This is a genomic window from Pseudoalteromonas sp. 78C3, from assembly GCF_002836695.1.
Taxonomy (GTDB): domain Bacteria; phylum Pseudomonadota; class Gammaproteobacteria; order Enterobacterales; family Alteromonadaceae; genus Pseudoalteromonas; species Pseudoalteromonas arctica.
On the sequence record NZ_PJAV01000170.1, the window covers coordinates 57672 to 115197 of the forward strand.

Sequence of the window (57526 nt, forward strand, 5' to 3'; positions counted from 1 at the left end):
GAGCGTTGATTACTTTTTAAATACATTAAATATAGATGAGGAAATACCATGAGCACTTCATTAATCAATACTAAATTACAACCATTCAATGCAACCGCTTACCACAACGGTGACTTTGTAGAATTGTCTGAAAAAGATGTTCTAGGTAAATGGTCAATCTTCTTCTTTTACCCAGCAGACTTTACATTTGTATGTCCTACTGAACTTGGTGATGTTGCAGATTATTACGCACAACTTCAAGAAATGGGCGTAGAAGTTTACTCAGTATCTACTGACACTCACTTCACTCACAAAGCATGGCACGATACGTCAGACACAATTGGTAAAATTACTTACCCAATGATTGGCGACCCAACAGGACGTATTACTCGTAGCTTTGGCGTAATGATTGAAGAAGAAGGCTTAGCACTTCGCGGTACATTTGTAATGAACCCAGAAGGTGAAATTAAAATTATTGAAACTCACGATTTAGGTATTGGCCGTAGCGCTAAAGAACTTGTTCGTAAAGTACAAGCTGCACAATACATTGCAACTCACGACGGTGAAGTTTGTCCTGCATCTTGGCAGCCAGGTGAAGACACACTTGCACCTTCACTAGATTTAGTTGGTAAAATCTAAGTATAGATTTATTCCTACTATAAGGGCAGGTAACTGCCCTTAAATCAACGAACATCCGTTTGTTGGTGCCTCCTATATCAATATACTTGTTTAAGCACATGCATTATTTGGCATGGGAGGCTTGCTGTTTAAATTTTCCTAAAAGGGTTAAGCCATGTTAGATAACAACATAAAAAATCAATTAAAAAGCCATTTTGAATCGCTGACTCAACCTGTTGAGCTGCTTATTGCCTTGGATGACAGCAAAAAATCAGCAGAAGTAGAAAGCTTAGCGAACGATTTAGCTTCACTGAGCGATAAATTTACGGTAATAAACAACCCAGATACAAGCGCGCGTCGCCCGTCAATGGTTGTACATTCACCTATTAAAAATACCCATATTACGTTTGCAGGCGTACCTATGGGCCACGAATTCACAAGTTTAGTGCTAGCACTTTTACATACTGGCGGACACGCAAGTAAAGCTAAAAGCGAAGACATTGAACAAATACAATCGCTTACTCAAGAACTTAACTTTGAAGTATATATAAGTTTAAGTTGCCAAACGTGTCCGCAAGTAGTGCAAGCACTTAACACTATGGCAGCGACAAACAGTAATATTAAAGCCACCATGATTGACGGTGCATTATTTCAAGATGAAGTAGAAGAGCGAAATATTTTAGCTGTACCGGCTGTGTATTTAAATGGCGAACCATTTAGCCAAGGTGCACTAAGCCTTACCGATATACTCAATAAAGTAGATAGCAAAGGGGCACAGCGCCAAGCTGAATCGCTAAGTAAAAAAGATAAATTTGATGTACTTGTAATTGGTGGCGGGCCTGCGGGCGCATCGGCTGCGATTTACTCAGCACGAAAAGGTTTAAATACAGGTATTGTTGCCGACAGATTTGGTGGACAAGTTGCAGATACATTAGCAATAGAAAACTTTATTTCGATTAAGGCGACTGAAGGGCCAAAATTGGTTGCCCAGCTTGAAGAGCACGTTAAAGAATACGATGTAGATGTAATGCATAATCAGCGTGCAGCGGCACTTGGTTATAACAATGGCTACGAAATTACACTAGAAAATGGCGCAGTGCTTAAAGCTAAGTCGCTCGTACTTGCCACTGGTGCACGCTGGCGCGAAATGAACGTACCAGGGGAGCAAGAATATCGCGGCCATGGTGTGGCATATTGCCCACATTGTGATGGCCCTTTATTTAAAGGTAAACCTGTTGCCGTAATTGGCGGTGGTAATTCAGGTATAGAAGCAGCAATCGATTTAGCTAATATTGTGCAAAGTGTTACGGTACTTGAATTTGCAGACACACTACGTGCTGATGAAGTGCTTATTCGTAAAGCTAAAAGCATGGCTAATATTACCATTATCAAAAGTGCACAAACTACCGAAGTACTTGGTAATGGTAAAAAAGTAACTGGCTTAATGTACACAGATAGAGTGTCGGGAGAGAGCAAAGAGCTTGAACTTGCGGGTATATTTGTACAAATAGGCTTAATACCAAATACCGAATGGTTAAAAGACAGCGACCTTGAATTAAGCAAATTTGGTGAAATACTGATTGATGCTAAAGGCGCAACTTCATTACCAGGCATTTATGGCGCGGGGGATGCAACCAATACTCCGTTTAAACAAATTATTATTGCAATGGGCAGCGGTGCAACAGCAAGTTTAGGTGCATTTGATTATTTAATTCGTCACTCTGAAGAAGCTGATCAAAGCGCTGCTTAATGTAATTAGTAAAAACTCTCTTGATATAACAGCAAGGCTACACCCATAGCTGTTTGTTAACCCAAGCCGCCCTTCTCCAAAGGCGGCTTTTTTAATGCTTAAGAATTAGCACACGATTTAATCGCACCCACCGCCAGAATCACCGCTGCTACAATTTGTGTGAGAGTGCAATGAGTTACTGCTAGAGGAAACTGATGAGTCACTGCCAGTATAAGCGGATGATCCACGTGATGACTTAGCACTGATAAATGTAACTAACAGCAATACGCCAGATACGATAACTATTGTTATTGATGAGCTCCATTGCCCAGTGGAAACGGCTTTAAATACCGCAACAATAAGCACTGTTAGCAATATAGTTCTAATTATGTTTTTAATTTTATATCCTTATTTAACCAATTAGTTAGCTATAAAGGTTAGCTAATTTTAGCTGTATGCTCAAGCGCGTTAATAACTGCTTTTTCAAGTATGGGTAGTTTAAAAGGTTTTGATATAAACATATCCATACCGGCTTGTTTGCAGGCAAGTTTATCTTGTGATGAAGTATTAGCAGTTATAGCCACTATGTAGGTTCCTTCACGCGAGCAGATTTTTTCTGATCTAAGCTGCTTTGTTGCCTCAAATCCATCGAGTATGGGCATTATGCAGTCCATAAAAATAAGGTCATAATGCTTTTGGCGACATTTTAATACAGCATCTTGGCCATCAACTGCAGAGTCGGCTTTAATATTAAGTTTGCCTAAAGAAGCGTGAAGCACCAACCTATTAATATCGTTATCATCTACTACAAGCACTGATAGTTCACTGCCATTGATATCTAACGTTGATTTAAGGCTTTCTTGTTTTTGTTCTGTCCCTTTCTCAATAGGAATATTTACTAAAAACGTAGTGCCTTTATTAGGTGTACTTTTTACCTTTATTTTTCCGCCCATATATTCAACAAGCTCTTTTACTATTGCAAGGCCAAGGCCTGTTCCACCTTTTGAATTCTTAGCATCTACTTCTTGAGAAAAAGGAGAAAACAGTGATTCTAAAAAGCCTTTACTCATTCCTCGGCCTGTATCAGACACTTCAATATTTAAATTTAGCTTAGCTTTTACTTTAGAAAGGCTTGTGTTTAGTGTAACTGAACCATTTTCAGTAAATTTAAGTGCATTACTCAGTAAGTTAGAAGCAATCTGGCTAAGGCGTGTGTTGTCGCTAAACGCCCAGCAGTTGTCATCAATTGTATTATTTACTTGTAGCGTTACATGCGTGTTTTTAAATAGAGGTGTATATAAAGAAGTTAAATCGGTAAAAATTGTTTTTAGTAAAAAGTCAGTAGGTTCAAGCTTTAGCTCACCATGATTAATTTTAGAAAAATCGAGCACTTCGTTAATAATACTAAGTAAAATATCGGCGCTTCTAAGTCCTATTTTAATTTTTTCAGCGCGAACTTCTTCACTGTGTTCATCAACTAATGTGGTTAGCATACCTGTAATGCCATTCAGTGGGGTTCTTAATTCGTGGCTGATTTTAGCAAATAGCATGCTTCTGTCTTCAAGTAGGCGCTCTGCTTGAGCTTGCTTTTGTTTAAGCTCTTCTCGTAGCATTACTGATTCGGTTACATCTTGGCAGGTGCCAAATAATCGGACACATCGGCCTTCATCAAATTCGGCCTCACCAAAGGTAGCCACCCATAAGTGTTTATTTTTAGCGGTTATAATTTCAAGCTCTAGATTCCATTTTTTGCCTTTTTCTATGGCTAATTCTACCGCGCGAGTAATGCCTTCACGACTTGGACCTTCTTTATAAAACTCGATTGCAGAATTCATTTGCGGTTGAAATTGTTCATCCACTTCATGTATGAGGTATGTTTGCTCGCTCCAGGTAATTTTATCGGAGACTAGATCAACCTCCCACGTACCTATATTTGCAACGTGCTCTAACTTTAATAAAGTATTACTATTTTTTATTAGTTGTTCTTTAGCTTGGGTGCGAGCAAATTCCGATCCAAGCCATTGTGCAAATAATTCGATGTAGTCGTAAGCATCATCGTTAAAAGCGAGGGAGTCTTTTGCGGATGAAAAGTTAACGGTGCCAAATATTTTATCACCAATTTTTATTGGCGCGCCAATATAAGACTCTAACTGAAAGTTTATATAACATGGGTGGTTTGCAATTGCACTTTGAGATGCTTTATGAAAGGCAAGTGCAGAGCCTGCAGCGAGCGTATGTACGCAATAGGTGCCTTGTAATTCAAACACGGTACCGGGTAAAAGTGAGTTGTCAGGGGTTTTGGCATATAAAACGGTGTAGCTGTTTTTATCTACTTTACTAATAATACCTAGCTCAAGGTCAAATACTTCTAACCCAAACACTAAGAGCTTATTAATTTTATTTTCAAAATCAAGAGATTGATTAGAAACTATATCGTGAAAACATCGTAAAAAATTCAAAAGAAAACACCCCGTAAGCTTTTGTTCAATTTATATAATACATAGGCCAATTAGGGCATTGGTATTAGTTTAAAATCCAGTTTAGCAGTTTTAATTACTAATAACTAAAATTGATACGTATTAAATTTTATAACCTTATGTTTTTATGAACTAAGTTAGTGGTTTATTAATAGTAGTAGGGCCTGTTGACCTTTCAGGATTAAAAATTGTCCCTAGGCAGAACCCAAAGGGCAGCGCATGTTTGGCATTTATGCTGCGTTATCGCCTATTTATGGGGAATAACCACACTACATAGGCTCTGCCTTGCCTAAATACCAAGCAGTCTGCTGCAAATTTAACCTCGAAAGATAAACAGGCCCTTGTATATAGCGCAGCATGCCGCCGAGCATATAATACTCAGCGGTATACTTTTAATACGTTGAATTTGGGGTATATTGCGGGTTGATATCGCCGCCTACTTCCTCTGGGTCAACATCGTTAATAAGCAGTGTTTCACGTACAGCTTCAATGTGATCAAGTACGCTTTGGTAGCGCTCGCCATATTCATACTTTGTCACTTCAATCGCTTTAGGCATGTAAGTAAAAGCTATTTTTAGGGCGTGGAGTGCTTCTTCGTTTATTTTTTCGCTCATAATATTCTCTTATGTGTAGGCTATAGCTAACCTGAGTTCTGGATAATAAATCTATCTCAAGCAGCTATTTTTAGCGCTAACTGCGTTGAATTTCCTTGCAATAGACCAGCTATTGACGCGTAAATTCGCCTTGTTTTCACCAAAAATTTCTAGCTAGAGAGAAACAGACTTAAATATCGTTATTATTTATAGTGTTTTTAAATCTCTTAACCAGAATTCAGGTTAGTTAATAAAATAACACCAAATACGATTCGGTAAAGACCAAAACTAACAAAAGTGAAATTTTCTAGAAAGCGTATGAATAGTTTAATAGTAAAGTAAGCGACTATAAAAGACGTTAAAAAACCCACAGTAAGGGCAGTTAGGTCATCTAAGCTAAACAGTTGGTAATGTTTAAGTAAGTCGTACCCTGAGGCTGCTGCAAGTACAGGTAAACCAAGTAAAAATGAGAATTCAGCGCTGGCTTTTCGGTTTAAACCACACAACATGGCACCAACAATAGAACTTCCAGCACGACTAGTCCCTGGAACTAACGCAAATACTTGTGCTACGCCAATCCAAAGAGCTTGTTTATAAGTAACTTGGGTTACATCGGTAGTTGTGCAGTGAGTCTCTTTATAACTGCGCTCTAATAGTAAAAAAATCACACCGCCTACAATAAACATAACACCTACTACCTGTACGCTAAACAGTGTTTTTATTACATCACTAAATATAAAACCAATAATACCCAAAGGAATAAATGCAATGGCAACTTTCACCCATAAATTGAAATGTTTAGGGCTAAACTTGTCTTTATAGTTGGCTAGTACCGCTAAAATGGCGGCAAGCTGGATAATTACTTCGAAGGCGAGGTTAGCATCTGTTGGTTCAATGCCTAACCACTTTGACGCTACAATTAAGTGCCCAGTTGATGATATGGGTAAAAATTCTGTTATACCTTCAATAATACCTAAAATAATCGCGTTAATTATATCCACGGTTTACTGCTTCCTGAAAAATTAAAAAGCCCGAACTCGGCTTAACTGAAATGACGCATTACTGCGTACCTAAATTACGAGGCGTAGCATAAAAGCTCTTAAGGTAAACCAACAGTGTTTTTAAACTTAATTTGTTTAATAAATTGCATTAAGCATTAAATGCACAATATAATGACAATTGTTATCATTTGCATGTGCTGTTTTGTATATGTTTGGGCAAATTTATTGAGCGAATAATGAATAATAAAAAAACGTTTACAGCTACACGGCGAAGGCACTTAATTGCGTGTGTATTAGCGCTAGTTACAGCGGTAATAATGATTCCGGGTATGACAATCTATTTACCGTTTCAAATGAATGAACAAATATTACTGCCTATTTTACTCTTTCCTGTTATTTGGACTGCGTTGTTTATTTATGCGTATTTGGCGCAAAAAGTATGGCAACCTTTTGTAGTAATGATTGCATTGTGTGTATTACATGGTTTATTGAGTTTTTGGGCGTTAACGCAGGGGCAGGGATGAAGTCGATTACTTTAAAAAAGCTATTTTTATTACATAGCTGGGTAGGAATTATTACTGCGGTACTGCTATTTATTGTTGCATTTAGTGGGGCGTTAGCAGTTCTGTCGCGACCTGAGTTAAAAATATGGGCTAATCCAGAGCTGCAATCTAGCCAATACGTTGCCAGCGCGCAAATTAACCGACTAGTAAACGAATACCATAAAAAAGTACCTAGTGAATTTGGCGAAAACATTCATGTGTTTTTACCAAGTGGGCATAACTTTCATTTGTTAACGTTGGTATTTGAATCTCACCATGGCGATGAAAATTACGACCAAGAGGTGGCCAGAGTATTTCAATTTCATCCCGATACGTTGACGCTGGAAAATACTTACTATGGGCCTAGTAAAGAGTTTTACGCCAATAAAAAAACGGATGCGCCAACTTATATAGGTGAATTTCATGCAGATTTGCATTTAGGGCGACCAATTGGGTTAATACTCACTGGGTTTTTAGGTTTAACGCTTTTAGTAAGTGCAGTGACAGGCTTGTTTATTCATCGCAAATTGATAAAAGAGCTCTTTACGTTTAGGCGAGATAAAGGGTTAGATATTGCAGTAAGCGATGCTCATAAGGTTATAGGTATTTGGGGCAGCGTATTTAATATTGTGATTGGTTTTACAGGATCATTTTTAGGGCTCGCGACCATTATTTTACTACCAGCAGCTGCGTTTGTGAGCTTTGGTGGCGATCAAGATAAGTTAATAGAAACGTTTACCGCTATTCCTGAGCCTGTAGTTAGCCACATTAAGCAACCTACAAAAATAGACACTATTTTAGAGCATGCTCATAGTCGTTACCCTGAAGCAATAATTAGGGATGTCACAATAATGGCGCATAACGATGCGAATGCGCAGGTATATTTGCGTTTGTTAGGTGGCGAGGCTGTTGCTTCTCAGTTACTGCATTATCAGGGCAATGGTGAGTTTGTGCAGTCGATGAGTAGTTTTGGTGATATTTCAGGTGTTTCGATAAAAGTAATTGAGTTGATGTTTCCGCTGCACTTTGGGAACTTTGCAGGAGTGTTTGTAAAATTACTTTGGGTATTGCTTGGCTTAAGTACTGCGCTTTTACCTATTTCGGGCATGATGATGTGGCTAACAAAGCGCACACGTGGTAGTAGCCCTTCACTGAGTATGCAGGCATATGCACGCTGGAATCGTTTTATTATTGGCAGTTGTGGCGGTTTGGTATTAGCAAGCTTTGTGCTATTTCCTATGCAAGTTTTACTTAATTATAGCGTTGTTGGTGTGGCGCAAAATAGCTTTTTTGGACCCGTGTTCTTTTATACGTGGTTGGCATGGTTACTATTAAGTGTATTACCCATAGGTTATAAAAACTACTTTAAGCTGACTCTTTTACTATGCGGCGCTTCGCTTGCTTTGGTGCTGCCACTTAATATTTTACTTGGCGTTAGCAATGTTATTAACCTTAATAGCTCGCTTGTCGCGGTAGTAGATATAAGCTTTATGGTGGTGGGTATCGTGTGTATGTTTGTTGCCTTAAAAATAAAAAACACACAAAAATTACAAGTTGAGGTACAACCCGCATGAACGAGCTACTAATTACAATTGCGATGGTGAGTTTACTACTCATGATGCTCAACCTACGAAAAAACACACTTACATTAGCGGCTAAAACATTTTTAAGTGCACTGCTATTTGGTTTAGCGCTGATATGTTTTATGAGTGTTTACGGTATTTTAGGCGGTGCAATATGCACCGTTGTGGGAGCTATGTTAGCTGGTTTACTAACCGCAGTTATTGCGGGTAAAGCACCGCAATTATTAGGTTAAATAATGCAGTTATTTAGCTAAAAAGGCCTTAGCAGTATCAACTCCCATGTTGTAACCACTATTAAGTATTTCAAACTTTTTAGTGGTACGCCCAACTTTAAAATTAGCCGGTGGTGCAATGATATTGATTTTGCAGTCATTTGGTGGATCTATAATAAAATCGATAGACTTATTATAAAAATCAGCCCTGTTTAAGGTCGTTTGAATTAATGCTGGATAGTTTTTATACATTTTTTTAGTAAGCCAAGGTGCCTTACTTGATTTTTTACGATAGCCTAAACATTGAGACAAAATAACGGTGATTTCGCGTGCGCCCATTTCGTAAGCTTTTATTACCGGAATTGAATCAGCAACACCGCCATCGGTCATCGCTATGTCATTAATAATAGGGTAGTCACGATATGCAATGGGTATAGCGCATGATGCTTTTAATTGATGCACCATATCGGCGCTGGTGGCTTTTAAATAATGTGCTTTGCCTGATTCGATTGCCGTAGATACAATATAAAACTCGTGTGGAGTTTGCTCAAAGACCTCCGTATGTAGGCGTATTTCGCGAATTGTTTCTTGCCATAACCAATCTAAATCAAATAAATGACCACCTTTAATAAAGCGCGCTAAATTAATAAATTCAGGACGGCATGAGTAGTCAGTAATCACTTTATAATTTCGCATTGGTTGTTTGCATAAAAATGCGGCTATATTAGTTGCCCCGGCTGAAACACCAAAATAGCGTTCAAACGGCTGATATTGCTGTTTTAAAAACTCATCAAGCACACCTGCGGCAAATATACCGCGCATTGCACCGCCTTCAACGACGAGTGTGTTTTTATTATTGTTGTTCATGGTCAATCCTTTTTATTAAATTTGATGTTATCAACTCAGTCTAAAAAATGCGATAGAGATTACTAAATGTGTTGATAAATTAAAGCCAGGTACACATCGCGAAATCAACTGTTTTCTGGTAAGGTTTGGGTTACAAGGCTTTGTTAATAATAAAGAATAAGTATTTATGTTTGACCCTAGCGTAACCATTTTTGAAAGCACACAGAATCGGCTTGCAGAAAGTCCTCTTTGGCACCCTATGCTGAATACTTTTTATTGGGTCGACATAAATAAAAAATTACTTTTAAGCAAAAAAATACACAGCGAAAGCCAACTAAAAACAGTTAATATGCCTGATACACTCAGTGCAATAGCGTGGATTGATGAGCAGCACTTGTTGCTAGGTACAAGTACTGGCTTATACAAATACCATATTAATTCGAGCACTCGCCACCTTATTCTTAATATTGAAAATACACAACTAAATAGGCGTTCAAACGACGGCCGCGCTGATCCATGGGGTGGTTTTTGGTTAAGTACAATGGATGTAAATGCTAAAGAAAGTGATGGTAAAATATACCGTTATTATAAACACCAGCTTAAAGTCGTTGTAAGTAACTTGAGTATCCCAAATGGATTGTGCTTTGATAAGCCACGTTTACGCGGTTATTACTGCGACTCTTTAACGAGTTGTATTTATGTATTAGATTTGGATGAGCAAACTGGCGAACCTTGCTCTGAGCCACGTGTTTTTTATCAATTTAATAATACTGATGTTGACCCCGATGGCTGCGTAACCGACCAATTAGGTAATTTGTGGCTAGCTGTGTGGGGAATGGGGTGTGTTATATGTTTATCCCCAGACGGTGAGCTAATTAAAACAATAAAGCTTTGTGCAATAAAACCGACATGCACTGCATTTGGTGGTGAAAATGCTGAATTGTTACTTGTGACATCGGCATTTGATGAATCGATTAATAATACTGTTACTGAACAAGGCGCTGTATTTAAAATCTCAGGCATAAAAAACGGGCAGTTTGAGCCGCCCGTTTTACTGTAATTTATTATACACAGTGCTTGTTTTAAAGTGATGGTTAGCTTTTAGGCTTAACCCACATAACACCCACTTCTTTTTTGGTTACTAAAACCTCAGTACCGGCGCTAATTGGTTGCTCACTTTTGAGTTTCCAGCTAATACCTGAATATTGATGTGTAGTTAAACCTTGTTCTGTTACATCGCTAGTAAGTACAAAAGTAAGTTCAGCAAAATCACTATTCACTTGCTTCTTATCTACGCGATTTTGCATTTGTTTTAATGGTTTCCAAAGTGCAACGGCTAAGCCAGCTGTTACAACTGCATTACTCCAAAGGGCTGTTGCTAATGAGTCAGGTAAAATACCAAAACTCATTAATAATCCTGTAAGGAATAACGATAATCCAAAAAACAACAAAATAAATGTAGAAAGGCCAAGTACTGCTACTTCTATTATTAAAGCAACAATACCAAGTACCATAAGTGTTTGCGGTAAATTTTGCGTAATAAAATCCATACAAACCTCTTTATTTAGTTATTAACCCAAATGCTTTTTATTTAAGCTATTAATGATTGCCATACCTTGGGCAACCATTGAGCTTGCATCTGTCGCGTTGTCTGGCAGTAATACAATTGATGATTCACGAGCAATCGCTTCTTTAGCCGCGATTGCTTTAGTTGCTAAATCTAACTGAATTGCTTTTTGACCTTGCTCTGTATCTGCAGCTTCGCCTATTTTAATAAGTGCATTTGCTTGTGCTTCTGCAACCGTAGTAATAGCTGTTGCTTCACCTTCAGCGCGTAAAATTTGCTCGGCTTTGTCGGCTTCAGCAGCAAGTACTTGTGCTTGTTTTTTACCTTCAGCAACGTTGATATTTGCTTGGCGATCACCTTCTGACTCTAAAATTTGAGCTCGTTTAACACGCTCAGCTTTCATTTGTGCTTCCATCGCTTCCATAATAGAGTTAGGCGGCACAATATCTTTAATTTCGTAGCGAAGTACTTGAATACCCCAAGGCTCAGATGCCTGGTTTATAGCTGCAACAATGTTGGTATTAAGTAAATCACGCTCTTCAAATGTTTTATCAAGCTCCATTTTACCTAATTCTGAACGCATTGTTGTTTGTGAAAGTTGTACAACTGCAAACGTATAGTCGTCAACGCCATACGTTGCTTTGTATGGGTCTAGTACTCTAAAGTACAGTACGCCATCAACTATAAGTGAGATGTTATCTTTAGTGATAGCTGACTGCGATGGTACATCTTGAGCTTGTTCTTTTAAGCTACGATCAGCCGAGATTCTATCAATAAATGGAATAATAAAGTTGAGGCCGGCTTCTTTAGTTGATTGGTATTTACCAAAACGTTCGATTAACCAGGCGCGGTTTTGTGGTACAAATTTAACGCTACTTTTTAAAAGCACGATAACAAAAACAAGTAAAAAAGCCTCAACAGTAAAAACCATATCGAGAATTTGTGTGACTGGATCCATTTAAACATTCCTTATAATAATTAAACGCTGAGTGGTTGTATTGTTTATAATTTCAGCGTGTATAGATTATCACTACAGCGAACTTTTAACCACTAAAACTCACTGTAGCGCGCCGACTTAGTCGGTTTTTTAAAAACTGGCTATTTTATTTCTGCCTGTTTCTTTTGCGTTATAAAGGGCTATGTCGGCGTTAGTTATAACTTCTTTAGGTGTTGTTTTTTGATTGGGTATAAGGCTATAAAATCCAATACTCAAAGTGAGGTATTTACTGGCACTTGAAAAGTTATGTTCAATTGCAAGTTCTGCGATTTTTTCCTGAATAAGAACAGCAAACCTTTGACAATGATCTGTGTCGACTGCAGGTAAAATTATCGCAAATTCTTCACCACCGAAACGAGCGGCTAAATCACCTTCACGTTTACAAAGATCATGCAGCGCTTTGGCAACTTGTTTTAACACTTCGTCACCTAGCTGATGCCCATAGTTATCGTTATAACGCTTAAAAAAATCAATATCACACATTATTAAACTAATGGGTTCTTTATTACGTGCGCCGCGCTTAATTTCGCATTTTAAAGTTTGATCAAAACAGCGTCGGTTAGCAATGTTTGTAAGGCCATCAGTATTAACTTGTTTGTTAAGTTTATGATTGGCATTAATGAGTTGCTGTTGAGCTTGTTGTAGCTCTTGCTTATAATTTAAATTTTTGAAAGCATTAGCAAGCATTTCACCTACTAACCTTAAGCGAATAAGGTCTAAATCAGTCCAGTTTCGCTTTTGAACAACGCAATCACAGCCTATAAAGCCAACGAGCTCTTTGTCATAACGTAGACCAATGCAAAGTACTGATTTTATTTTTTGTTGCTGGAAAATTGTTTTTTCGCTCGTTGCTTGAATTGGTAACGACGTTACATCGTTAACTCTAAATAAGTGAGTACGTGCCATCAAACTAAAAAAATATGGGAGATCGCTTTTCGGAAGGTTTTGTAAGTCCTCTTTAAATGCTTGTATATCATTATTGACCCATTCGTGGGTGTTATTTATGGTTTTACCATCCTCGGCAAACTTAAAAAGATAACTTCTATCTGCGTGGCAAACGGTACCAATAGCTTTTAATGCGTAGTTGATATGCTTATCAACGTCGTCGTTTTGAATATCAATTAAGTCAGTTGATATGTTCGAAATAATATTATCAAAATCATATTGTTCATCTACATTATTATTCAATATATCAATTATAATAATGGAGCTTGAGTTAGGTAATTTTGCAAATTTTACATTGAGTAGCAATTTAGATACCTGTTTTGATAAAACAAACTGGCATTGGTTATTTGCAGTGAAATAATCAAAGAATAGCTCCTCGACTAATAGTTCTTTTTTACTGTGATGATTGGTCAAAGTGATGTGTGAAAAATCAATTTTATTAAAATGTGATTTGTTTCTTAAGCCAAACAAGTCCTGTGCTTGGCTGTTAACTTTAAATATATTTTCATTGGCATCATAAAGTAATACACAAAACGGCAGTAACTCCAAGTTTCGCCATATTTCATCTGATAGGTTATTACTCACTCAACTCTCCATGTGTTTAAGCCACAATTAAATTGTTATCTATTGTATTTTTATTGTTTTTACTTGGGCATGTTAATCGTCCTTAGATCGAGCTCAAAGGGCAGCGCATGTTTGGTATTTATGCTGCGTTATTGCCTATTTATGGGGAATAGCCACACTACATAGACTCTGCCTTGCCTAAAAAACAAAAATACTACTGCAAATTCAACCACCGAAGTTCAACAAGCCCTACTAATTATTAGCACATTTTTTTTGATTTACTAAGTTTTTAGTGCGTTTGAAGGCAGTACGTATTATAATTGATACTGTATATCATTACCCTTTTCTACTCTAAGCCATCTTTGGTTTATTTGCACTTTAAGTATAGGTTATTCAAGCATTTCATGACAGAAATCACTACACACCAAGCTTCTCGTCGTCGGTTACTTATTGCGCTAGCAATTACGTGTTCGTTTATGGTAATTCAGGTTATAGGTGCTTATTATTCTAATTCGCTTGCTGTACTTGCCGATGCGGGGCATTTGTTTGTTCACAATAGCTCGTTATTCATCGCACTGATTGCATCAAGTCTCGCTATTCATTTTGCTAAAACCTATAACGATGGTCATCAAAGAGCCGAGCTTTTGGGTGGTCTGGTGAACGGATTTTTATACCTAGCAATCAGTTTAATTATTTTGTATGAAGGTGGTGAGCGCTATATACACCAGCATGAAGGAAATGAGCTGGCTATTAATAGTTATTTAATGTCGGTTATTGCTGCTATTGGTTTTTTATTTCATGGTGCTGCTGCATGGGTTTTATATAAAGGCCGCAAAGCGAGTATTAATGTTTACGCGGTATTTTTACATTCATTCTTTGATTTGATTTCTACCGTATCGACATTTGTGGCTGGTATTCTTATATATTTTACGGGCTGGGTTGTTATCGATATTTTATCGAGCATGTTAATCGCCTCTTTCGTGTTGTTTACCGGTATTAAGGTTATTATTAGTTGTATAAAAGGTTTACGCTTAAATAAGGCAAAACTCCCTAAAGTAGCAGATATTGAAAGTGAGATTACAGATATGGAGCATGTTCACAATGTCCATAACGTCACTGTAACGCGTAAATATAAGGGTGTAGTAGTCGGGGCGCACGTTGTACTTAAAGAGCATTGTACTATTGAAAAACACGATGAAGCATGTCGTATGAAGGTAGAACAACTGTTAGCTGAAAAATTTAATGTACGCAATAGTGTATTACAAATAGAAAGCCACGAATGCCATCACATCCATTAGTAGCATCTAATTAATATAAAAGCGTGTAATAATGATTAGCACGCTTTTAATGTTTCAAATCAAATCAAATCAAATCAAATCAAATCAAATCAAAGATATTGCTAAAACAATCGCTTTTACGTAAGTCTTTAGCATCCATTGGCCTTGCAAAGTAATAACCCTGCAGTACAGTACACCCAACCTCGGCTAAAAAGATCATCTGTTCGCGCGTTTCTACTCCTTCTGCAATACAGTAAAGATCTAGGTTTTCGGCCAACGAAAGAATGGTTTTAATAATCGACTCATCACCTTTATCTATACCAATACTGTTTACAAAGCTTTGATCTATTTTAATAACATTAATAGGAAATTGGCTCAAATAGGTGAGTGACGAGTAACCAGTACCAAAATCATCAAGTAGTAATTTAAACCCAGCAGCTTTTAAGTTTTGTAGCTGCTTGGCTGCTTTGAGTTTATCTTCTAGTAAAATACTCTCTGTTATTTCAAGTCTTAATTGTCTTGGATGAACTTGAGAGTCCGCTAATATGGACATTAGCCGCTGGGTTATGTTTGTTTTTAAAATGTGTTTAGGAGATAAGTTTAAAGATATATAAAACAATGGGTTTGCGCTTAGTATAGGTGCAATTTCAATAAGAGCTCGTTGCAATGCTTGCTCAGTAAGGAGCTCTATTAAACCGGTTTCTTCTGCTACCGGAATAAAAAGTGCTGGGGATACTAACTGGCCTTCATTTTTCCAGCGCATGAGTAACTCCACGCCATTTATTGTTTTTTCTTCTATGTCGATAATGGGTTGATAGTGATTAAAAAATCGGTTGTCTTTCACTGCATCTTTTAAATCATTTTCGAGCAGTAATTTTTGTTTTATCAGCTCATTCATTTCATCGCTAAAAAACTTAAAGTCGTTTCTCCCGCCTTGTTTAGCGTGCATCATCGCAACATCGGCATTACGGATAAGTATATCGGTGGTTACAGCATCGAATGGGTATAGAGCTACGCCAATACTGGCTGAAATATTAATAGAGAAGTCTTCAATAATTACTTTATTAGCTAACTCATTACTAATTTTTCTTACTGTATCGCGAAGAGACTGAAGCGATTTTATATTTTGAATCAGCACTAAAAATTCATCACCACTTTGGCGACCAAGTTTTGCGTTTGCGCCAAGCATACCGTTTACTCTTTGGGTAATATTACAAAGCAGCTTATCGCCAACTGCGTGGCCAAAAGAGTCATTAACAGGTTTGAACTTATCTAAATCAATAAATAATAATGCGCATTGTGTATTACTCTCATTGGCATGTTTAATCGCTTTTTCAATGTTTTGATACATTAAACTACGATTTGGGAGATGTGTTAGAGGGTCAAAATTAGCCAAATAGCGCAATTCGTTTTCAGCACGTTTTTGCTCAGTTAAATCTGTAATAACAACTACGTAGTAGCTTGCAGTATCTTTTGTTACGGCTGTGGCGCTTATATGTATTGGATGTTCGTTACTTTTTGCTGTTTTTATATAAGCATCACTTTGCCAGTTTTCTGTAGCTTTTAATTTTTTTAGAATATTTGCAAACTCTCTACATTTATCTTTACCAATGGCCCTAATAAATAATTTTGGACTAATTTTAGTGGCTGCTTGTTCATTTGAAAACGTTTCAATAAAACTGTTGTTCGCAGAAAATGGCATTAAATGTTTATCGAGTATAAGTAACCAGTCGTTTATTTGGCTAAACGCTTCACCTAAAATTTTTGCTTGTTGCTCATTAGCCCGTTGCTCAGTGATATTGGTATATATGCCAGAAACATATAGCGGCTCATTTGTTTGAGGATCGTATATAACTTGTCCTGTATCTTGATACCATAACCAATGCCCTTCTTTATGCTGTAAACGATAAGTTGCTTGCCAGTTTTGCTGTTTTTTGTACTTGAAGTAGTTTTCCCATTGGTTTTCAAAACGACGTCGATCATCTGGGTGTATTAGCGCTAAAAATTGTTCTATGTGTACGCGTACAGGTAAGCCTGTATAGCCTAATTCACTTCCTCTGAGCGTACTTACGGAAGCATCTTTAAAATTATAATCCCACACGCCGCTTTTGTTATTTTTAAGCGCGAGTTCTGTTTGCTTTTGCGAATGAATAGTGGCTCTATGCGCTTGTTCTATTGCAACTTGGCGGCTGCGGTATTGCCAAAAAATGAAAAACAACACGGCAATTATTAAAATTACATAGGCGGCAATAGCAAAGGGCGACTTCCATGGTGCGTAGGCTACATTTATTCGAATGCTTATCAGATCACTGGTTCTAAGCCCTTCTTTAGTATGTGCCGATATTGTTAGCGAGTAATTACCGGGTTGGAGTTTAGTGAAAAAGACATGATTAGATCTTAAGTCTTCGTAGGAAAGCGAAGTGGGTCCATCAAGAACTACTTTATAATACGTTTTTTCGACATTCGGGTATGCAAAGGTGGAAAAATTAACGGTTAAGCCCATATCCTCATAATCTAACTCAAGAGGCATGTTGAGATATTTATTAGGTATATAATTCAGCTCTCTCGTAAAAAGGTTAATATCTGTAATGGCTAATTTTTGATGGCTAAGCTGTTCTTGTTTTAAAAAGTCCGATGGGTCAAATACAATAGCGCCTGTGTTGTTAGTCCCAAACATAAGCCGACCATCATTTAGTGGTATTGCGGCAATAGCTGAAAATTGGTTCGTAACTAAGCCGTCTTTTGTTGAGTAACTTGCCAAACTAAGCGTATCGAGGTTTAGCTGATATAACCCATTTTTAGTGCTAATCCATAAAAAACCATATTCGTCAGGTAAGAGGGAATATATTTCGTCAGTATTAACAGCATTTTTTGAGCCAATGTGATGCTTAATTTCGTAGGTTATTGGGTCTACACCAAATAAACCTTCATAGGTACTGGCTAACCAGAGAATATTTCTTTTTGAATCTAAATAATAGTTTTCTATCGTTGTAAAAAGGCCATTCTTAGGGTTTAGAGTTTGAAAGATACGTGTTAATTTTTGTGTTTTCTCGTTGTACCTATATAGGTTTTTATTTGTACCAATAACAAATTCATTCGGGTGGCTTTCTAATGGGGTATGAAACGAGTAGGCATTAATGGGGTCTAACAGTTCTTTAAGACCTTTTATAACTCTAGATTTGCCCGTTTTTTCATCGAGTACATAATAGTTTTTATCAGTTAAAAATGCATATTCATTCGATTTTATTTGAGCGAAACCAAATATATCATATCGTATTAATAAACCTTCATTAGCACCTGTGTTTTCAATAATTTCGCCGCTTCTCTTGTCAAAAAATTGAAAACCATTAAAAGTTGATAACCATAGGTAATCGTCTCCTATTGATGATGGAAATATATCGTAAATAGCAGCATTACCAAATGCAGCTTTGGGATCGGTGGTATTGAGAAAAATATCGGTTTGTTTAGTGAGTGGATCATAACGGGCAATGCCATCATCGGTAGCAAGCCATATGATATTATCTTTGTCTTGATAAATTTTGTGGATGGTATTGTTACCAGGTAAAAGTATATGTTTAAATCGGCGTGATTTAATTGGCCAAGTAAATACGCCTTGGGTTCTTGAGGTAAGCCAAAGTGTACCAGACTTATCGATCATAATATCATTAATAGAGTTTTCACTTACATCAAACTTACTTTTATCAAAGCTTAATATGAATTCAAACTCTCCAGTTTCTCGATGGTAGCTATATAAACCTTTTTCTGTCGCAACAAATTCGCCGTAAATACTATTGATGTATTCCCATATATTATAGTCTGGGATTATGGTTGTTATATTTGAACTGTCTATTTCTTTATTATCATTAAAGGCAATTTGGTACATACCTTCAACAGTACCGACGAGTAAACCTAACTCGTCATCCACGTTTAAAAACTTTACATTTTTATTGTCTGCGGTTGTTTTCTCAGGGGAATGAAATGGCAATTCAACTAATTGGTTAGTCGCTAAGTTTGCAGTAAATAAACCACTATTAGCGCCCACATAGAGTGTATTTTTGTCGATTTTTAATGCTCGGATATAATCATCTTTGCTAGGTAGGCTTAATATTGATACAAAAAGCTTACTTGCTTTATCGTATCTGAATACTTGTTCATCTATGGCTAAATAATAAAGACCATGCTGTTCAGCTATTGCTGAAATAGGAGAGTAAAGCTGCTTTTCTTTATCTATTTGTCCAGAGTAAATTTTTTCTGTTTTTAGCGTTATTGGATCAATAATGTATGCACCTGCAATATCGGTGGAAACTATCAACTTACCATCATTTGTTTTTAATAATGCATATATGTAATGTTTATCTAAACCAAAACCGCCGTCAAACGTGGTAACTTGATACCCATCAAAACGGTTTAAACCTTGCTGAGTCGCTACCCATATAAAGCCGATATCATCCTCTTGAATGTTGACAACATAACCATGCGAGAGACCTTCGTCAGTAGAAATTCGTTGTAATTGTTGAGCATAGTTTTGTGATGCAAAAGTGCTTTGGATGCATAGTAAAAAAACAATGGTGATATGAAAAAAAAGTTTGCTCAAACGCACTTATAAACACTCTCAGTGGAAGATAGGATGATATTTAGCTAGATAGTAAATATAGCATAAGTTTTTATTTTTTAATTACAAATAATATACGTAAAGTTAAAAGCTCTATTTTCAAATAGTGAGCTAATCTATATAGATAACAGTTAATGTTCATAAGGAGAGTATAGTGGTTTTATCTAATATTGATGCAAAAAACAGCGTGTTATTAATAATAGACTTACAAGCGTTGCTTGCTCCTGCAATTAAAGACTTTCCGAATATTTTAAAAAGTACATTGCAGTTAGTGCAGGCCGGTATTATTCACGGCGTCCCGGCCTTAATAACCGAGCAATATGTCAAAGGGTTGGGCGAGACTAATCAGCAAATTAAAAATACGTTACCTAATGCTACGTATTTTCATAAAACGTACTTTAGTGCGTGTGCAGAGCCTGGCTTTGTTGATAAGTTAAAAAGCTATGGTAAAAAGCAAGTTGTTGTTGTTGGCACTGAAGCACATGTGTGTGTTTTACAAACATGCTTAGATTTAATAGAAAATGGTTTTGAAGTTATTATCGTACACGACGGAGTTGGCTCGAGAAATCCGCAACATAAAAATTTGGCGATTGAACAGCTACGCCAAGCTGGTTCGGTAATTTCATGCGCTGAAATAGTTATTTTTCAATGGACAAAAAAAGCAGCAACGCCTACGTTTAAAAAAATACTGCCTATAATTAAGTAGACCGCATGTATATAATGTAAATTAAATGTATTATTTTTTGATGTATCGGTAGTTTATTATTGTGTTCAGTAAACTGAAAGTCGTTTTGATACGTATATTGCAAACTGCTTTATAAAACAACAATGCAAACAACAATTTTAAGGTTCTTATGTCTAGTATTGGCCGGTTATTTACAATTATTTTTAGTCTTTTGTTTGTCGAATCTATCGCTATTGGCTTGTATTTCGACACATTAGCGCAGGCCTTTATGATAGGTTTGCCATTGTGTTTATTACCTATATGGCTTTTAAACACACAAGGGGACAGTCCTGTTACCCCGCATGTGGTAGCTGCCGCCATAATGATGTTTTCTTTTTTGCACATTCAACAAACTTTTGGGTTGATTGAAGTCCATTTTGAAATATTTATTTTAATGCCCATGTTAATTGTTTTTGTACAGTGGCGAGTGTTTATTACTACAATTGTATTTGTAGCTGTTCATCATTTATCTTTTTATTATTTACAAACTCAAAATACAGGGTTTTACGTATTTGACCCTGATAGGCTTGCTTTTACTACGGTGCTTATTCATGCCGGATATGCAATAGTTGAAGTGTTAGTTGCAGGCTACATCGCTATAACGTTGCAACGCGAACGTCGTGCGGGCCTATCTTTAAGTTATGCGACAGAGCAAATAATGAAAGACCCCGAAAACATTAAACTCTCTCTACGCGCTGATGACACTAAAAGTGAGGCTGTAGCAGGGTTTAACACGTTACTAGATTACTTATCTGATGTTATTAAACAGGTACAAACTCAATCAGAATCACTGCAAAAAAACTCACAAGAGCTTATTCATGTTCATGATCAGTTGGCGGGTGGCGCAGTACAGCGTACACAACAAACTGATGATATTGCTAATTCTGGCGCTCAAGTTGCTAATGGTTTTAAACTTGTAGAAGAAGAAAGTGAGGTGCTTAAGCGTCAAGTAGACCATATTACACAAGCTGCGAGCGACGCATTAAAAGAAGTACTTCAAACAGATGCTAAAAGTAGAGAGCTGTTAACACTACTTAACCATACTGAAGAAAAAATAAACCACTTAGTGGCAGCGGGCGATGTTATTTCAGGTCTTCTTAATGAGATATCAGGTATTGCTGAGCAAACAAACTTACTTGCTTTAAATGCCGCTATTGAAGCTGCCCGTGCAGGCGAACATGGTCGAGGTTTTGCTGTCGTTGCTGATGAGGTAAGATCTTTAGCTAACCATAGTAAAGCAACAACAGATAAAATTAGTCTAACATTAAAAGATCTTGTTAATAATAGTAAAACGTCAACACAATCAATGAGTCAGTGTGTGAATTTTGTAGTCGATTTAACAAGTATTAGTGCTGCAATGAAAGAGAATATTTCAGCAATGAGCGAGCAAATAGCCGCAGTATCTTCAAGCTCTGACTCAGTTGCACAAGTTGTAGCTGAGCAGGCAGGTAATACTGAATTAATAGCAAGCAGTACTGATACTATGCGCCAAAATCAGTACCAAGATACGCAAATAGTGCAGCAGTTAACCGCTAAGGTGCAGTTAATAGACGTAAGTATTGATGTGTTAGAGCAAAGTATTGCCAAGTTTAAATAAATCTAACACTTTCATATTTTCGCTTATAGCTACATGGCTTATTTGTGTTGTTGCAGGGTTAGTTTATTTTCAATTAGAGCAGCTTAAACCGTTTGATAGCTCAAAAATTTTATTGCAAAAACATTGGTTTAGTAATTTTAAAAAGCAATTAGATTGGGTTGATACTGGTGAGCCGTCTTTAGTGCTTATAACAGAAAAAAACTGTGGGTGTACTATACAAGCTAAACCACATATTTCATCGTTAACTTCTTTTGCTACAAATAAAGGCATGAAGATTGTGCAAGTTGAATTAACACCAATTCTTAAACACGTTATTCCAGCTACTCCTGCTGCTGTTATTATTAACAAAGCGGGTGAATTTGTTTATGCAGGGCCGCTCTCCGAAGGATTAGCTTGTGCCCAAGGAAGTGGTTTTGTTGAAACTGCGGTCACTAATTTAGCTGCTGGTTTTAACTCAAATCTCTTAATTACACAAACCAAGGGATGTTACTGTGTAAATAATGCATAAATAATGCATAAATAACGTATCGATAAACTAAAGCTCGCACTTAAATCAACAGTTGCGAGCTTTAATATTGATTAAATTGTAACTAAGCCATAAATACCTAATGACACAAACACAAAAGCAGCAATAGCACGTACGGTGTTTAGCGATATTCTTTTTAGTAATGCATTACCAGCGTATATAACAGGCACGTTAGCAATTAGCATACCTAACGTTGTTCCTACCGTTACCCAAAACACAGACTGATATTGTGCGCCTAACAACACCGTCGCTATTTGTGTTTTATCACCAATTTCTGCAATAAAAAATAATACAAAAGCGACCAAAAAAGCCCCGTAGCTATCGTATTTACTACTTACAGCTTCGTCTTTGTCTGGAACTAATAGCCAAAGGCCAACAACAATAAAGCTGATGTTTACAAGCCAAGGTAAATATTCAGAAGAAAAACTATTACTTAACCACTGCCCAAACCACGCTGATAGGCCATGATTGAGTAAGGTTGCGGCTAAAATACCAAGAATAAGCGCGCCTTTATTACGAAAACGGGCAGCTAACAGGAGCGATAAAAGTTGGGTTTTATCGCCTATTTCGGCAAGTGTGACAGTGACGGTTGAGGTTAAAAAAACTTCCATTATTGATTCTTACAGGCGGGAATACTAAACCAAGGCAAACAACTATCTCCCGCCATGAGGATAGTGTCTACCTAGGTCTCGCCGATAACGCTTGCTACAACATTACAAACTTACCATGCACTTGAGGTGCAATTATGTTGATAAGTTTACTCATTACTGAGCGGGCTACTCCCCTAAGAGGCGGGCATTATTCCACAAAACTTTTGCGTGGTAAATATTAAGAATCGAATATAGTTAATTTATTCGGGAGTAATAAAGTTAGCTTTTGGCAATTAGTTGATAGTCAGGAAAGAGCGATAAGCCGTCACTCAGGTGAGTTGTCATTAACTTAGTAAGAATAAAAGGAAACTATCTCCTTTTTCATATGTGTAAATAAACTACAGTAAGCATAATATTTATAGCTGGTAATAATTTACACTATTTGATAATAATAGAAGCTCATGAAATAAGGACGTTTTCGCTCTAAGATAGGGAAAGTGTCCTTTGATAAAGCTGTTAGCAGTATGGCATTGACCTGTCGTTAAGGTGACGCAAATGTGTCGTATACAAAAAAGGAGTTTTTGAACAGGATATAGCTTCAATATATTCATGTGAGAAATACAAATGGAAATGAAACTAAACGCTAAAAAAATTATAGAAGAACGTAAAGTCAGAGCTTGGAGTCAGCAACATTTAGCTGATGTTAGTGCTGTAAGTTTAAGAACTATTCAAAGAGTAGAAAATAATGGTTCAGGTTCATTGGAAACTGTTAAAGCATTAGCTTCCTGTTTTGAGCTAGATGTTACTAAGTTATTCCAGCCTGAAATCCCATTAAAGAAAAATCACTCTAAATCCAAAATAGCAGTGTTATCTTCAATGATTGCAGCCATTTTCAGTAGTGTTTTATTTCTAGTGCCATCTACAATGGCATCAGATATTAAGATACACTCAGATAAAGTTACAACATCTAAAAATAATGATTATCGAGTTTACAGTAACAATGTAGAGATTTTCTTGCCAAAAACTCTTACTTATGAAGTGTTAGTTGATTCAAAGTGGGAAACAGCTACACCGGAAATAGCCAGTGGTAGTGTAAAGATCTATTTGGGTAACTCAGTTGTTTTTATTGAAAAAGCAATAATAACAAAAACTGAAAAAGGAACGAAAATCACTACTAATTATGCAAAATTTACTAACACTGACTAATATACAGCTAATAAGTGTCTAAGGTTGCGACCATCCATCTCTGGCCATTCGACAACATAAGATGTTGATAATAATTGACAAGGTATTTTACTGTGTCGGATGGGCTTCGCTTATCCGACCTACACTGGCACAAACCGGAAATCACCTACCTATAAATTCCGTATTTATACATTAAGGTTTTTAAAGCCTTAATGTAATTAATTTGCAACCATTCAAATATTTAGCTAAACCGAATTTTACTTACATTTAAGGTGGGCTTTAATTAACAAAGCTCGATTTATGTACTACACTTTATTTCAATTTAGGCTTTTTCAGCGGCTGAAAAATCTCGATTTAAGTGGCGCTGGCCAAAAAAAATCCAAATAATACACATTTTTTCAAATAACAATTGATAACCATTTTCGTTTAGATTAGTATGCACCTACTAAATGAAATTGAGAGTGGTTTGTATTCATGTATATTTGTCTATGTCACGGTGTGACTGATAAAAAAATTGAGCAAACAATTGACGATGGTGCAACAACCATGCGTGAATTAACTAAAGAGCTTAAAGTAGGCAGCCAATGCGGTAAGTGTTGTGGTTGTACTAAAAAGATCCTTAATCGCAGACTTATTCAGATTGCGGATGTGACGGATCAAGTTGCTTAATTACATATAAAATTTAGATATAAAAAAAGCAGCTTTTTAGCTGCTTTTTTTATGCTTGTTACTATTTACAGTTGAGACTGCAAGTAGTTTTTAATGCCCGTATTTTTAATAAGTAATTGTTGGGTTTCTAACCAATCAATTTGCTCTTCTTGCTCATTTAAAATGTGGTCAAGGGCTTCACGGGTAATATAATCTTTTTTGCTTTCAGCCAGTTTAACTGCGTTTTGTAACTCACCAATAGTATCAAGTTCAAAACTCATGTTAGCTGCAATCATTTCTTCGCTGTTTTCACCAATACGTAATCGGCCTAGGTCTTGAAGATTTGGTAAACCTTCTAAAAACAAAATACGTTCGATTAAACGATCGGCGTTTTTCATTTTTTGAATAGATACTTTGTAATCTGCTTTGTCTAGTTGAGTGAAGCCAAAATCTTTAAACATGCGTGCATGTAAAAAGTATTGGTTAATACCAACAAGCTCATTAGCGAGCACTTTATTAAGCGCTGCAATAACGTCTTTATCGCCTTTCATAATATGCTCCTACTAAGCCATTTGTGCTTGATGATAATTTTCAGAACCAATCTTATCAATTAAGCCAAGTTGTTGCTCTAACCAGTAAACATGGTCTTCTTCGGTATCAAATAACAGTTTTTCTAAAATGCTACGAGACTGATAATCTTGTTGTTCTTCACATATTGCGATAACGTCTTTAACACACGCAACTACTTCAAGCTCTAGTGTTAAATCGTTTTGCATCATGCTTTTTACGTCGTTACCGATAAGTAAATCACGGCGTTTAGTCATATTTGGTACACCTTCTAAAAACAAGATGCGCTTAATAAGCCAGTCTGCGTGATCTTTTTCTTCTTCCATTTCGTGGTTAAGGCGCTCGTATAGTTTGTTTAAACCCCAGTCGTCATACATGCGCGAGTGTATAAAATACTGATCGATTGCTGCTAATTCGTTAGCTAACAATGTATTAAACGCATCGATTACTTTTTGATTACCTTTCATGATAAATCGCCTTAACTATTTCAATTGTATGCAGTGTAGTACAAATAGCCTATATTGCAAGTTTTCTCTATAAAAATCATTGCGTTACTATTGGTTTTGATTCTTATTTAAGTTTGCGTTACTGCTTGGTTTATGGACAGTTTTTTATTTGCATTAGCATCTAATACAAGATCATGATTGCTAGGGCGTATTGAACTTTGGTGGTTGAATTTACAGCAGTGTGTTTGGTTTTTAGGCAAGGCAGTGCCTATGTAGTGTGGTTATTCCCCATAAATAGGCGATAACGCAGCATAAAGACCAAACATGCGCTGCCCAAAGGGTTCTTTCTAGGGACGATTAACTTTTTGTTGCTCGGTTTTTACTTAGCCCACTAGGTTACAAACCTCGCGCCGCAATTTAATCGCCCCTAGATTGAACAAATCTCAATCCACAAAGATCAACACGCCCTAAATAAAAATTGAGATGTTTATTTATGTGGGATTTGTTGAGCATATAGGCATGCAGGGCATGCCTATAACGTGCGCTTATTTGTTAAAATTGATATTTAGCACCCAGCGTTGCCGTTGTGCCTAATCCTTTAATGTTATATCCACCGTAGGTGTATGCCTGTGCGCGGGCAGGGTAGTAATCACTATTGAATAGGTTTTCTATTCCAAAATACCCACTCCATTGAGCGTTAACATTGTATTGGCCACTTAAGTTAAATGTGTTGTAGCTACTAACAGGGCCCTGATCGCCAGAGTATTGGCCTTGCGCATTTTTATCAAAACGCTTTCTGTCGCCTACATATAAAAAGCTCATTGCAAGAGATAGTTCGTCATTTGTTTGCCACGTTACATTCGCTGTTGCTTTAGGTGGGCTAATTTGACTTGCGCCTAGATAGTCATCAGCTTCGGTGTTTTTACCTTCTACGTAACTGTATGTGGCGCTTAACTTAAGGTCTTGGGTAATAGTGTAATTAACTAACCCTTCGTAACCCCATATTTCTTGTGGCGCACGCACAGGTTCGTAAACTCCTGTTACTTCATTATACTCATTACTTGTACCAAGCTCTGAGGTACTTCTGTAAAGAGCAAATTCAAAACGTACGTTTTCAAACTGTGAGGTAAAACCAACTTCGTAATTGTCGATTATTGAGGCTTGTGTTTGAATAAGTGCAATGTCGTCAACGGTTGCAGCGCGAAGTAAGCGACCTATATCAGAAATATCAGAGCCCTGTGAGTAACTAAAAAACGGGCTAAAGACATCGGTTAAGTTATATTTAATACCGGCATTATAGGTTGTTGCATCGTAATTAATGGTGTCGCCACGCACATTTAATGGTACTGAACATTGCGATGCGGTTTTGCAAAGTTTTAGCGTTTGGTAGTCACTTACGCTCAAATCAATGCTTTCGTTTCTTACACCCGCTTTTACAATAATGTCGTCGTTTATTACCCATTTTGTTTGTAAAAAGCCTGCCACACTTTCCATGTCCATTTCTGGCACCCACACACGGCCATCTACTAAAGGTTGCGATGTTTTATCGTTTAAGGCATCAATACCGTAGATTAGGGTGGCTGTTACGTTTTCAAAATCAAACTGACTATTAAATGTAGCTCTGGCACCTTGCTTGTCTGATTTAATAACCGATTGACCACCGCTATAACCTTCATCAAGATTGGCTAAAGCGGTTGAGAAAAAGAATACGTTTTCTATATTTTGTTTATACAGATCGAGGGTCATTTGTGTGTTTTCAAACAACGCGTAATCAACATATTTTAGGGTTATATTTTCGTTGCCTTCTGGGCCTTGCGGTTTACCTTGTTTTTGAAGCTCTAAGGGGACGTGTATAGCGTATGTTTTTTCCCCTATATTGCCATCGCCAGTAACATCGCCTAAATCAGTTTTTTGCTGTGAGCTGTAAAAGTTATAGCTAAACTGCAGTTGCTTTTCGTCGTCAAAATCATAAGTTAGTTTGGTAAAATAGTTTTGAGTTTCAGAGTCTGATAAACCATATTGCAAGCCTAAAATATCGCCCTCTGCATCGCGTTGTACGCCGTTTTCTTCATAGCTTGCCGTTAACAGGTAGCTTAGTTTATCGAGCTTTCCGTTTACTGCAGCCGCTATTCTACCGCCGCCACTTTCTGCTAATTTAACAGCGCTAAAGCGGCTTGAAATACTTATTTCACCTTCAGGTTTACCATCACTGCGAGCCTGTTTTGTTATGTAGTTAATAATGCCACCTGAGGCACCATTACCATAAATAGACGTTGCGCCTTTTATGACTTCAATGCGCGCTATTGCGCTGGCGTCTAACGTTTTTACGCCTAAAGAACCATTACGAAGAGGGGTTGATTGCGGTACACCATCAATCATTATTAATGGCGCACGACCGCGTAGTGTTTGTCCTGAATTACTTGAACTGCCTGTATCTGGGGCAAGCCCTGGAACCATTTGCGCGAGTAAGCTCCCCAATTCTGAGCTTACTTTTAAATGCTGTTGTATTTGTTGCTGATTTATAACGGTAATCGAGGCAGGTACTTCGTCAATGTTCTCTGATATGCGGCTGCCAGATACAATGACATGCTCTAACTGATCAGAAGTGTATTCATTTTTATTATTTTCATTTGCTAACGTGTTAGTACTTATTGCAACAGCAATAAGGCAAAGCGAAGTTTTTAACATGGGGTGTCTTAGTTGATAACAATTTACGTAATGGTAATTATTATCAACTAATGACGCAAGTGTTAATGAGATTTATTTCCATTTATGGCGTTTTAACCAAAAATATACACCGCTTACAATAAAAAATGCGAGTGAAAGGGCTATTAATAACCATAAAAACTGCACAATAGGACCTGCAAAATCACCAATGTGAAACTTATACTTAAAGTTCCATGCTTGTGTTGTGAAGTTGGTTTTACTGGCGTCAAATGAGTTTAATACTTTACCAGTAAATGGGTTAGTCCAAACCCAGCTGTAAGCGTGGCTTTCGCCAGGGTTTTGCATTCTCAGTGCAATTACTTCGTCATCATTTTTAGGTAAGTAAATTCTATATACTTTACCATCCGGAAATACGTTCTCTGCATTTTTAATTGCTTCATTGTAGTTTAACGCAGCTTGAGAAGCGGCTATTATTTTTGGCGCTTCAGGTCTTTGTTCTACTTTATTAAACGTTACAAATTCTAATACAGATTGAGTTTGTGTTTTCCAGTTAAATGCCATACCAGTAAAGGCAATAAGCATAAGGGGTATAAAAAAGTAAACACCAAGCACTGTATGTAATTGATACATGAGCACTCTAAATTTGGCTTTTGGTTTTATAGCTAAACGTTTAACTCTGTTTTTGGGCTTTACCCATAAATAAAAGCCGAGTAATACATTTATTAAAAGTAGCAATGCACACACCGACATCCAATTTCGAAAGGTTTTTTCACCCTTACTGTTTTCAAACAACAGCCAGCGATGCAATCCCATCGCAAACCCATAAATAGTATCTGTTGATTCATAGACGTTTAGTACACTCCCAGAGTAGGGATTAACACTGGCGTAATATTTATTGGCTAACCTAAATTGCCATGCGGCGTTTGGCGCTTGTTCGGGCATAAAAAAAGTGATTTTTTGCTTAGTTTGAGCTCGTACATTTTGTATAAGTTCATCGTAAGGCATTAAATTTTCTTGTGGTGTTACTTGCCATTTTGCAGGCTCTATTAAGTGCTGTATATCTTTTGCATAAATCATAACAGCACCGGTTAAGCTCACTATTAATAAAAATAGTCCGCTAATAAGGGCAAGGCCTAAATGAATTCTACGTAACCAAAGTTTCAAAAACGGTATCTCATTATGAGTTAATGGCAATATTGTAAATGATAATACGAGCTGTTTTCAATTAAATAGTTATGTATTTGGTTTAGCTTGTTATTAAGAACATTAAATTGGGCTTTAATTTGCGATTGGTCGGATTTCTATTATGCAATTTTCGATATTAAAATTGTCGTGTAAAAAGCTTTTTATTGTTGGCAAATTAATTAAGTGCTGAGTGCTAATAACAAGCTCACAATAATTTTCTTTATCATCTAGTTGCCAAAGCTTAATGCTAACTACCGATTCGATATTAAATTCATTGCTAATAGCATGTGATATTGCGTGTGTATCAATGTTGCTAGGCGCTGCTTGCATTAAAATTTTGCAGCTTTGCTTTAATAGTAAAATGCCATGATAAATTACATACACAGAAATAAGCACAGTGGCAATTAAATCAACAATATACCATTGGTATAAAATAATTAAGGTGCCTGCAATAATAACAACAATAGATGCCATTGCATCTGATACGTTATGAATAAAGGCCGCTTTTATATTTATACTGTGATTTGCTCCAGCTCGGTAGGTTAAATACGCTGTTGCTAAATCAATTACCAACGCTATTGCTGCCACCCACACAACTATCCAGCCATTAATTGGTTGAGGGTTTAAATAGCTCGAAATGGCTTCAAAAATTAAATACACGCCAATTAATATTAATGTACTGCTATTAAAAAGTGTGGCAAGTATTTCAGCGCGTTTATAGCCAAAATGATGAGTGCCGTCAGCAGGCTTATTACCAACTTTACGTGCAACCAAGGCTATAAATATAGCGGCAGCATCACTTAAATTATGAAGGGCATCGGCTATAAGTGACAAGCTGCCCGAAAATATCCCGCCAATAACTTGGGCTACGGTTAGCAATACATTAATAACCACAGCGACGGTGAGCTGTTTATTGCTTTGGTTTTCGTCTACATGACTATGTGAGTGATCGTGCGCCATAATGCCCTCAAACGCATTGATTAAATACTGCTTATATCACGAGGAGTTTAAAACAGCTACAGAAGTTGTAGCGTAAGCAAGTGTAATTATAAGTTAGTAATAAAGGCGTATTTTTTAAAAAATGTGAATTTAAGATTGTAACGCTAAATACCCAGTTTTTAAGGAGTTTACCGCTCAAAACTTGCGTCTTTATATATTTAGTGCATTAATGTAAGTAATATTAAATGATTATAAGTTGCTGGATATTAAGCATGGACAAAGGTTTAAACTTTGGTGAATTAACAGGTAAAGGACAGTCTGTTCGAAGTAAGTTAATTATAACCTTTATAATTATAGCCTTAGGGCCACTTTGTATACTTACGTGGTTTAGTCTTGAACATGTAAATAGCACGCTTAAACAAAATGCAGACACTGAACTTAACGAGCTTAATAATATAGGTAAGCAATTTGCTGATATTTGGTTTACAGACCATGTTAAAGATTTATATTTGCTTAGATCACAATTTGATATCAGCCCCAATAAAAAGCAAAAATTAATTAATCAATTTATTGAGCAGTATGATTTTGTTAATCATGTAGAGCTTATTGATGTAAACCTCGTTAATTCACTACCTTCATCACCTTTTTTAAATGTTATTAAAGAGCCGCGCTTTAATAACATACGTTCTGGGATTATAAATACAGGTAAAATCCAATTCCAGTCAATGACTGCCTCAGGGCGTGAATATCATATTATTGGCTTACCGATATTAAATGATGAAAATAAGCTACAAGCAATATTGCTTGCAGATATAAATTTAAATGGCTTATTAAATAATCTAAGTAAAATACACGCTGCTAATAAAGACATAACATTTTATGTTATGCACAATAATAAAATTCAAAAAAGTAATATTTCAGACGATACCCAACCATCATTTTTCTCTCCAAATGGCTCACCAACACAACGTGTTTTTTCTTATATTGATAAAAATGAAGTCACTTTATATGGGTATATTAATTCATTAGAGTTTTTAAATGAGTCTGGCTGGCAGCTACTTGTATCAAAACCAAAAGAAGTTGCACTACAAGGTGCTAATTATTATAAGCAGCTCGCTGTATTAACTAATTCAGGTGCCTTACTGCTGATATTAACGTTGTCGTGGTGGTTTGGTCGCCGGCTGTCTCAGCCTTTAATTAACTTAGCTAAAATTGTCGAAAATATTACAAAAGGCGATTTAGTTAAAGTTCCAATAATAAACGATAGCATTGAATTTAATCAGCTTTCATTGGGCTTACGTAAGTTAGTAGCCGTAAAAGAAGAACAACAAAGTATATTACAAAAACAACGTTCGGCACTTCAAATTGCATTAAAACAATTAGCAGAACAAAAAAGTGCATTAGATGAACATGCCATTGTTGCGGTAACTGACTTACATGGCACTATTACTTTTGTAAATAAGAAGTTTTGTGAGATCAGTGGTTTCGACGAACATGAATTAATAGGCGAAAATCATCGCTTATTAAATTCAGGTAAACACGAAAAAAAATTCTTTAAAAATATGTACAAAACGCTTAAACGCGGTGATGTATGGAACGGGCAAATCTGTAATAAAGCTAAAAATGGTGGTTTTTATTGGGTAGATACCACCATTGCACCATTTTTAGATGAAAACGGTATACCACAAAACTATATTGCTATTCGTACCGACATTACAGCGCTTAAGTTACAAGAGCTAGAGCTTGAACAGCACAAAACACAGCTACAACTAGTGATTGACTCAACAGCAGTGGGTATTTGGGATTGGTACATTGATACTAAAAATGTGACATTTAATAACCGCTGGGCCGAGATTATAGGTTACAAGCTCAGTGATATTGAACCTTGTACTATAGATACTTGGTATACCTACGCTCACCCTGATGATTTAGCTATGTCGGAGAAAAAACTTCAAGCGTATTTTTCCGGCGAGACTGACTATTATGTTAGTGAAGCCCGCATGAAACATAAAAATGGGCATTGGATCTGGGTTCTCGATACTGCAAAAATAGTTGAGTGGAATACCGATGGTTCTCCAAAACGCATGATCGGTACGCATTTAGATATATCAGATCGAAAATCTACAGAGCTTGAGCTACAAGGAAGCCGAGACAGATTTGCATCTTTGGTATCAAATATCCCTGGCATTATTTATCGATGTAAGTTTGATGACAAATTAAGCATGCTTTACATGAGCGAGCAAGCGAGTGAAATAACCGGTTATTCACCCGATGAGTTGATACACAATGAAGACCTTTGCTTCTTTGATTTAATATGTGAAGACGATTCTCAAAAAATAAAAGATGAAATTGTCCGTTGTGTTAGCGCTAAGCAGTCATGGTCTGTTGAGTATAGAATTAAAGCCCGCGATGGCTCTTTGCATTGGGTAAACGAAAAAGGCCAAGCGATTTACGCAGATGATGGCAATATATTGTATTTAGATGGATTTATTTTAGATATTACAGAACGTTACAATACACAATTAAAAATAAGCCGTCAGCAAAGCCTGCTTGAATCAATGAGTAAGCAAGGACAGATTGGTGCATGGGAGATGGACCTAGATGCGCATACTCTTTATTGGTCTGATGAAGTTAAGGTTATCCACGAAGTACCAGAGGGATTTGAGCCGAGGATAGATACTGCTATTGATTTTTATAAACCAGGAATACACCGAGACACTATAAGTACCTTATTTGAATGCGCTGTGACTTTAGGTGAAAGCTGGAGTGTAGAGCTTATTATTTTGACCTATTCGGGGCAAGAGCGTTGGGTTAAATCAATGGGCCAAGCAGAGCTTAAAGATGGTAAATGCGTACGTGTTTTTGGCTCATTTCAAAGTATTGATGCACATAAGCGCCTTGAACTCGAAAGCGAAAAAGCAAACCGCTATAACAAAAATTTAGCCGCGCTTACAGTCGCACCTGAAGTGCAAAATAGTGATGTAGAGCAAGTTAAAAAGCTAGCCGTTAAATCTATGTGCGAAGTGCTAAATGTTGCACGTGCGTCGGTATGGATTTTTAACGATCAACGAGATGTAATGACATGTCATAGTTTATACATAGATGGACAAGGGTTTGTAGATACAGATGCTGTTTTAACTGCTAAAGACTATCCTGCATATTATAACGCCATTTATAAGCAAAACTTAGTAGCCATTGATGATGTTTATACCCATCCAGCAACTGTTGATTTTATAGAAGCGTATACAAAGCCATTAAATATTAAATCGATGCTTGATGCAGTAATAGCAACTGGTGATGGTAATTTAGGTATTTTGTGCGCTGAAACGGTATGCGAACATCACAATTGGACGCAAAGTGAAGAAACGTATCTTCGATCATTGGCTACTTTAGTGGGAAGTACTTTAATTTCTCAGCAACGAAAAGTAATCAGTGAGGAGCTTAAAGTAGCGCTTGTAAAAGCAGAGGATGCGGCTATTGCCAAGAGCCAATTTTTAGCAACCATGAGCCATGAAATAAGAACGCCAATGAATGGTGTACTCGGTATGCTAGAACTTGTTCAATTAGAGTCACTCCCTAAACCAATAGAAACAAAAGTAGGTATAGCCAAAACAAGTGCGCATTCTTTATTGGGTGTAATTAACGATATTTTAGATTTCTCTAAAGCCGAAGCGGGTAAAATTGAACTTGAAGAGATTAACTTTAATGGACGTGATTTAATTGGCGAAGTTGCTGCCGCACAAGCATTGACTGCTCAAGAAAAAGGTATAGAAATAATTTTAGATTTGGTAGCGTTAGAGCCTTCGCAGTTATGCGGAGATCCTGGGCGCATTCGACAAGTACTTACTAATTTGCTGAGTAACGCCGTTAAGTTTACGAGTAAGGGCGAGGTTGTGGTAAGCGCCAAAATTAATAAAGTGGCTCAAGGTTTAGAGTTTGTTGCAAGTATAAAAGATTCAGGCATAGGAATAAGTGAAGAAAAGCAACAGCAGTTATTTACCCCTTTTTCTCAGGTAGATGCATCAACAACGCGTGAATACGGGGGCAGTGGCTTAGGGCTGGCTATTTGTAAGCAGCTTTGTGAGTTAATGGGAGGAGCAATTTCTCTTACAAGTGAAGCAGGTAAAGGGAGTACCTTTACCGCCACTATAATGTTAACTCCGGGAGATCAAAAAGAGCGTTATATTCCTAATATTAATATGGAAGAGCTAACAGTTTTAGTTGTTGACGATAACGAGACAAATCGAATTGTAATTTCACAACAGCTTGAACATTGGGGCGCTAAGGTTGCACTCGCATGTGATGCACATGAAGCACTTGATATGTGCGCGCAGCACTATAAAGATAAAAATTGCATGTATGATATTGCAGTGCTTGATATGCAAATGCCAGGAATGGATGGCATAGAGCTGTGTAAAGCACTAAAAGCACATGAACATTATAAATCAATGCCACTTGTAATGATGACTAGTATTGCAGGTATGGAAGGCGCGCAGCGTTATTCTGATGCTGGCTTTCAGGCATATTTTCCTAAACCAGTAACCACTGCCGATTTAATTTCTGCACTGTCAGTTATAACGAGTAATGATGCAGGCGAGACGCTCCCACTTGTTACGTCAGGCTATATTTCGTCACTTAAAAAAGAAAAGATGCAGAAGTCTTCCCAAATACTACTGGTAGAAGATAATCCAATTAACCAACAGGTGGCTAAATTAATGCTCAAAAAGCTTAATTGTGACGTTACTATTGCTGGGAATGGCCAATTAGCGATTGATATATTAGAAGCGCATGATTCAGGATATTTTAAGCTTGTACTCATGGATTGCCAAATGCCTGTTATGGATGGTTTTGCTGCAACCGCTGCTATTCGTAAAGGCTTGGCGGGCATACAGCATAAAAACATTAAAATAATCGCTATCACCGCAAATGCAATGAACTCAGATAAAGAGCGTTGTATAACAGCTGGAATGGATGACTACTTGAGTAAACCTATTCAATTAGATATTTTAAAAGATAAATTAGAGCAGTATATTTAAGGTAAAAATACAATGAGCCAACCCGTTATAATACGTGATGCAAAACCAAGTGACGCAAAAACAATTTTGCACTTTATTACCGAACTTGCCATATATGAAAAAGAACCTGATGCAGTAAAAACAGACGAGCAGGCAATTTTAGATACTCTGTTTAGTGAAGGTGCAACTGCGCACAGCATAATTTGTTTAGAAGGTGATGAGCCAATTGGTTTTGCGGTATATTTTTATAATTACTCTACCTGGTTAGGTAAAAATGGCCTATACCTTGAAGATTTATACGTAAGCCCAGATAGCCGTGGCAATGGTGCAGGTAAAGCCATTATGAAACACTTAGCTAATAAGGCCATTAGTAATGACTGTGGTCGTTTTGAATGGGTAGTGCTTGATTGGAATAAACCCGCTATCGATTTTTACAATAGCATTGGTGCAACGCCTCAAAACGAATGGATTATATATCGCTTAACAGGGCAGGAATTATTAGACTTCGCTAGATAGTTAATGAAAATCATTTGCATTTAGTTTTGTGGGTGTGTAAGTTAAATACACACTCATAAATAAACGTGCAGATGATTATATGATCTCAAGCCAAAAACAATCCCAATCAGATTTACTTTATCTTGATCAAGCATTAAGCCCTTGGCAGTCGAATATAATGCAAGGTAATTATGCATTTGAACAAGGTGCACTTCTCGAAGCCCGCGATAAATACTTATTAGCTAAAACACTTGCAGATCATCTTCTTCAGCAGTTTTTATATGCTCAGATTAATAACACTGTCATTCATGCTATTGAGCACTGTATACCCGCACTTGTTGTTGCGTCACATAATTTAGCTGATACCTATATAGCTATGCAACAGCCTGAAAATGCATGCAAATGGCTATGCGAAGTACACTTAACACTCTCTTCACTAATTAAGCATACTCATTACGATATACAAAAAGTGAGTAAGCATCATTACATTAAAACTTCCTTTGAACTTGTGTCATTTGCAAGACGCTATCATTTTTTACCTGAGCTAATAGAGCAAGTGAATTTTTGCTTATGCTCTAAAGACTCAACAAACAGCCTGCTACATTAACATAAGGAGTAATTTATGGCGTTTACATTGCCAGCACTTGATTATGAATATGATGCGCTTGAGCCTCATTTAGACAGCAAAACGATGCATATTCACCACACATTGCATCATCAAACGTATATCAATAAAGCCAATGCTGCTTTAGCAGATACTGTATATGCAACCGCAAATGCTGAAGAGTTACTTAAGGGAATAAATGAGCTACCAAGTAATTTGCAAAAAGCAGTACAAGAGCATGTAGGAGGGCATTTTAATCACAGCTTATTTTGGCAAGTAATGAGCCCGCAAGGAGGAGGTGAACCTGAAGGTATTGTGGCTCAGGTTATAAATGAGCAACTAGGCAGTTTTGATAAATTTAAAGACCAATTTACAGCCGCGGCAATTAGCCAATTTGGTAGTGGTTGGGCGTGGTTATGTGTAACGCCGGATGAAAAGTTGATTGTAGAAAATAGTGCTAATCAAGATTGCCCTTTAATGCAGGGAAATATCCCTATTTTGGGACTTGATGTATGGGAGCATGCCTACTATTTGAAGTATCAAAATAAGCGTCCTGACTATATTGCTGCATTTTATAATATAATTAATTGGCAAGAAGTACAAAGGCGTTATTTATTGGCTATTGGTTGAGTGCCGAATATGGCTAGTAATGTGAATTTTTTTGTATAAGCTAGGCTCTATTAGGTTAATTTATAGAGCCGTTTATGGACACTTCACATTGGCAAAAAGCACGTCAGAGTCGCGATCCTCGTTTTGACGGGCTTTTTTACGTAGCGGTAAAAAGTACCGGTATTTATTGCAGACCTATTTGCCCTGCGCCAACGGCTCACGAAAAAAACGTTGCTTATTATCAGTTTGCCCATAACGCGGCGCAAGATGGTTTTAGACCCTGCATTCGTTGCAGGCCCGATAGTGCCCCTGGCAGCGCAGCATGGCAGGGTACAAAAACGACTGCACTTAGAGCAAAACAGTTAATAGATCAAAATGACGAGCACGACTGCGAAAAATTAGCAGCTCGTTTAGGTGTAAGTAGTCGTTATTTAAGACAGTTGTTTAAGCAGTATTTTGGCGTGTCGATTACGCAATATCGATTATTTAACCAATGTCACTTTGCTAAAAAGCTGATTCAAGAAACACATTTACCCCTTACCGAAATAGCGTTTGCCGCAGGCTTTAAAAGCATTAGGCGCTTTAATGATGCATTTTTACAGCAGTTAAATATGGCTCCCTCGAAGCTGCGCAGTGGCGATAAAAAACCAACGTCAACACTCACTTTAACCCTGCCATTTAGGCCGCCTTATAATTGGCCTGCTTTGCAGTGCTTTTTACAAAGGCGCTTGATAAAACCAATGGAGTGGATAACACAAACGAGCTACGGACGTACTTTTGCAAGTGAGGAATATAAAGGAAGCTTTACCGCTGAATTTATAGCGAGTAAAAATCACTTTAGTGTATCTATCAATATAGATAATACGGTGTACTTACAACCTGTTATAAATAATATACGCCGTGTGCTTGATTTAGATGCCGATATTAATTTAATTCAAACGCATTTAAGCGCCAATATAAACAATGCGTTTACAGTATGTGAAGGGCTCAGGCTTCCAGGGATTTGGTCAAGTTTTGAAGCCGGTATAAGGGCAGTACTCGGACAACAAGTAAGTGTTACTGCGGCGCATAATTTAGTAACAAAGTTAGTTGACGAATTAGGCGAAAAAGAGGGCGATGCCGTTTATTTTCCTACAGCTAAAATTGTTGCTAATAGTGATTTTGCATTTTTTAAAATGCCACAAGCACGCAAAAATGCGCTACACAACTTAGCCCAGTTTTGTGCACTAAATCCTGAAAATGACGATTTAGACGAATGGCTTAATTTAAAGGGAATTGGTCCTTGGACGGTAAATTATGCAAAGTTGCGAGGGCAAAGCCAGCCCGATATATTACTTGATGGCGACTTAGGTGTTAAAAAAGCTCAAGCGGCGGCAAACCCTTTCGTACCTGCTAACAGCGCTCCTTTTCGCTCTTACTTAACTTTTCAACTTTGGCAGCAATTATAATGATCATTCAAACATCAATTTCGAGCCCTATAGACGACATAATTATTCAAGCGACAGATAAAGGAGTGAGTTACGTTGGGTTTTATCCTCCAGTTGAGCACCCTCATACGCCATTTGAGCAAGTCGCTAACAGGGCGGTGCTTATTTGTGCTGCGCAGTTAAATGAGTACTTTGCAAAAAAACGCACTACTTTTGATGTACCACTTGATACAAACGGTACAGCATTTCAACAAAGCGTATGGCAAGCACTATTAACGGTACCTTTTGGACGGTCGCAAACATACGGCTATATTGCAAACCAACTCAATAACCCAAAAGCAGTGAGGGCAGTAGGCGCTGCGAATGGTAAAAATCCGATTAGTATTATTGTACCGTGCCACCGAATTATTGGCGCAAATGCAAAGTTAACGGGCTATGCTGGTGGGCTTGATAGGAAACTGTGGTTGCTGAAGCACGAAGGATTAATGTAAATTAATTGATAAAATATAGCCAGTCTGCTTAACTCAACCTATAATTTAAATAATCAACTAATAAAAATTATTATGCGTATTAATAGCTTAGTTTACTTTTTTATTGCCAGTTTAATGTTTACCGCTACTGCGTTTAGCAAGCCGCAAAGTCTCGTGTTTTGTTACGAAGACAAAAATATAGCACCCATGTTTTTAGGTGATGGCCAAAATATACCAACAGATAAACCTGGTGCATCAATCGAAATACTTCAACAACTTGATTTAGCATTGCCCAATGTAGCAATATCATTTGTTAGAAAGCCATGGCGTAGATGCTTAAGCGATTTAGAATTTAATCGAGTTAATGCTGTTATTGCCAGTTACCGCAAAGGACGAGAAAACGTTGCTGTTTACCCTGTTGATCAGCAAGGTAAGTTACAAGATGACTATGCAGTAAGTGAATTTAGTAGCTGCCTTATAGGGCGTTATAAATTTCATAAAGAATGGGAGACTCGCGAAGTATTTCAAAATAAAGCATTTACGATAGCTATTCCTAATGGCTATGGACTAAATAGCGCGTTAAAAGAAGAGCCATTTTTTATTCATAATACGTTTTCTAAAAGCAAAGCTTTTGAGTTGCTAGATAAGGGCGTGGTGCAGGCGAGCGTTGATCTATGCCAAGTTGATGGCTTAAAAGTGTCGAGTTATCCGTATGAGGGTAATAATGTCAAACCTATTTATCCCCCTTACGAAACCAGCCATGGTTACCTTGTTTTTTCAAAAAAATTCTACGAAGAAAATAACACTCTAAGTTGGGAAATATGGCATTGGCTATCAAAATTTGAAAGTGCACCTGTGTATATTAAATACTTACAAACACCTAAATAACCTCATTAAATTCGCGTTTGTAAATTGGTATTAATTTAATATTAAGGTAGCATAAGCGCACTTTTTATAAAATGGCACCACAATGGCTCAATTATACTTTTACTACTCTGCAATGAATGCAGGTAAATCAACCACGTTATTACAATCTGCATTTAATTATAAAGAACGTGGTATGGAACCTGTGATCCTTACTGCTGCCATTGATGATAGACAAGGCGTGGGTAAAGTATCGTCTCGTATTGGCTTGCAAGCAGATGCGCATGTATTTGATGCTAGCAAAGATGTTTTTGATCTTATTCAATCACTCAATAATGAAAAAAAACGCCATTGTGTGTTAGTTGACGAGTGCCAATTTTTATCAAAAGAACAAGTAATGCAATTAACCGATGTGGTTGATGAATTAGGTATACCGGTATTGTGTTATGGCTTGCGTAACGACTTTAGAGGCGAGCTATTTATAGGGTCGCAATATTTGCTTGCGTGGGCTGATAAGTTAGTTGAGCTTAAAACTGTATGCCACTGTGGACGTAAAGCAAACCATGTACTGCGTACCGATGAAAATGGTGAAGCAATAGCCGATGGTAACCAAGTAGAAATTGGCGGCAATGACCGATACGTTTCGGTATGCCGCAAACATTATAAAGCCGCGTTAAATATGGGCCGACAAAGCATTTAAAAATGTATCAATATCTTCGCGCGTAATATCTAAATGCGTTACTAGCCTAAGCTGCTTGCTTGGGCTAAATAGTATACCTTGTTGTTTAAGTGCCTCAGCAATCTCTTCAATGTTTATACTGCTAGTGTATGTTGCGTAAACCATATTAGTGGTGTTACTCATATCTACAGTAAAGCCACTGATTTCACTTAATTGTTGAGCCAAATAACGTGCATTTGCATGATCGTCTTTTAAGCGCTCTACATTGTGCTCAAGTGCAAACTGCCCGGCAGCTGCAAGCATTCCGGCTTGGCGCATACCGCCACCAAGTACTTTTCTCCATCGTCTTGCTTTATTAATAAGTGCTGTTGAGCCTAATAATAAAGAGCCTACGGGCGCCCCCAAACCTTTAGATAAACAAATAGAAATTGAGTCAAAGTGCTTTGTGATTTCAGTGATATCAATATTTAGCTCAACAGCGGCATTAAAAGCACGTGCGCCGTCTAAGTGCAGCGCTAAATTATGCGTGTTAACAAAGTCACGAGCTTGGGCTAAGTACTCAAGCGGGAGTACTTTTCCGCCTATGGTATTTTCTAAGCTAAGTAATCGCGTTTTTGCAAAATGACAATCGTCTGGTTTTATTGCTGCAGCTATTTTACTAAAAGGTATACTGCCATCAGCATCGTTTTCAATAGGCTGTGGTTGCACAGACCCTAAAACAGCTGCTCCGCCGCCCTCAAACTTATAGTTGTGAGCATTTTGGCCACAAATGTATTCGTCACCTCGTTCACAATGCGCCATTATTGCAAGTAAGTTGGCTTGTGTACCTGAGCTACAATAAAGTGCGGCTTTAAAGTTAAAACGCTTACACGCATAGGCTTCTAGTTGGTTAACGCTTTCATCATCACCGTATACATCGTCACCAACCGGTGCGCTGTACATAATATCGCGCATTGTGTTTGTTGGTTTTGTAACTGTATCAGAGCGAAAATCTATCATGATTGCCTTATCCTTTTTATTGTTTTTAATAAAATTGGTATTAATCAAGCTCGCTACAAATTTGCTCACGAGTGTCTTTATCAAAGTAAGTCCATGCAATAAAGCGGCTGATTTTTTGACCTTGTGCCATATCAACTATTTTATATTGTGCTATTGGGTGGGTTTTTAATACTTCTTCAAGGGCTGCAATATTATCTTTTTTAGAGACTAACGACGTAAACCACAGTACTTGCTCTGCAAAGTCTTCGCTCTCTTTAATCATGTTAGAGATAAACTGTACTTCACCGCCTTCACACCATAATTCATTATTATGGCCACCAAAGTTAAGTGTGCTACTGGGTGTTTTTCCTAGGTTTTTCCACTTACGTTCACTGCCTTTACTTGCCTCTTCTTCGCTTGCATGAAACGGAGGGTTGCAGAGCGTTAAGTGGTATAAATCTTTTTGATTTACAACGCCTTTAAAAATATGTGATGCGTTTTTTTGTTGTTTTAGGGTTATTTTTAAACCATTAAACTGAGCAATTTGCTTTGCTATTTTTACCGAAGCTGCATCAATATCAGTCCCTGTAAAATGCCACTTATATTCACTTGTACCAGTAAGCGGGTAAACTAAATTAGCACCAGTGCCAATATCAAGTACTTTAATTTGCTTACCTAAAGGTATTTGTTGTTGGTTATCATCACTTAATAAGTCGGCTAAGTAATGAATGTAGTCAACACGCCCAGGTATAGGTGGACATAAGTTGTGCTCGGGAATATCCCAAAAATCAATATTATAATGTGCTTTCAAAAGGGCTTGATTGAGTGTTTTAACGGCTTTGTTATCACTAAAATCAATACTTTTAGTACCTGCAGGTGTGGTTATAACAAAAGGCAGTAGAGCAGGGTGCTCTGTTGTTAATAAATCGAAGTCGTACCCATTTTTATGTAGGTTACGAGGGTGTAATTTTGAACGTGTATTATTTTCTTTCATGGCTTCATTTTAACAACAGATATGATGTGGTGATTGTAACAAATGCTGATGAGTAAAGTGCAGACATTTCCTTTGGTATATTTAATATTACTGGTAGGATGAGTTGAAAATAATAAAAAGGAATAACTGTGGCAATTTCTCAGCAATCAATAATTATTAATTTAGACGCTCACCAAACACTTCATTTACGCCGTATTAGCGATGAAGGTCAGCAAGGGCCTATCGTATTTTTTATGCATGGAGCTGTAGAAAACGGTAAAATTTTTTACACCCATTCTAATAAAGGACTAGCCCCTTTTTTGGCTGAGCATGGATATTGTTGTTATGTTGCTGATTTACGTGGCCGAGGTGATAGTAAGCCGATTATTTCAAGTGACGCTAAGTACGGTCAAACCGAGGCCATTTTAGAAGATATTCCAACCTTTATTAAGCAAATAGAGTTGATTGAAGGCAAGAAGCCTGACTACTGGGTCGCTCACTCTTGGGGCGGGGTATTGATGAACAGCGCGTTTGCACGTTTTCCAGAATATATTAATGATGTAAAAGCGTGTGTGTATTTTGGCTCTAAGCGCTCTTTATTTAATAATCATCCTCAAAAATTATTACAAGCCAATTTAATTTGGTATTTTATGGCACCTTTACTTGCTAAAAAACACGGCTATTTAAATGCTAAAGGTTATAAGTGGGGAAGCGATAACGAAACTCAAAAGTCGCATTATCAAAGTATGCAATGGGCTAAAAAGAAGCCATGGATAGATTCTGATGATAATTTTGATTATGCAAAAGCGCTAAACAGCCTGCATTTACCGCCAACGCTTCATATTGCTGCGGTAAAAGATAAAGCACTAGCTCAACCAATCGATATTCAAAAATTTATGGACGAATCTGGGCCTGGCATTCAACAAATGCGAATTTACGGTCGTAAACACGGGCATAATTTTGATTACGATCATATTAATATGCTTACCCACCCAAGTGCGCGTGATGATCAATTTAAAGATTTACTTAATTGGTTTAAAGCACATCCGATTAATTCTCATCAAGTAACTTTAAAAGAGGTGTTTTGTAACGCTCCCACTTAGCGATTGCGGCGTTATTAATAGGTTGGCGAATAGCATGTTTACTCAACGTGGTTACCGGTGTTTTTTGTTTATAAAACGCTAAGCAGCGCTCTTCAAAATGACAGTTTAAAAAACCAAGTAACTGCGTTAGCTGCTCTTTTGGGTTACTCACTAAATCTTCGTAACTGACATCATAAATTGGCATACCTTTAAAGGAGTGCCAATGGCTCATCAGTTTTTTATACACACTATGGTAAAGCTTAAACTCAGGTAGTGAGCAAAAATAAGGCTCGTTTTCGGCAAAGTAATTAGTGAAAATAGAAAACGCAGTAGCATTAAAGTTACGACTTAAGTTTATAAATTTGGCATTTGGAAATAGGATATATATTAGTCCGAGCGACTGATAATTACTCGGCAGTTTATTTATTATAAAAGGTCTGATGGGCGATGCTGTTTTTAATGTTGCGATATAAAGCTCGCGGGCTTTTTTGATTAAGTCAGGCGTTAAATGCGCTAAACATTGCGGGTAAGCAACTCCCGTTTTTTGCTCGATAAAAGCAACCGCGTTATTACTAATACTCGTACTTTCTCCTAGGCTCGAAAACTGACTATGGCTTGCCAATATTTGCTCCAGGAGGGTAGAGCCACTACGAGGCATACCAATAATAAATACAGGTGTAATATCACGGGTAAATTTTTTATCGGCGGAGGCAATAAATTCCTCGGTGTTGTATTTTATTATTTCATCGTAAAAAGGGATTAAATCTTTAGTGTTAAATTCACTTAATTTTCTTTGTAATTTATTCGCCAATATAAAATAATTAAATGCTTGCTCGGTATCTTCAAGTGCATCGTAACTGTTTGCTAATGCGTAGTAACACACCATTTTTAAGCGTAAATTGCTCGTTTGAGTTAATAAGTGATGCAAATTACTTACATAATTATGCTCTTTATCAAAGCGGCCTAACTGCACAAGTTCAAATAAAATATAAGCTGTTACAGGGTATACCCCAATACTGAGTGCATGAGCAAAGGTTGTATGGGCTTTATCTAACTCGCCATGTGTTAAATAGTGCTGTGCTAAGTAGTAATGAGGCTCTGGGTTATGACTTGCTAATTTCTTAGCGTATTCGAGCACCGTTAACGCATCGTTTGGCGAATTAACACCGTTAAATGCATCAGCAAGGGCGTGTAATGGTTCAAGCATATGAGGCAAGCGCTCACAGGCTTTTTGGAGTAGGTATACGCCAGCGTCATAACGTTCTAGTCGTAAGGCAATTCTGCCTAAGCCAAATAAAGCTTCACCATTTTCAGGGTTACTATTTAATAGCGTTTTAAAATGAAACTCAGCTTCTTTGAGTTTATTTTGTTGCAGTAGTTGGTTGGCTTTATTAAGTAACATAGTTATACCAATTTTATTAAAAAAATAATCATTCTATCGCATTAAATAGCGAACTCACTGCGTTAAAAATTATTCATATAGAGCAACTACATATCATAGTTTTCGCCTTGTTATTACGCTATTTTCTGAGCGCTATAATAGAACACTTATTCAATGCAATTGGTATTGTTCATTATTATTTTTATTAACTATAAAATTAAAAAGGCGAAATGTCTTTAACATTTCGCCTTTGGTTCTTCATGAAAATAGTTTAAAAAGTATATGTTGCTTTAGCGTAGTAAAAGCCACCGTTAATACCAAACGGAGATGTTTCGTAGAACTGACCACCCCAGTTGTTATTAGGGATACCCGTTGCATCTGCAAAATCAAGTTTTTCAGCATCTTGGTCGAATAAGTTTTGAGCGCCTACAGAGAAGCTAACTGATTCATTTAAGAAGTAAGTTACTTCAGCATCAATAGTGACTGCAGCATCTGCTGTTTTAGCTGTTGCATCATAATCAACGTGAACACCTTGGTATTCGCCGTAGTAGTTTGCACGAGCAAATGCAGAAACTGATTCCCATTGTTGAGACAATGTGAACGTTGCACGATGGTTAGGTAAATCTTCTTCTAAGCGTTTAACTTTAAACGCACCTGTAATTTCACTAAATTGAGTTACTTCAGTATCATTCCAGTTATAAGCAAGGCTAAATGTAGAGCTACCGCCCATTAGTTCAGCAGTATAGTTTGCAACTAAATCGATACCTTGAGTTGTTGTATCAAAGTCATTTGTAAAAAAGCTTACCTGAGCAAGACCTTGTACATTAGGAACTCCAGCGGCTGTAAGTGTATCTTTATCTGCTTGGCTTAAGTTGATTTTATCTGATTGGCTAATACGGTCATCTACTTGTATGTTGTAGTAATCAAGCGTTAAAAATAACTCGCCGATTGTGTATACAGCACCAAGTGTATAGCTTTGTGATTCTTCCGGCTCAAGCTCTGTACCACCTAATTGCACTGCAATAGGGTTTGTTGGTGGAAGAAGCGCTGAATCTTGTAATACACCGCTGTCTAAGCTTGTTTGTACGTTACTTACGTTAGCTTGACCAACTGTAGGTGCACGGAAACCGCTACTTACAGAACCACGAATATTTAAATCTTCAGTTAAATGGTATTGAGCCATTACTTTGTAGTTAGTTGTAGTACCAAAGCTGTCGTAGTCTTCAAAGCGAAGCGCTACGCCCATTAAGAAATCTTCAGTAAATGGTGCTTCAACATCAACATACGCTGCATAGTTACGACGAGAAAACTCACCTGCTTGTGATGGTTTAAAACCAGGGAAGCCGTTAGAGCCAATACCAAAACCTTGTGCTGTTAAAGGGCCTGCTGTGTAAGATTCTTCATCACCAGAAATGATAGTGAATGTTTCTTCATGCCATTCAAAACCACCGGCAATGTTTACATCATAAGCTAAACCAAAGTCGACACCCTTTGATAAATCAAAGTTAAAGTTTTTCTCTAGCTGTTCATATTTACCCGGACTGAAGTCACGTGGTGTATCTGCACCTAAAGAAGCATTAACCGTGTCATAGATGAAGTAACGTGATTCATTTAAACCCACAGTACCGCTTAAGTCATAGTAAGTATCTTTTAAGAAACCACCAGTGAATCGCCCTTTAGTACCAATAGTTAAAGAAGTATCAGTAATGTTGCCGCCAAAGTTAGGTGTAAAGCCACCTGGAAGCGTTTCGTTAAAGGCAAAACAATCTGGGTTGTTCGCTACACCATTTATATAAGCAGGATCATCTAATACGTTGCCATCTGTTATTGCAATAGTAGGACAGTTAGCGCTCATATCAGGTGTTAAATCTGCAACAAGTAGTGTTTCGCCACCATCATTTGAGTAAACGCCAGAACGTGTTTGCGGGTTACGGTAGTAAAAGCCACCACGTACATCACGTTCAGAGTAATTACCAAACATGTAAAATTCAGAATCGTTTGTTAGCTCTAAACCTACGTTACCAAAAATTGTAATATCGTCGTTTACTTCTGGTGCGCCCCATACTTGTGCAAGAGAAGATACATCAGGAACACCGGCAGCTGAAAGTGCTGCGGCATCGGCACGTTGAACTGAGCGGCTTGTTGCATCAGCTGTTTTATATTGAAAGCTTAAATTAGCAAAGCCATTGTCGGTAAACGGTAAACCCACGTTACCCGACACTTGTGTTGTATCGCCATCACCTTCATAAAATTGACCATGGCGGATTTCTAATTTACCACCTTCAGAAGCATCTTTTAGTTGGAAGTTCATTACACCGGCGATTGCATCAGAACCATATTGTGCAGCTGCGCCATCACGAAGTACTTCTACTTGTTTAATAGCAATGCTTGGAATAACTGAAATATCTGCGCCTTGCGCGCCATCGTTAATACCACCGCCTAAAAATGCAATTACAGAAGCACGATGACGACGTTTGCCGTTTAAAAGAACCAATGTGCTGTCTGATGGTAAACCACGTAAGTTAGCTGGGCGAACAAGAGAGGCCGCATCACTAATAGGATTTTGATGTACGTTAAAAGATGGCACGGCACCTTTTAAAAGCTCAAGCATGTCGGTATTACCTGATCTTTCTAATTCTTCGCCGCCAATAATATCGATTGGAACTGGTGAGTCACCGATTGAACGTGGAGCTGAGCGCGTACCTACTACGGCAATTTTCTCTACGTTTTTATTTACTTTAGTTTGCTGTTGCTCGTCTGCTGCAACAGCAGTACCTGAAAAAAACAACCCTGCAGTGGTTGTAGCTAAAGCAAATTTGATTGCTTGGTTTAGCGCATTATTTTTTAATTTCATTCTAATTTTCCCCAGTTAGAATAATTCTTATTTTTGATGCTAATTTCACATCATTTATTTTTAACTTAATTTTTTGTTTCACATAAGTTTGAGGGTTTAGCTCAAAAGCCTAATCAATTAAGCTTACGTGTTGTGAAGTCCTATTTACAGACTATAGGTAAAAAACGGGAAGGGCAATTACTAATTAACCATTTGATAACAAAAAGATTCAATTTAAGAAAAAATGCAACAATGGTGCAAAGTAAAGCTAAAATGAACTAAATAAGTGCAAATAGGGTTGTTGAGAGGAAAATTAATGCGTTATCAGTATTTAAATGTTATTTATTTGTTTCTTTTTGGTGGTGTTTTCAATGTTTTGTGCGCATCGCCAAGTTGCTAATTTTTCTTTATATTCATCCCACACGCAGGGGCAGCAACTGCCACCACCGCAACATTCATCAGATTTTGGTTTTTCAGGTTTTTGCGGTAGTTGGTTTGTCATATTCAGTGTTGTTGTATGTATTTAATACTAATTTGGTGCAAAGGATAAGTTAAAGGATGTTGTAAGTAAATTATTCTTTGTGAACCCGTGCTGCTGTGTGAAAATAAAAGTTATGCGATTATATAAAGTTATTCACCGTGCACCTTGGCGGGTAGTTAAAATTAGTAAAAAACGCCAACAGCTGCGTTTTCGCCGTGCTATGGTGGCGCTTAAAATTGCACTTGCGCAAGAAAAACAAGAAACCAAAGAAATGCTCTCTATTTATAGGCGCTACACTCAAGGTCAAACAAGTAAAGAGGAGTTAAAACGCGCTAATGAACAGTTTGTTGATATTTTAAAAGGGTTAGGGCTCGGTGTGTTTGCAGTATTACCTTTTGCCCCGCTTACAATTCCTTTAGTTGTTAAATTAGGGAGTTTAGTGGGAGTTGATGTACTGCCAAGTTCGTTTAATATGAACAAATCGATTAAAGAACTTGATGCTAAAATAGATCAAGAAAATCAAAAGCAAGAATCCAAAAATAGCTTAAAAAAGTAGCTAAAATCCCTTCAAATTAGCGATACCTTTTAGGTGCGCTTATTGATATGCTCTTAAGTACCATTTTTATATTATATGAGCTTTTTAATGAGTGCATTACTACGTCATACATCTTCTGGTATTCCTTTATCTTTTATTCTTAAAAACGAATTATCTGACTGGCAAGCACAGCAGCCTGCATTTATACAAAATTGGTTAACTAATACAGGTTTCGAAAAGCAAGGTGTTGCTTTAATCCCTGATGCTAAAACGGGCGAGTTAAGTCAGGTATTTTGTTTAATGCAAAGTAGCGATGATTTTTGGGCTGCGGGTAATTTAGCAAATACACTTCCTACTGGTACTTATCAAATTCAAGGCGAGAGCGCTTTTGTAGAGCAAGTTGCTTTAGGGTTTGTGCTTGGTGGTTACGAATTTAGTGAATATAAAGAAAAACCAACAGCAAAAGCGCAATTAGCCATTAGCGATAAAGCGTTGTTTGAGCGTATTAGCCAACAAGCTGATGCCATTACACTTGCACGTGATTTAGTTAATACTCCAGCGGTAGATATGATGCCGCAACATTTATCGCAAGTAATGGAAGATTTAGCTGCAACTTACAATGGCGAATTTTCACAGTGGATTGGCGATGAGTTACTAGAGCAAAACTACCCGACTATTCACATGGTGGGTCGTGCAAGCGAAAATAAACCGCGTTTACTTGATTTAAAATGGGGCGCGACAGATGCTCCATTAATTACACTAGTAGGTAAGGGCGTATGTTTTGACTCTGGTGGACTTGATTTAAAACCAAGCTCTGGCATGCGTAACATGAAAAAAGACATGGGCGGTGCCGCGCATGTAATTGCACTAGCGCAGCTTATTATGGCAGCTAACTTACCAATTAGATTACGAGTGCTTGTACCAGCTGTTGAAAATGCAGTATCGCGAAATGCATTTCGCCCAGGCGATGTAATTAAAACGCGTAAAGGCATTATGGTCGAAATTGATAATACCGACGCGGAAGGGCGATTAGTATTGTGTGATGCATTAAGCGAAGCACAAAACGACAACCCTGAGCTAATTATTGATTTTGCTACTCTCACGGGCGCATGTCGTGTTGCACTGGGCACGGAGCTTCCGGGCTTTTTCTCAACGCAGCGCGATGTAGCAAATGGTATTATTGATGCAGGTTTAATCGTACATGATCCTGTTTGGCAACTTCCGTTGTTTGAGCAATACAAAAACTTACTAAAAAGTGATGTAGCCGATATGGCAAACTGTGCAAGCACACCGTTTGGTGGTGCTATTACCGCAGCGCTTTACTTAAAAGAATTTGTTGAACCAACAACACCATGGGTGCACTTTGATGTAATGGCGTGGAACTTACGTGCATTACCAGGTCGTCCAACGGGTGGTGAAGCATTAGGTATTCGTGCTGTATTTAACTACTTACAAAATCGTTTTAATAAATAAGTTTTTGATTCAATAGTAAGAACTTGAGCTTATGAGTTTTAAACCTCATAAAGCTCAAGCGGCAAGTTATCTGGATCGGCAAAAAAGGTAAACTTTTTGCCGGTTATTTCATCCACTCTAATATCCTCAATGTTTACATCGCACGACTCTAAATACGTTTTTGCAATCTGTACATCCGCTACCTTAAAAGCTAAATGTCTTAAGCCTTGTGCTTCGGGATAGCTTGGTCTTGCGGGCGATCCATCAAACGAAAATAGCTCTATTTGGCTACCATCGGGCATGGCTAAATCTAATTTATATGAATTACGATCAGCTCTAAAGTGCTCATTAATAACGTTAAGTTTAAGTACATTGCTATAAAAGTGTTTAGAACGTGCATAGTCACTGCAAATAATCGCAGCGTGGTGAATACCTAAAAGTTTCAAATTTAATTCCTTAAAAAGCAAAAACGCACTTAATGAAGTGCGTTTTATATGTTGCTTACTACATGTTGTGTTAGCTTGGCTGCGCTTCTTTACATGCTTTAACGGCCGGTGCTACAAGTTCTAAACCGGTTTTATCACATGGCGGTAAAGCGGCATCGCTTACACTAATAGGCGTTACGCGTTCGCCCCATTTTATGTAACTTGCAGCCCAGGTAAGGCCGGCACCAAATGCAGCAGACATAATGTTTGAATGCGGTTTAATTAACCCTTGCTCAACGGCTTCACATAACGCAATAGCAATAGTTGCAGCAGAGGTATTACCATACTCACCAATGTTAACCATTACTTTTTCGTCAGGTACTTTTAAGCGATGCTGAATAGCTTGAATAATACGTAAGTTAGCTTGGTGTGGAACGAGTACATTAATGTCATCAAGGCTCAAATCGGCTTGTTTAAGTACATCGTCGCATGCTTCGCTCATGCCTTTAACAGCACGTTTGAAAATTTCACGACCTTCAAATAATAAATCAGATGGACCAATTGGCTCATATTTATTTAAATCACTACCAAAGTTAGTGATGTGTAAAATATCGCGGTCTTCACTGTCACAACCAGTTTTGGTTGCTAGTAAACCAGCTGGCGTATCTGCCGCTTCAAGTACTACTGCACCTGCGCCATCGCCAAATAATACAGCGCTGTCACGGCGTGCCCAGTTTACGTACCAGGTCATACGCTCAGCGGCTATTACCACTGCTTTTTTGATCATACCCGCTTGAATTTGTGCTGTAGCAGCTTGCAATGCATATAAAAAGCCCGAACATGCCGCGTTTGTATCCATTGCGGCAGCGCCTGTTGCACCAATGTTTTTTTGCACTTGTGAGGCGGTATTTGCCACAACAGTAGAAGGTGTACAGGTTGCTAATATCACTAAATCAATATCTTTAGGATCAACGCCTGCGCACGCAATAGCATGCTTAGCAGCAACGGTTGCCAGCTCGGCGGTACTTACATGGCTCACTCGGCGAGATTTAATGCCTGTACGCGAGGTTATCCACTCGTCGGTGGTATCAACTATTTCACTAATTTCATCGTTGCTAATGCTTGCTGGTGGAATGCATTTACCCCAACCAGTGATATGTGCGTAAGGCATAGTATGTTCTCTTAAGGTGGTCTGACATGTATTACTAATGGGTGAGTTATACCAAAAAACGGCTTTCAAGACTAGTTTATAGCATGCTTTGTGTCGTAAATATTCGCAATTACAGGTTATTTAAGGTAATGCTAGTATAAAAAAGGAGCAAGTATGAAAACAACACTAATAACAACATTCACTGCAATAACGCTGGCATTAATAGCAAATGGGGCTTTTGCTCAACAGCATAAAATTATTTATGCGGGCAGTTTACTTGCATCCGAGGATCAAAAAGTAAAAACAGAGCAAACGTTAGTCATAACAGATAATACAATAACAGCCATTAAAAACGGCTACCTCACAAAAGCGGAACTTAACCTACCTAATGCCGATATTATAAATCTTAAAAATCAATTTGTAATGCCTGGTCTTATTGATATGCATGTTCACGTTACGTTTGAGCGAGATGCTAAAGCAAACCCTCACCGCTGGGCAACAGAATATGACGCCGATTATGCTTTGCGCTCAATTAAATATTTACAACGTACGCTCGATGCGGGTTTTACATCAGTGCGAGATTTAGGTAGCGATCACAAAGTTATATTTCCGCTAAAACGTGCTATTGAGCGAAATGATATTAACGGCCCTCGCATTTTTGCAGCGGGTAATACAATATCGCCTACAGGTGGACACGCAGATATGCACGGATATCGAAAAGATATTACAGATGCGGTTACAGGCGGGATTGGTATTTGTAATGGCGCGGATGATTGTAGCCGTGCGGTACGCGAGGTAATAAAAAGTGGCGCTGATGTAATTAAAATTACTGCCACGGGTGGGGTACTAAGTAATACCGCTGCTGGTGTTAACCAACAACTTACAGATGCAGAGCTGATTGCAATTGTTGATACTGCTCACCACTTAGGGCGTAAAGTTACAGCGCATGCACACGGTACACAAGGTATAAAAGCGGCCTTAAAAGCCGGTGTGGATTCTATTGAGCATGGCTCTTATTTAGATAAAGAGGCAATAAAGTTATTTAAAAAAACGGGAGCTTATTTAGTACCGACGCTTTTAGCGGGTGCAACGGTAAGTGAAGAGGTGCTTACAAATCCAAATATGCCACCGGCAATAGCCGATAAAGTGCGTGAAGTGACTCCAAAAATGCAGGCTTCGTTTAAACTTGCACTGAAAAACAAGGTTAATATAGCCTTTGGAACAGACTCAGGTGTGTCGCGTCATGGGCTTAATGCTAACGAATTTAGTTTAATGGTAAACAATGGTATGAGCGAAGCCCAAGCTATTAAATCAGCAACCATACATGCAGCTAAACTGCTGGGGCAAAGCGCATTCATTGGCGACTTGAGTGTTGGTAAACAAGCAGATATTATCAGTGTGAATGGCTCACCGCTTAAAAATATCGACGTACTTAAAAACGTGCAATTTGTTATGAAAGCCGGGCAAGTTTATAAACAATAGGGAAGGTTATGAGCAGCAAGATAAAAGTGTCGTTGTTTAATCATTTGATTGACGCTGAGCGCCAGTTACTAGACCCAGAAGTTCGCCAATCTGAGCGCGCATTAGATGCTTTACTCGATGATGAATTTATCGAAATTGCTGCCAATGGCACTACATTTAATAAATACCAAGTACTTACCCGCTTACCTACCGAGGTTGTGCCACAGTTTTATAATCAGCATTTTAAGGGCCGAATGCTAAGTGATGACGTAGTGCAACTTAGTTATCAAGCTGCTTATAGGCGCTCTGCTCGCAGTGAATTTAATTATTCATTGCGTATGTCGCTTTGGCGCCAAACTAACGAACAATGGAAAATGGTGTTTCATCAAGGAACGCCTTGTGCACCGTTTTCAATTTCGATGGATGATGATTAAAAACCATATAACCGTTAAAATAACCTTATTAAACATTTGATTGGGCAATAACCTTTTGTTAATGCGTACCGACCCCACCATTAGTCGACTATTAATGCTGCGAAGCGGCGCTATTGCGGTGCAATTAATTGCTGTGCTTAGCGTTTATTTTTTACTAGAACATCAAATTGCATTACTGCCTTTACTGATTGTTATTGCCGTTGAGGCTGTGTTTCAGCTTATTAGCCTATTTGCTTATCGTAATGTGAGCCAGGCTAAACCTTTGGGTATGTTGATGCAGTTAACCGCTGATGTATTATTTTTAACGGTTTTACTCTTGCTAAGCGGTGGTGCAACCAATGCATTTGTATCGTTGTTATTACTCCCAATAATGATAGCTGCTGTTACGCTGAGAGAAAAAGGATTAGCTTATATTGCAGTGTTAGCCATTGCCGCATACAGTTTTTTATTGATAAAGATGCCCGATCACAGTATGCATCAAATGAATATGAGTGGTCACTTTATTGGCATGTGGGTTAATTTTGTTTTAAGTGCCAGCGTAATTGCACTTGTTATTGGCGCAATGAGCAGGGCACTTAAAGAACGAGAGCGAATTATTGCAAACGTGCGTGAAAAACAATTGCGTAATGAACAGCTTGTTACCCTTGATGGGGCCGCAGCACAAATAACCCATCAACTAGCGACCCCAATTGCAAACTTACAGTTACTGTTTGAAGAGTTATTAGAAGAGCAACCAAACAATCCTATTGTTAAGTACATGCAAGCGCCGCTTACTCAGTGCAGTACACAACTTAACGACTTTAGAAAACTCTCAGAGCAATTACGTCTTAAAAATTCGCAAGAGCATACCACCGTAAAGCAACTGCAAACGCAAATTACAGATACACTTTTACTGCAATACCCTGATCAACAAATTAAATGGATTACGCCACCTATTGCGGCAACGCTATTGAGTGATGCGATGTTATTGCCTGCTATTTTAAATTTATTGCAAAACGCCGCGCTCGCTAATCAAAAACAAGGTCAAACTCAATTAGAGCTGAGTTGGCAGCAAGATAACCTACATAGTGAATGCGTTTACTTGTTAATTCACGATTTTGGTCGTGGCTTTTCATCATCGCAATTAGCAGAGCTGGGTGGTCAACTTATGCCAAGCGATCAAGGAATGGGGCTTGCTGTGCTTTTATCAAATGTTACTTTTGAGCGTTTAAATGGCTCACTTACCTTGTTTAACCATACAGATGGCGGCGCTGTCGCCAAAGTTAAACTCGCTATTGTAAACACTGAGAATAACGCCTCATGAAGTTACTTATAATTGAAGACGACATTAATTTAGCCTGCACACTGGCAAGGCGCTTAACTAAACAAGGCTTTACCTGCGAGGTGGCGCATAATCAAAGTGATGCGTTACTTACCGCGCGTAAACTATTGCCCGACTTTGTTTTATTAGACATGAAACTAGGTGACGATAACGGACTTACACTCATAAAGCCGCTGCGTAGTTTGCTCCCCCAAACTCATATTGTTTTACTAACCGGGTTTGCAAGTATAGCAACCGCAGTAGAGGCAATGCGTTTAGGCGCAAACGACTACCTTACCAAGCCGGTTGATATGGCAACATTATTAAAAGCGCTTAACACCGAGCCTGTGGCATCGGCATCGAGTGTTATTGATGATGCGGTTATGTCGCCAGAGCGTTTAGAGTGGGAGCATATTCAACAAGTATTACACAGTAATAATGGCAATGTGTCGGTTACCGCAAGGCAACTTAATATGCATAGGCGTACTTTGCAGCGCAAGTTACAAAAAAAGCCGGTGCAGCAGTAGTTTAGTACTTAATTTAAGGAAAGTGTTATGAGCGATGATGCAGTGACAATAATGCAAAATCAAAAAATTATATTATTTGATGCGCAATGTAAGCTGTGCAGCGCGTGGTGTAATTTTATAATTGCTCACGACACTAATACTATTTTTAAATTATGCAGCGTGCAATCTCCAAAAGGGGAACTGTTGTTAACGCATTTTGGTTTTTCAACAATTGAATATGCCTCAATGGTTTACCTAGAAAACGGTAAAGCGTATACGCAAAGCCATGCTTTTTTTAACGTTGTTAAGCAGCTAGGTTACCCATACAAGCTAGCAAACGTATTTAGTATTTTGCCAGCTAGGTTTAATAATTGGTTATACGATAGGGTTGCTTTAAATAGATATACGTTATTTGGTAAATATCAGTACTGCAGAATACCCAACCCAGATGATGCCAAACATTATTTATAAATTAGGCGTTAATACACTGCAGTATAAGTAGATGCTAGGTTTATGAGGTTGTGTTAAAATCGCCGCGTTTAATTTTAGCTAACGGTATAAAAGGCTTTTTTCATGGCAAATACAGCACATGCACTTCACATTTTGGTTAAGCACAAAGAAATTGCAGAAGATATTATTAAGCAATTAGGTAAAGGTGCAAAGTTTCAAACCTTAGCTAAAAAGTATTCGTCATGCCCATCGGGGAAAAAAGGCGGTGATTTAGGTGAATTTGGACGCGGCCAAATGGTCCCACAGTTTGACAAAATTGCATTTAAAGGTGCAATTTTAGAACCGCATCTAGTTAAAACAAAATTCGGCTGGCATGTAATCAAAGTACTTTACCGTACTTAATTTACTTAAGCAGTTTGGCAATTGACGCGTCTTAGCAAGCGTCCATTTCATCACCTATCCTAAATTTACACTTTGACGAACTAAGAATTAGGATGGGTGTCATCTTAATTTATTCCAATATGGGCAGAATACGAAAAAATGGGAGGGGTAAGTCATGTTGATTTTTAGACTTTACATATTATTCAGTTTTTTTCTATTAGTGTCGTGTGGAGCGGATGAAAATTACGAACCTATAAGAGAGAGTTTAATTTTAGAAAGTGAAAATATAGCTTCTAAAATAGTTTCTAATAATCATAAAGAATTAATTGCAATATTGAAATATTTAAAAGAAAACTCAAATGAATATATAGCAGGAAGCAACTTTCCTTTAGTCAGTAGTGATTTAAAAAAAATCGATGTGGAGCTATATGAGATCACTAAGATAGCAAGCGAAATTGGGGTTTTATCTGGAAAAAGAAACTCATATGGGATTTATGGTTTAGAGGTTATTAGAAAAGATACTAAAGACTTTAAGTTTACCTATGCTATAGCAAGCAAGAGTAAGGATAATATAGATAAAAATACCTTCACAAACACTTGTAACCCTATTTCTAAAGAGGGCCTATGCTTACATAAGAAAAGTGATAACTTTTATTTTATTTACAGCTTCAAGAAAAAGTAAATAAATAGAGTCAGGTCTTTTTGTTTTTAGGTGATGAGGTTTATTTTTAATAAGGATATTAAATAAAATGTTATTTAGAGTATTTATTAGTTTTTTATTTTCTGCCAATGCAATTGCTGCTATTTGCAAATGCTAAATAACACTGACACCTCCCCTTATTTCTTAGGGAAAAATGGAAAGGAAAAAGATGAACTCTAAGTTTAAAAAGTAAATTTAGTAGCACAGTTTTGTTAGTCCAAATAA

General features: G+C 37.7%; 51 protein-coding genes. 30 read left to right on the top strand and 21 right to left on the bottom strand.

Annotated elements, in window-relative coordinates; genetic code table 11:
* The first annotated feature begins 48 nt into the window (after positions 1-48).
* Positions 49-618: an alkyl hydroperoxide reductase subunit C gene (gene ahpC / locus CXF76_RS17515; RefSeq protein ID WP_007581822.1), complete on the top strand. Its 570-nt coding sequence runs from the start codon at positions 49-51 to the stop codon at positions 616-618.
* A 154-nt stretch (positions 619-772) separates the two neighbouring features.
* Entirely contained in the window at positions 773-2347 is a 1575-nt protein-coding gene (ahpF, locus tag CXF76_RS17520) for an alkyl hydroperoxide reductase subunit F (protein WP_101164241.1), read from the top strand.
* 416 nt (positions 2348-2763) lie between these two features.
* On the opposite strand, the gene CXF76_RS17530 is transcribed toward ahpF, so the two are convergent.
* From CXF76_RS17530 to CXF76_RS17540, 3 genes are all read right to left on the bottom strand, one after another.
* Complete coding sequence (locus CXF76_RS17530; RefSeq protein ID WP_101164243.1) at positions 2764-4785, bottom strand: GAF domain-containing hybrid sensor histidine kinase/response regulator; 2022 nt, start codon at positions 4783-4785, stop codon at positions 2764-2766.
* 410 nt (positions 4786-5195) lie between these two features.
* Complete coding sequence (locus tag CXF76_RS17535; RefSeq protein ID WP_007581825.1) at positions 5196-5417, bottom strand: hypothetical protein; 222 nt, start codon at positions 5415-5417, stop codon at positions 5196-5198.
* Between the two features lie 206 nt (positions 5418-5623).
* Positions 5624-6397: an undecaprenyl-diphosphate phosphatase gene (locus CXF76_RS17540; protein ID WP_101164244.1), complete on the bottom strand. Its 774-nt coding sequence runs from the start codon at positions 6395-6397 to the stop codon at positions 5624-5626.
* A gap of 236 nt (positions 6398-6633) precedes the next feature.
* On the opposite strand from CXF76_RS17540, the gene CXF76_RS17545 reads away from it, so the two are divergent.
* The 3 genes from CXF76_RS17545 to CXF76_RS17555 are packed head-to-tail and all read left to right on the top strand — an operon-like array spanning position 6634 to position 8755.
* Positions 6634-6921, top strand: coding sequence for a hypothetical protein (locus CXF76_RS17545; RefSeq protein WP_101164245.1), 288 nt, complete (start codon positions 6634-6636; stop codon positions 6919-6921).
* Complete coding sequence (locus CXF76_RS17550) at positions 6918-8513, top strand: PepSY-associated TM helix domain-containing protein (RefSeq protein WP_198551863.1); 1596 nt, start codon at positions 6918-6920, stop codon at positions 8511-8513. The genes CXF76_RS17545 and CXF76_RS17550 overlap by 4 nt, the downstream gene beginning before the upstream one ends.
* Positions 8510-8755 (top strand): hypothetical protein, encoded by a 246-nt coding sequence (locus tag CXF76_RS17555; protein ID WP_101164247.1) that lies wholly within the window; start codon positions 8510-8512, stop codon positions 8753-8755. The genes CXF76_RS17550 and CXF76_RS17555 overlap by 4 nt, the downstream gene beginning before the upstream one ends.
* A 9-nt stretch (positions 8756-8764) precedes the next feature.
* Here the strand turns inward: CXF76_RS17555 and CXF76_RS17560 are convergent, their stop codons facing one another.
* On the bottom strand, positions 8765-9601 hold the full coding sequence (locus tag CXF76_RS17560) for a patatin-like phospholipase family protein (RefSeq protein WP_101164248.1): 837 nt from the start codon (positions 9599-9601) through the stop codon (positions 8765-8767).
* A gap of 166 nt (positions 9602-9767) precedes the next feature.
* On the opposite strand from CXF76_RS17560, the gene CXF76_RS17565 reads away from it, so the two are divergent.
* A complete protein-coding gene (locus CXF76_RS17565) occupies positions 9768-10640 on the top strand; it encodes an SMP-30/gluconolactonase/LRE family protein (RefSeq protein WP_101164249.1) in 873 nt (290 codons plus the stop codon).
* A 34-nt stretch (positions 10641-10674) separates the two neighbouring features.
* On the opposite strand, the gene CXF76_RS17570 is transcribed toward CXF76_RS17565, so the two are convergent.
* From CXF76_RS17570 to CXF76_RS17580, 3 genes are all read right to left on the bottom strand, one after another.
* A complete protein-coding gene (locus CXF76_RS17570; RefSeq protein ID WP_024605673.1) occupies positions 10675-11130 on the bottom strand; it encodes an NfeD family protein in 456 nt (151 codons plus the stop codon).
* Between the two features lie 21 nt (positions 11131-11151).
* Complete coding sequence (locus tag CXF76_RS17575; protein WP_007581832.1) at positions 11152-12105, bottom strand: slipin family protein; 954 nt, start codon at positions 12103-12105, stop codon at positions 11152-11154.
* 129 nt (positions 12106-12234) lie between these two features.
* The gene (locus tag CXF76_RS17580; protein WP_101164250.1) at positions 12235-13674 is read right to left on the bottom strand and encodes a diguanylate cyclase domain-containing protein; all 1440 of its coding nucleotides are present in this window, start codon (positions 13672-13674) and stop codon (positions 12235-12237) included.
* Between the two features lie 383 nt (positions 13675-14057).
* Between CXF76_RS17580 and CXF76_RS17585 the strand changes: the two genes are divergently transcribed.
* Positions 14058-14951 carry a cation diffusion facilitator family transporter gene (locus CXF76_RS17585; protein ID WP_024591870.1) on the top strand — a complete coding sequence of 298 codons (894 nt, stop codon included), beginning with the start codon at positions 14058-14060 and terminating at the stop codon, positions 14949-14951.
* A gap of 79 nt (positions 14952-15030) precedes the next feature.
* Here CXF76_RS17585 and CXF76_RS17590 read toward each other — a convergent pair whose 3' ends face one another.
* Positions 15031-19530, bottom strand: coding sequence for an EAL domain-containing protein (locus tag CXF76_RS17590; RefSeq protein WP_101164251.1), 4500 nt, complete (start codon positions 19528-19530; stop codon positions 15031-15033).
* A 166-nt stretch (positions 19531-19696) separates the two neighbouring features.
* Here CXF76_RS17590 and CXF76_RS17595 point away from each other — a divergent pair, with 166 nt between their 5' ends.
* The 3 genes from CXF76_RS17595 (at position 19697) to CXF76_RS17605 (ending at position 22371) form a co-directional block, all read left to right on the top strand.
* Positions 19697-20248 carry an isochorismatase family protein gene (locus CXF76_RS17595; RefSeq protein WP_024591868.1) on the top strand — a complete coding sequence of 184 codons (552 nt, stop codon included), beginning with the start codon at positions 19697-19699 and terminating at the stop codon, positions 20246-20248.
* Between the two features lie 148 nt (positions 20249-20396).
* Positions 20397-21863 carry a methyl-accepting chemotaxis protein gene (locus tag CXF76_RS17600; protein ID WP_101164252.1) on the top strand — a complete coding sequence of 489 codons (1467 nt, stop codon included), beginning with the start codon at positions 20397-20399 and terminating at the stop codon, positions 21861-21863.
* Positions 21847-22371, top strand: a complete 525-nt coding sequence (locus CXF76_RS17605) for a DUF6436 domain-containing protein (protein ID WP_101164253.1) — start codon at positions 21847-21849, stop codon at positions 22369-22371. Before CXF76_RS17600 ends, CXF76_RS17605 begins: the two co-directional genes overlap by 17 nt.
* Before the next feature lie 71 nt (positions 22372-22442).
* Here CXF76_RS17605 and CXF76_RS17610 read toward each other — a convergent pair whose 3' ends face one another.
* Complete coding sequence (locus tag CXF76_RS17610; protein ID WP_101164254.1) at positions 22443-23000, bottom strand: TMEM165/GDT1 family protein; 558 nt, start codon at positions 22998-23000, stop codon at positions 22443-22445.
* Positions 23001-23603: 603 nt separating this feature from the next.
* Between CXF76_RS17610 and CXF76_RS17615 the strand changes: the two genes are divergently transcribed.
* Both CXF76_RS17615 and CXF76_RS17620 read left to right on the top strand, forming a co-directional pair.
* Positions 23604-24185 (top strand): helix-turn-helix transcriptional regulator, encoded by a 582-nt coding sequence (locus CXF76_RS17615; RefSeq protein WP_101164255.1) that lies wholly within the window; start codon positions 23604-23606, stop codon positions 24183-24185.
* 453 nt (positions 24186-24638) lie between these two features.
* On the top strand, positions 24639-24833 hold the full coding sequence (locus CXF76_RS17620) for a (2Fe-2S)-binding protein (protein ID WP_002960627.1): 195 nt from the start codon (positions 24639-24641) through the stop codon (positions 24831-24833).
* A gap of 65 nt (positions 24834-24898) precedes the next feature.
* Here CXF76_RS17620 and bfr (CXF76_RS17625) read toward each other — a convergent pair whose 3' ends face one another.
* The 5 genes from bfr (CXF76_RS17625) to CXF76_RS17650 form a co-directional block, all read right to left on the bottom strand.
* Positions 24899-25363, bottom strand: coding sequence for a bacterioferritin (gene bfr / locus CXF76_RS17625; RefSeq protein ID WP_101164256.1), 465 nt, complete (start codon positions 25361-25363; stop codon positions 24899-24901).
* Between the two features lie 12 nt (positions 25364-25375).
* Complete coding sequence (bfr, locus tag CXF76_RS17630; RefSeq protein WP_002958985.1) at positions 25376-25846, bottom strand: bacterioferritin; 471 nt, start codon at positions 25844-25846, stop codon at positions 25376-25378.
* Between the two features lie 531 nt (positions 25847-26377).
* A complete protein-coding gene (locus CXF76_RS17640) occupies positions 26378-28513 on the bottom strand; it encodes a TonB-dependent receptor (RefSeq protein WP_024591863.1) in 2136 nt (711 codons plus the stop codon).
* Between the two features lie 72 nt (positions 28514-28585).
* Positions 28586-29656 carry a PepSY-associated TM helix domain-containing protein gene (locus CXF76_RS17645; protein ID WP_007582328.1) on the bottom strand — a complete coding sequence of 357 codons (1071 nt, stop codon included), beginning with the start codon at positions 29654-29656 and terminating at the stop codon, positions 28586-28588.
* A 114-nt stretch (positions 29657-29770) separates the two neighbouring features.
* Entirely contained in the window at positions 29771-30637 is an 867-nt protein-coding gene (locus CXF76_RS17650; protein WP_024591861.1) for a cation diffusion facilitator family transporter, read from the bottom strand.
* 251 nt (positions 30638-30888) lie between these two features.
* On the opposite strand from CXF76_RS17650, the gene CXF76_RS17655 reads away from it, so the two are divergent.
* From CXF76_RS17655 to CXF76_RS17690, 8 genes are all read left to right on the top strand, one after another.
* Positions 30889-35652, top strand: coding sequence for a PAS domain-containing protein (locus CXF76_RS17655; protein WP_101164257.1), 4764 nt, complete (start codon positions 30889-30891; stop codon positions 35650-35652).
* 12 nt (positions 35653-35664) lie between these two features.
* Positions 35665-36147 (top strand): GNAT family N-acetyltransferase, encoded by a 483-nt coding sequence (locus CXF76_RS17660; RefSeq protein ID WP_101164258.1) that lies wholly within the window; start codon positions 35665-35667, stop codon positions 36145-36147.
* 79 nt (positions 36148-36226) lie between these two features.
* On the top strand, positions 36227-36733 hold the full coding sequence (locus tag CXF76_RS17665) for a hypothetical protein (RefSeq protein WP_101164259.1): 507 nt from the start codon (positions 36227-36229) through the stop codon (positions 36731-36733).
* 15 nt (positions 36734-36748) lie between these two features.
* On the top strand, positions 36749-37360 hold the full coding sequence (locus CXF76_RS17670; RefSeq protein WP_101164260.1) for a superoxide dismutase: 612 nt from the start codon (positions 36749-36751) through the stop codon (positions 37358-37360).
* Positions 37361-37434: 74 nt separating this feature from the next.
* Positions 37435-38787, top strand: a complete 1353-nt coding sequence (locus CXF76_RS17675) for a DNA-3-methyladenine glycosylase 2 family protein (protein ID WP_101164261.1) — start codon at positions 37435-37437, stop codon at positions 38785-38787.
* Positions 38787-39257, top strand: a complete 471-nt coding sequence (locus tag CXF76_RS17680; RefSeq protein WP_101164262.1) for a methylated-DNA--[protein]-cysteine S-methyltransferase — start codon at positions 38787-38789, stop codon at positions 39255-39257. The genes CXF76_RS17675 and CXF76_RS17680 overlap by 1 nt, the downstream gene beginning before the upstream one ends.
* 72 nt (positions 39258-39329) lie before the next feature.
* Positions 39330-40124 (top strand): amino acid ABC transporter substrate-binding protein, encoded by a 795-nt coding sequence (locus CXF76_RS17685; protein ID WP_101164263.1) that lies wholly within the window; start codon positions 39330-39332, stop codon positions 40122-40124.
* Positions 40125-40206: 82 nt separating this feature from the next.
* Positions 40207-40800, top strand: a complete 594-nt coding sequence (locus CXF76_RS17690; protein WP_010553997.1) for a thymidine kinase — start codon at positions 40207-40209, stop codon at positions 40798-40800.
* Here the strand turns inward: CXF76_RS17690 and ltaE are convergent.
* Positions 40774-41778, bottom strand: coding sequence for a low-specificity L-threonine aldolase (gene ltaE / locus CXF76_RS17695; RefSeq protein ID WP_101164264.1), 1005 nt, complete (start codon positions 41776-41778; stop codon positions 40774-40776). The genes CXF76_RS17690 and ltaE overlap by 27 nt on opposite strands.
* Positions 41779-41818: 40 nt before the next feature.
* Positions 41819-42751: a 23S rRNA (adenine(1618)-N(6))-methyltransferase RlmF gene (gene rlmF, locus CXF76_RS17700; protein ID WP_101164265.1), complete on the bottom strand. Its 933-nt coding sequence runs from the start codon at positions 42749-42751 to the stop codon at positions 41819-41821.
* 128 nt (positions 42752-42879) lie between these two features.
* Here rlmF and CXF76_RS17705 point away from each other — a divergent pair, with 128 nt between their 5' ends.
* Entirely contained in the window at positions 42880-43833 is a 954-nt protein-coding gene (locus CXF76_RS17705; RefSeq protein ID WP_101164266.1) for an alpha/beta fold hydrolase, read from the top strand.
* Here the strand turns inward: CXF76_RS17705 and CXF76_RS17710 are convergent.
* From CXF76_RS17710 to CXF76_RS17720, 3 genes are all read right to left on the bottom strand, one after another.
* Entirely contained in the window at positions 43781-45214 is a 1434-nt protein-coding gene (locus tag CXF76_RS17710) for a tetratricopeptide repeat-containing sulfotransferase family protein (RefSeq protein ID WP_101164267.1), read from the bottom strand. The two genes, CXF76_RS17705 and CXF76_RS17710, sit on opposite strands and share 53 nt — an antisense overlap.
* A gap of 250 nt (positions 45215-45464) precedes the next feature.
* Entirely contained in the window at positions 45465-48047 is a 2583-nt protein-coding gene (locus CXF76_RS17715; RefSeq protein ID WP_101164268.1) for a TonB-dependent receptor plug domain-containing protein, read from the bottom strand.
* 310 nt (positions 48048-48357) lie between these two features.
* Positions 48358-48528 (bottom strand): oxidoreductase-like domain-containing protein, encoded by a 171-nt coding sequence (locus tag CXF76_RS17720; RefSeq protein ID WP_101164269.1) that lies wholly within the window; start codon positions 48526-48528, stop codon positions 48358-48360.
* Positions 48529-48640: 112 nt separating this feature from the next.
* Between CXF76_RS17720 and CXF76_RS17725 the strand changes: the two genes are divergently transcribed.
* Both CXF76_RS17725 and CXF76_RS17730 read left to right on the top strand, forming a co-directional pair.
* A complete protein-coding gene (locus CXF76_RS17725) occupies positions 48641-49063 on the top strand; it encodes a hypothetical protein (RefSeq protein ID WP_007582356.1) in 423 nt (140 codons plus the stop codon).
* Positions 49064-49150: 87 nt separating this feature from the next.
* A complete protein-coding gene (locus tag CXF76_RS17730) occupies positions 49151-50515 on the top strand; it encodes a leucyl aminopeptidase family protein (protein ID WP_101164270.1) in 1365 nt (454 codons plus the stop codon).
* A 38-nt stretch (positions 50516-50553) separates the two neighbouring features.
* On the opposite strand, the gene gloA2 is transcribed toward CXF76_RS17730, so the two are convergent.
* Positions 50554-50940 carry an SMU1112c/YaeR family gloxylase I-like metalloprotein gene (gene gloA2 / locus CXF76_RS17735; protein ID WP_101164271.1) on the bottom strand — a complete coding sequence of 129 codons (387 nt, stop codon included), beginning with the start codon at positions 50938-50940 and terminating at the stop codon, positions 50554-50556.
* Positions 50941-51010: 70 nt separating this feature from the next.
* Complete coding sequence (locus CXF76_RS17740) at positions 51011-52090, bottom strand: ketoacyl-ACP synthase III (RefSeq protein ID WP_010553987.1); 1080 nt, start codon at positions 52088-52090, stop codon at positions 51011-51013.
* Positions 52091-52243: 153 nt separating this feature from the next.
* Here CXF76_RS17740 and CXF76_RS17745 point away from each other — a divergent pair, with 153 nt between their 5' ends.
* The 7 genes from CXF76_RS17745 (at position 52244) to CXF76_RS17775 (ending at position 57283) form a co-directional block, all read left to right on the top strand.
* Complete coding sequence (locus CXF76_RS17745) at positions 52244-53551, top strand: metal-dependent hydrolase family protein (protein WP_101164272.1); 1308 nt, start codon at positions 52244-52246, stop codon at positions 53549-53551.
* Between the two features lie 8 nt (positions 53552-53559).
* Positions 53560-53964: a nuclear transport factor 2 family protein gene (locus tag CXF76_RS17750; protein WP_024593117.1), complete on the top strand. Its 405-nt coding sequence runs from the start codon at positions 53560-53562 to the stop codon at positions 53962-53964.
* A 61-nt stretch (positions 53965-54025) separates the two neighbouring features.
* Complete coding sequence (locus CXF76_RS17755) at positions 54026-55267, top strand: sensor histidine kinase (RefSeq protein ID WP_198551864.1); 1242 nt, start codon at positions 54026-54028, stop codon at positions 55265-55267.
* The gene (locus CXF76_RS17760; protein WP_101164274.1) at positions 55264-55791 is read left to right on the top strand and encodes a response regulator transcription factor; all 528 of its coding nucleotides are present in this window, start codon (positions 55264-55266) and stop codon (positions 55789-55791) included. Before CXF76_RS17755 ends, CXF76_RS17760 begins: the two co-directional genes overlap by 4 nt.
* A 27-nt stretch (positions 55792-55818) precedes the next feature.
* Positions 55819-56241, top strand: a complete 423-nt coding sequence (locus CXF76_RS17765) for a thiol-disulfide oxidoreductase DCC family protein (RefSeq protein ID WP_101164275.1) — start codon at positions 55819-55821, stop codon at positions 56239-56241.
* A 102-nt stretch (positions 56242-56343) separates the two neighbouring features.
* Positions 56344-56622, top strand: coding sequence for a peptidylprolyl isomerase (locus tag CXF76_RS17770; RefSeq protein WP_008171402.1), 279 nt, complete (start codon positions 56344-56346; stop codon positions 56620-56622).
* A 154-nt stretch (positions 56623-56776) separates the two neighbouring features.
* Positions 56777-57283: a hypothetical protein gene (locus CXF76_RS17775; protein ID WP_101164276.1), complete on the top strand. Its 507-nt coding sequence runs from the start codon at positions 56777-56779 to the stop codon at positions 57281-57283.
* Positions 57284-57526 lie beyond the last annotated feature (243 nt).

What these genes read in the sequence shown, in the direction of transcription:
- ahpC (WP_007581822.1), top strand. Translation starts at nt 49, where the DNA reads ATGAGCACTTCATTAATCAATACTAAATTACAACCATTCAATGCAACC.
- ahpF (WP_101164241.1), top strand. Translation starts at nt 773, where the DNA reads ATGTTAGATAACAACATAAAAAATCAATTAAAAAGCCATTTTGAATCG.
- CXF76_RS17535 (WP_007581825.1), bottom strand. Translation starts at nt 5,417, where the DNA reads ATGAGCGAAAAAATAAACGAAGAAGCACTCCACGCCCTAAAAATAGCT.
- CXF76_RS17545 (WP_101164245.1), top strand. Translation starts at nt 6,634, where the DNA reads ATGAATAATAAAAAAACGTTTACAGCTACACGGCGAAGGCACTTAATT.
- CXF76_RS17550 (WP_198551863.1), top strand. Translation starts at nt 6,918, where the DNA reads ATGAAGTCGATTACTTTAAAAAAGCTATTTTTATTACATAGCTGGGTA.
- CXF76_RS17555 (WP_101164247.1), top strand. Translation starts at nt 8,510, where the DNA reads ATGAACGAGCTACTAATTACAATTGCGATGGTGAGTTTACTACTCATG.
- CXF76_RS17560 (WP_101164248.1), bottom strand. Translation starts at nt 9,601, where the DNA reads ATGAACAACAATAATAAAAACACACTCGTCGTTGAAGGCGGTGCAATG.
- CXF76_RS17565 (WP_101164249.1), top strand. Translation starts at nt 9,768, where the DNA reads ATGTTTGACCCTAGCGTAACCATTTTTGAAAGCACACAGAATCGGCTT.
- CXF76_RS17570 (WP_024605673.1), bottom strand. Translation starts at nt 11,130, where the DNA reads ATGGATTTTATTACGCAAAATTTACCGCAAACACTTATGGTACTTGGT.
- CXF76_RS17575 (WP_007581832.1), bottom strand. Translation starts at nt 12,105, where the DNA reads ATGGATCCAGTCACACAAATTCTCGATATGGTTTTTACTGTTGAGGCT.
- CXF76_RS17585 (WP_024591870.1), top strand. Translation starts at nt 14,058, where the DNA reads ATGACAGAAATCACTACACACCAAGCTTCTCGTCGTCGGTTACTTATT.
- CXF76_RS17600 (WP_101164252.1), top strand. Translation starts at nt 20,397, where the DNA reads ATGTCTAGTATTGGCCGGTTATTTACAATTATTTTTAGTCTTTTGTTT.
- CXF76_RS17610 (WP_101164254.1), bottom strand. Translation starts at nt 23,000, where the DNA reads ATGGAAGTTTTTTTAACCTCAACCGTCACTGTCACACTTGCCGAAATA.
- CXF76_RS17615 (WP_101164255.1), top strand. Translation starts at nt 23,604, where the DNA reads ATGGAAATGAAACTAAACGCTAAAAAAATTATAGAAGAACGTAAAGTC.
- CXF76_RS17620 (WP_002960627.1), top strand. Translation starts at nt 24,639, where the DNA reads ATGTATATTTGTCTATGTCACGGTGTGACTGATAAAAAAATTGAGCAA.
- bfr (WP_101164256.1), bottom strand. Translation starts at nt 25,363, where the DNA reads ATGAAAGGCGATAAAGACGTTATTGCAGCGCTTAATAAAGTGCTCGCT.
- bfr (WP_002958985.1), bottom strand. Translation starts at nt 25,846, where the DNA reads ATGAAAGGTAATCAAAAAGTAATCGATGCGTTTAATACATTGTTAGCT.
- CXF76_RS17640 (WP_024591863.1), bottom strand. Translation starts at nt 28,513, where the DNA reads ATGTTAAAAACTTCGCTTTGCCTTATTGCTGTTGCAATAAGTACTAAC.
- CXF76_RS17650 (WP_024591861.1), bottom strand. Translation starts at nt 30,637, where the DNA reads ATGGCGCACGATCACTCACATAGTCATGTAGACGAAAACCAAAGCAAT.
- CXF76_RS17655 (WP_101164257.1), top strand. Translation starts at nt 30,889, where the DNA reads ATGGACAAAGGTTTAAACTTTGGTGAATTAACAGGTAAAGGACAGTCT.
- CXF76_RS17660 (WP_101164258.1), top strand. Translation starts at nt 35,665, where the DNA reads ATGAGCCAACCCGTTATAATACGTGATGCAAAACCAAGTGACGCAAAA.
- CXF76_RS17665 (WP_101164259.1), top strand. Translation starts at nt 36,227, where the DNA reads ATGATCTCAAGCCAAAAACAATCCCAATCAGATTTACTTTATCTTGAT.
- CXF76_RS17670 (WP_101164260.1), top strand. Translation starts at nt 36,749, where the DNA reads ATGGCGTTTACATTGCCAGCACTTGATTATGAATATGATGCGCTTGAG.
- CXF76_RS17675 (WP_101164261.1), top strand. Translation starts at nt 37,435, where the DNA reads ATGGACACTTCACATTGGCAAAAAGCACGTCAGAGTCGCGATCCTCGT.
- CXF76_RS17680 (WP_101164262.1), top strand. Translation starts at nt 38,787, where the DNA reads ATGATCATTCAAACATCAATTTCGAGCCCTATAGACGACATAATTATT.
- CXF76_RS17685 (WP_101164263.1), top strand. Translation starts at nt 39,330, where the DNA reads ATGCGTATTAATAGCTTAGTTTACTTTTTTATTGCCAGTTTAATGTTT.
- CXF76_RS17690 (WP_010553997.1), top strand. Translation starts at nt 40,207, where the DNA reads ATGGCTCAATTATACTTTTACTACTCTGCAATGAATGCAGGTAAATCA.
- ltaE (WP_101164264.1), bottom strand. Translation starts at nt 41,778, where the DNA reads ATGATAGATTTTCGCTCTGATACAGTTACAAAACCAACAAACACAATG.
- rlmF (WP_101164265.1), bottom strand. Translation starts at nt 42,751, where the DNA reads ATGAAAGAAAATAATACACGTTCAAAATTACACCCTCGTAACCTACAT.
- CXF76_RS17710 (WP_101164267.1), bottom strand. Translation starts at nt 45,214, where the DNA reads ATGTTACTTAATAAAGCCAACCAACTACTGCAACAAAATAAACTCAAA.
- CXF76_RS17715 (WP_101164268.1), bottom strand. Translation starts at nt 48,047, where the DNA reads ATGAAATTAAAAAATAATGCGCTAAACCAAGCAATCAAATTTGCTTTA.
- CXF76_RS17720 (WP_101164269.1), bottom strand. Translation starts at nt 48,528, where the DNA reads ATGACAAACCAACTACCGCAAAAACCTGAAAAACCAAAATCTGATGAA.
- CXF76_RS17725 (WP_007582356.1), top strand. Translation starts at nt 48,641, where the DNA reads ATGCGATTATATAAAGTTATTCACCGTGCACCTTGGCGGGTAGTTAAA.
- CXF76_RS17730 (WP_101164270.1), top strand. Translation starts at nt 49,151, where the DNA reads ATGAGTGCATTACTACGTCATACATCTTCTGGTATTCCTTTATCTTTT.
- CXF76_RS17740 (WP_010553987.1), bottom strand. Translation starts at nt 52,090, where the DNA reads ATGCCTTACGCACATATCACTGGTTGGGGTAAATGCATTCCACCAGCA.
- CXF76_RS17745 (WP_101164272.1), top strand. Translation starts at nt 52,244, where the DNA reads ATGAAAACAACACTAATAACAACATTCACTGCAATAACGCTGGCATTA.
- CXF76_RS17750 (WP_024593117.1), top strand. Translation starts at nt 53,560, where the DNA reads ATGAGCAGCAAGATAAAAGTGTCGTTGTTTAATCATTTGATTGACGCT.
- CXF76_RS17755 (WP_198551864.1), top strand. Translation starts at nt 54,026, where the DNA reads ATGCGTACCGACCCCACCATTAGTCGACTATTAATGCTGCGAAGCGGC.
- CXF76_RS17760 (WP_101164274.1), top strand. Translation starts at nt 55,264, where the DNA reads ATGAAGTTACTTATAATTGAAGACGACATTAATTTAGCCTGCACACTG.
- CXF76_RS17765 (WP_101164275.1), top strand. Translation starts at nt 55,819, where the DNA reads ATGAGCGATGATGCAGTGACAATAATGCAAAATCAAAAAATTATATTA.
- CXF76_RS17770 (WP_008171402.1), top strand. Translation starts at nt 56,344, where the DNA reads ATGGCAAATACAGCACATGCACTTCACATTTTGGTTAAGCACAAAGAA.
- CXF76_RS17775 (WP_101164276.1), top strand. Translation starts at nt 56,777, where the DNA reads ATGTTGATTTTTAGACTTTACATATTATTCAGTTTTTTTCTATTAGTG.